Source organism: Kineococcus esterisolvens (assembly GCF_050871405.1).
Taxonomy (GTDB): Bacteria; Actinomycetota; Actinomycetes; order Actinomycetales; family Kineococcaceae; genus Kineococcus.
This window is the reverse complement of record NZ_JBJLRI010000017.1, coordinates 1-57671: the sequence shown is the minus strand read 5'-3', so window position 1 is coordinate 57671 and position 57671 is coordinate 1. Positions and strand designations below refer to the sequence as shown.

The window sequence follows — 57671 nt, the reverse complement described above, 5'->3', positions numbered from 1 at the left end:
GGTGCAGATCGCCGGTGGAGCCCTGGCGGCGGCCACCTCGGCGATCCTGCTCGCCGGACTGCGCAGCCTGGGACCCCTGAGCACCCTGGTGGGCGCGGCCGTGGGCAGCATCGCGGCCTCCACGGCGGCGGCCGTCTACAACCACTACCTCGACACCAGCCGCGCCCGGCTCGCCGAGGTCGCGCGCCGGGCCCGTGAGCGCCGCGAGGACCCCTCCCCGGTCCCGGCGGCGCAGGACGAGCACCCCGAGCGGACGGACCCGCCGGTCGCGCCCGACCCCGGTCCCGCGCCCGACCCCGGGTTGGTGCCCGCGCCGGTCACCGGGCGGCGCTTCGGCGCCCGGCACGCGGTGCTGCTCGGCGTGCTCGCCTTCGTGATCTCCGTCGGCGGCATCGCCGTCTACGAGCACGTCGAGGGCCGCAGCGTCGCAGCGCAGCGCCAGGGCCAGGAGTCGGACGTGAGCACGAGCATCGTGGGCGGTTCGCTGACGCAGCAGCCCGCCACCCCGTCCGCCGAGCCCACGAGCCCCACCACCGCGGGGACGACCACCGCGACGACCACCGCGACGACCACCGCGACGGGCACCGCGACGGGCACCGCCAGCACCGAACCCACCGCCACGGCCACCGCGACCCGGAGCGCCACCGCGTCCGGCACGGCCGAGCCGACCGCGCGGGCGACCACGCCCGCGGCGACCCCCAGCGCCACGGCCGGCGCGACGGCCACGGACGGCGGGTCGGGCAGCGGCTCGGGTGGGGCCGCCGGCACGAGCGCGGGCGCCGGGGCGCCGGGGGCCGACGTCGCGGCCGCACCGAGCCCGGCCGCCACCGCGACCCCCAGCACGGCGGCCGACGCAGCGGCCGACGCGGAGCCGACCTCCGCCCCCTGAGCGGCGACCGCCTCAGCGCGGGTGCTGGTGGGGGTGCGGGGTGTCCGGCCCCGCGGCCTCGTGGCGGCGCATGCCCTGCGGCACCAGTTCCAGCATCTCGTCGGGCAGCAGGGGCAGGTCCAGCAGGCTCAGCTTCACCCGCGCGCGCCGGCCGTGCCCGGCGGCGTCCAGGCGGATGACGTGCCCGGCCTCGCGCTCGGCGCGCACCTCGACCACCGAGCCCACGGCCAGCTCGCCGCAGGCGATGCCGTCGACCTCCAGCACCGGCGGCCCCGAGGACTCCAGCAGCTCCAGCCGCACCGGCTCGTCGACGCCCAGCACGATCGGCCTGCCGATGCCGGACATGGGCGCCACGGGCGTGACGACGAGGGCGTCGGCCCCGGGGGAGACCACCGGGCCGCCGGCGGCGTAGCTGTAGGCGGTCGAGCCCGTGGGGGTCGCCAGGACCACCGCGTCGCAGCGCAGGTAGCCGATGCGCTGGTCGGCCACCGACAGCGCCGCCACCACGGTGCCGCGGCCCGGGGTGCGGGCCAGCGCCACGTCGTTGAAGGCGACGTGCTCGCGGCCCGGCCCGCTCAGGCGCAGGCACAGGTGCGGCTCGACCGTGAAGTCGCCGGCGGTGATGCGCTCCAGCGCCCCGGGCAGCTCCCGCGGCTCCAGCTCCACGAGGAAGCCCAGGTGGCCCAGGTTCACCCCCAGCACGGGGATGCGGCGGCCCACCACCAGGCGCAGCGCCCCCAGCATCGTGCCGTCCCCGCCCAGGCTGACCACGGCGTCCACCGTGCGGGCGAACTCCTCCTCGCCCACCAGGACGACGTCCGCGCACCGCTCGCCGAGGCGGGCAGCGTCCGCGCGCAGGCCGACGACCTCGTCGCCGTGCCCCCGGGCCCAGTCCAGCACGAGGGAGACGTGCGCGGTCACGTCGCGGGTGGGGTGGACCACCAGGCCCAGGCGCTTGCCGCCCCGGGCTCCGACGGACGGCGCGGTCGGCACGGCGGGGGGCACGGCGCCCACGCTACTGCCCACCCCCCTCGCGCCCCGGACCGTGCCGGGGCTCAGACCGCGACGGCCCGCGGCCCGCGGCCCGCGCGCGCCCGCGGCACCACCAGCGGGGTGCCCGTCTCGGGGTCGGGGACGACCACGCAGGGCAGGCCGAAGACCTCCTCGACGAGCTCGGCGGTGACGATCGCCGAGGGCTCGCCCTCGGCGACGACCCGCCCCTCCTTCAGGGCCACGAGGTGGGTGGCGTAGCGGCAGGCGTGGTTCAGGTCGTGCAGCACCGCCACGAGGGTGCGGCCCTGCTCCTCGTGCAGCTGCGCGCACAGGTCGAGGACCTCGATCTGGTGGGCGATGTCCAGGTAGGTGGTCGGCTCGTCCAGCAGCAGCAGCGGCGTCTCCTGGGCCAGGGCCATGGCGATCCACACGCGCTGGCGCTGCCCGCCGGACAGCTCGTCGACACCGCGCTCGGCGAGCTCCAGCACCCGGGTGGCGGCCATCGCCGCGTCCACCGCGCGCTCGTCGTCGCGGGTCCACTGCCGCAGCAGCTTCTGGTGCGGGAAGCGCCCGCGGGCCACCAGGTCGGCGACGGTGATGCCGTCCGGGGCCGTCGCCGACTGCGGCAGCAGCCCCAGGCGGCGGGCCACCTCCTTGGAGGGCAGCGACTGGATGACGGAGCCGTCGAGGTAGACGTGGCCCCGATCGGGGGTGAGCATCCGAGCCAGCGCGCGCAGCAGGGTGGACTTGCCGCAGGCGTTGGGGCCGATCACGACGGTGAAGGAGCCGTCGGGCACGTCGACGCCCAGGCCGGTGGCGATGGTGCGGTCGCCGTAGGCGAGGGTCAGGTCCTCCCCGCGCAGGCGGTTGCCGCCGGGGGTCCCGGGGCCGGCCCCGGTGGTGGTGCGCGCGTCCTTCGCCACTGCTCAGCCGTTCCTCGTCGTCGTCGCGGTCGTCGTTGCGGTCGTCCGTCCCGGTCGTGCCCGCGGCCCCTCGCCGCGGGTGGTCAGCCGCGCCCGCGGCGCCACTGCCCGACGAGCAGGTACGCCAGGTAGAGGCCGCCCACGGCGCCGGTGACGACGCCCACGGGCAGCTGGGTGGGGGCGAACACCCGCTGGGCGGCGAAGTCGCTGACCACGACGAGCAGCGCGCCCGTCAGGCCCGCGGCCACCAGGCCGGGGCCGACCGTCCCGGTGAGGCGGCGGGCCACCTGCGGGGCGGCCAGTGCCACGAACGCCACGGGCCCGGCGGCCATCGCGGCCAGCGCGGTGGCGGTCACGGCGGCCAGGAGCACGCCCACCCGCACGCGGTCCACCCGCACGCCCAGGGCGCGGGCGGCGTCGTCGCCGAGGTCCAGCATCCCCAGCGCCCGGCTCGTCAGCAGCAGGGCGGGCAGCAGCACCAGCAGTCCGGCGCCCAGGGGGGCGGCCTGTTCCCACCCGCGGCCGTTGAGGCTGCCGGTGATCCACACCTGCGCCGCCTGCGCCTCCTCCACCTCGGCGCGGGTGAGCAGGTAGTTGTTCACCGCCTGCAGCGCGGCGCTCGTGCCGATGCCGACGAGGATGAGGCGGTAGCCCTGCACGCCGCCGCCGCCGCGGGAGAGCAGGTAGACGAGCAGGGCGCTGGCGAACCCGCCGGCGACGGCGCCGACGGCCACGTCGATGCCGCTGCCGCCCAGGACGAGCATGACGAGCAGCGCGCCGCTGACGGCGCCGTGGGTGAAGCCGATGACGTCGGGACTGCCCAGCGGGTTGCGGGTGACGAGCTGGAAGACGGCCCCGGCCACGCCGAGGGCGACACCCACCAGCAGTCCGGTGACCAGCCGCGGCAGCCGCAGCCCCAGCACGATGAACTCGTCGGCGCCCTCGCCGCGGCCGACGAGGGCGCGCAGCACCCCGGGCACGCCGATCGGGTAGTCGCCGGTGGTCAGGCTCAGCGCGGACACCGCCGCGACCACCGCGGTGATCACCAGGCACACCGCGAGGCTGCGGCCCTCCACGCGCAGGCTGACCGCGCCGCGGCGGCCCAGGCGCAGGGTGCGGCCGCGGCGGGCGCGGGCGGCGACGCGGGCCTCGGGCGCGGACAGCGGCGGGGCGGTCGCGCGCGGGGGGGCGGGGGCGCTCACAGCTGCGCCAGCCGACGCCGGCGGACCAGGGCGACGAGGACGGGGGCGCCGAGCAGCGCGGTCACGATGCTGACCTCCAGTTCGCCGGGGCGGACCACGACCCGGCCGAGGACGTCGCCCAGCAGCAGCAGCGCCGGCGCCAGGACGAGGGACAGGGGCAGGACCCAGCGCTGGTCCGGGCCGGTCAGGGCCCGGACCACGTGCGGCACGGCCAGGCCGAGGAACCAGATGGGGCCGGCGGCGGCGGTGGCCGCCCCGCACAGCAGCGTCACGGCCAGCGCCGTCACCACGCGGGTGCGCCCCACGCGCACGCCCAGCGCGCGGCCGGAGTCCACGCCCAGGGCCAGGGCGTTCAGCGAGCGCGCCTGCGACAGCGCCAGGGCGGTGCCCACGGCGAAGAACGGCAGCATCTGCCGGAAGACGTCCAGGTCGTGCCCGGCGAGGGAGCCGACCTGCCAGAAGCGGAAGCGGTCGAAGGTGCCCTGGTCCAGCAGCACCTGCGCGGTGGTGTAGGCGCCCAGGGCGGCGCTGACGGCGGTGCCGGCCAGGGCCAGGCGCACCGGTGTGGCGCCGCCGCGCCCGGCCGAGCCGAGCACGTACACGACGACCGCGACCACGGCGGCGCCCAGCATGGCGGCCCACACGACGCTGAGGCGCGAGCTGAGCCCGAACACCCCCACGGCGGTGACCATGGCCGCTGCGGCGCCGGAGTTCACGCCCAGCAGCCCGGGGTCGGCCAGCGGGTTGCGCGTCAGGGCCTGCATGAGCGCACCGGCCAGCCCCAGCGCGGCCCCGACCGCGATGCCCAGCAGGGTCCGCGGCACGCGCAGCTCGCGCACCACGAGGGCGTCCTGGGAGTCCGTGGTGCCGCGCAGGGCGTCCAGGACCGTGCCCAGCGGGACGTCGCGCGAGCCGACGGCGAGGCTGGCCAGGACGGCCGCCGCCAGGACGGCGAAGGACAGCAGCAGGGCGGTGGTCCGCCGGGTGCGGCCGGTGCGCCGGGCCGGGGTGCCGACGGGGGGGACGGCCGTGGCCGTGGGTGGGCTCGTCGCGGGTGCCACGACAGGTGAGGTTAGCCTGTCATCACCGGTGCGGTCAGGGAGGTGCGCGTCACCGCCGCCCACCCCGGCCGTGACCGCGCCGGTGCGGGTGCGGGTGGAGCAGGGTGAGCGGGCGCCGCCGGGGAGGACCGGGGAAGAACGCGACGCCCCGGGCCGTTACCCTGGACGGAGCGGGACGCCGTCGGCGTGCCCGCGGTCGAGTGTTCAGCGCGCGGTGCCCCGGTGTCCCCGGCAGGCGCCGCGGCGCGCAGGTCCCTCGCGCGGCGCCACGGCGCCCGGGCGGGTGCGGTCGGGCACCACGGCCGATCCCCGTCGTCCCGAGAGGCACCCGTTGAACCCCTCCGCGCCCAGCGGCACCCGCACGTCCACCTCGTCCGTCCCTGGCCAGCGCCCGCCCCGCCGCCGCGCCCGCGGCGGGGGCGTCCCCGCCCCCCGCACCGACGCCACCACCGCTCCGGCCGACCCGCAGGCCGTCGAGGCCGCCGCCCCGCCCGCCGCCCCGCCCGCCGGCCAGGTCGCCGACGAGCGCTCCTTCGCCGAGCTGGGCGTGCCCGCCCCCCTGGTGGAGGTCCTCGCCGGCACCGGGGTCACCGCGCCCTTCCCGATCCAGTCCGCGACCCTGCCCGACTCCCTGGCCGGGCGCGACGTGCTGGGCCGCGGCCGCACCGGCAGCGGCAAGACCATCGCCTTCGCGCTGCCGCTGGTGGCGCGGCTCGCCGCCTCCGGCACGCCCCGGCGCACCACCAGGCCCCGGGCCCTGGTGCTGGTGCCCACCCGCGAGCTGGCCAACCAGGTCGCCGCCACGGTCACGCCCCTGGCGAAGGCCGTGGGGCTGCGCACCGCCGTCGTCTTCGGCGGCGTGGGTCAGAACCCGCAGGTCAGCGCGCTGCGCGAGGGCGTCGACGTCCTCATCGCCTGCCCGGGTCGGCTGGAGGACCTCATCCGCCAGGGGCACTGCCGCCTGGACGCGGTGGAGGTCACCGTCCTGGACGAGGCCGACCACATGGCCGACCTCGGCTTCCTGCCCGGCGTCAAGCGGCTGCTGGACACCACCCCCGCCGGCGGGCAGCGACTGCTGTTCTCCGCGACGCTGGACAACGGCGTCGACGTGCTCGTCAAGCGCTACCTGTCGCAGCCGGTGACGCACTCGGTGGACCCGGCCGTGGCGCCGGTGTCCACCATGGAGCACCACGTGCTGGAGGTCTCCGCGGACGGCAAGGCCGCGCTGGTGCGCGAGCTGGCCTCCGGCCAGGGCCGCACCGTGCTGTTCACGCGCACCAAGCACGGCGCCAAGAAGCTCGCCAAGCAGCTCACCGCCGCCGGCACGCCGGCCGTGGACCTGCACGGGAACCTCAGCCAGAACGCCCGCGAGCGCAACCTCGGCGCCTTCTCCGAGGGCTCGGTGCGCGTGCTGGTGGCCACCGACATCGCCGCGCGCGGCATCCACGTCGACGAGGTCGGCCTGGTCGTGCACGTGGACCCGCCCACCGAGCACAAGGCGTACCTGCACCGCTCGGGGCGCACCGCGCGCGCCGGCGCCGAGGGTCTCGTCGTCACCGTCGCCACCCCCGACCAGCGCGCCGACGTGCGCACCCTGGCCCGCCAGGCGGGGATCTCGCCGCGCTGGACGGACACCCGCACCGGTGCCGACCTCGTCGACCGGCTCGTGGGCCCGCGCGCGGCGTGGGTGGACCCGGACTCCTCCCCGGTGCCCACGGCGCCGCCGCAGCCGCAGCGCGCTCCGAAGCAGCCGCGCCAGCAGGCTCAGCCGCAGGCCCGCCAGCAGAGCCGGCGGCCCGCGCAGCAGGCCACCGGCGGGACCACCGGTGGCAGCACCGGGGAGGCCTCGCGCCGTCGCCGTCGCCGCGGTGGACGCGGCCGTGGCGGTGCCACCCCCACCGCCTGACCGCCTGACCGTCCGGTCGAGCCGGCCCCGGTGCGCCCCCGCGCGCCGGGGCCGGCGGCGCGTTCGGCGCCCGGTGCCGGCGGGCGGCGGCCGCCGGGGACACTGGCGCCCGTGCTGCCGCCCGGACTGCTCGCCACCCTGCCCGTCGGCACGGTCGTGCCCGACCTCCTGGCCGCGCTCGCCCACGCCGGTGCCGCGGTGCTGCAGGCCCCGCCGGGCACCGGCAAGACGACCCTGGTGCCGCTGGCCCTCGCCGACGCCCTGCCCGGGCGCGTCCTGGTCGCCGAGCCCCGGCGGGTCGCCGCCCGCGCCGCTGCCGCCCGCATGGCCGCGCTGCTGGGCGAGGAGGTGGGCGGGACCGTCGGCTACGCCGTGCGCGGGGAGCGGCGCACCGGTCCGGGCACGCGCGTGGAGGTCGTCACCACGGGCCTGCTGCTGCGCCGGCTGCTGGCCGCCGAGGACCTGCCGGGGGTGTCGGCGGTCCTGCTCGACGAGGTCCACGAGCGCCAGCTGGACCTGGACCTGGCGCTGGCCTTCTGCGTGCAGGCGCGCCGGCTTCTGCGCGAGGACCTGCGCCTGGTCGCGGCCTCGGCGACGCTCGCCGCCGACCGGCTGGCCGCCGTCCTGGGTGGGGGGCCGGGTGCCCCCGCCCCGGTGGTGACGGCCACGGCGCCCGTGCACCCGTTGCAGGTGCGCTGGTGCCCGCCGTCGCGCCCGGTGCGCCCGCCGGAGGGCCTGCGGGTGGACCCCGCGCTGCTGGAGCACGTGGCCGGCCTCGTGCAGCGGGCCGTCGCCGAGCTGGACGGCGACGTGCTCGCCTTCCTCCCCGGCGCGGGGGAGGTCGCCGCCGTGCAGCGGCGCCTGCACCTGCCCGGCGTGGACGTGGCCGTGCTCACCGGCGGGCACGGCGCCCGGGAGCAGGACGCGGCGCTGCGCCCCGGCCCGCGGCGCCGCGTGGTGCTGGCCACCGCCGTCGCCGAGTCGAGCTTGACGGTGCCCGGGGTGCGCGTGGTCGTCGACGCGGGACTGGCGCGCGTGCCGCGGGTGGACCACGCCCGCGGCCTGTCCGGGCTGGACACGGTGCGGGTCTCGCGCGCCGGCGCCGAGCAGCGCGCCGGCCGCGCCGCCCGCGAGGCGCCCGGCACGGTGCTGCGCGCCTGGTCGGCCGCCGAGCACGCCCTGCTGGTGCCCGATCCGGCGCCCGAGATCGCCACCGGTGACCTCGCCTCCTTCGCCCTGCTGGCGGCCTGCTGGGGCGAGGTCGTCGACCTGCCCCTGCTGGACGCGCCGCCGGCGGGTCCGCTCGCGGCCGCGCGCGCCTCGCTGGTGCGCCTGGGCCTGCTGGACGCCGCGGGCGCGGTCACGCCCGCCGGCCGCGCGGCCGCGGCCGTGGGCGCCCACCCCCGCCTGGCGCGGGCCCTGCTGGACGGTGCCCCGCTGGTCGGCGCCGCCCGCGCCGCCGAGGTGGTCGCGCTCGTGGGGGAGGACGTGCGCGGGCGCGACGACGACCTGGCCGCGACCTGGCGCGCGGTGCGCGCGGGGCGGCTGCCGGGCGCGGAGCAGTGGCGCCGGGAGGCGCGACGGCTGCGCGCGGCCGTGCCCGCGGGCGCGGGGGAGGGCGGCGGAGAGCTGCCCGACGACCTGGCCGCGGGGCTGGTGACCGCGCTGGCCTTCCCCGAGCGCGTGGCGCACCGCCGCGGCGCGGGGTGGGCCTCGGTGGGCGGCACCCGCTTCGAGCCGGGCCCGGGCTCGGCGCTGGAGGGTGCGCAGTGGGTCGCGGTGGCCGTCGCCGACCGCGCACCCGGCCGCGCCTCCGCCCGGGTGCGCGCCGCCGCGCCGCTGGAGGAGGACCTGGCCCGCACGGTCGTGGCGCCCGTCGTGGCCGACGAGGTGCTCTGGCGCGACGGGGACGTCGTGGCCCGCCGCGTGGAGCGGCTGGGGGAGCTGGAGCTGTCCGCGCGCCCGCTGCCGGACCCGCCGCCGGAGGCGGTCGCCGCGGCCGTGGCCGAGGGCCTGCGCCGCGAGGGGTTGGGGCTGCTGCGCTGGAGCGCTGCGGCGCGCTCGCTGCGGCAGCGCGTCGCCTGCTGCCGCGCCGCGCTGGGCGAGCCGTGGCCGGACCTCGGCGACCGGGCGCTGGCCGCGGACCCGGGCGGCTGGCTGGGGCCGCAGCTGGCGGCGGTGCGCTCGCGCGCGGACCTGGCGCGCCTGGACGTGGCGGCGGCCCTGCGCCGCACCCTGCCGTGGGAGGTCGCGGCGCGCCTGGAGGAGCTGGCGCCGGAGGCGGTGGTCGTGCCCAGCGGCAGGCGCGCCGCCCTCGACTACGCCGACCCGGCCGCGCCGGTGCTGGCGCTGAAGCTGCAGGAGGCCTTCGGGTGGCGCTCGGGGCCGCGCGTGGCCGGCGGGCGGGTGGCGGTCGTGGTGCACCTGCTGTCCCCGGCGGGCCGGCCCCTGGCGGTCACCGCTGACCTGGAGTCCTTCTGGCGCAACGGTTACCCCGGGGTGAGGGCGGAGAACCGCGGCCGCTACCCCAAGCACCCCTGGCCCGAGGACCCGCTGGCGGCCGAGCCGACCGCCCGCACGAGCGCCGCCGTGCGCCGCGACGCGCGGTCCCGCTGACCCTACGATCACGGACTGTGACGCGACCGGGGACGCGGGGGGCGGCGGCCGCCGCCGGGCGGCGGGGTCGCGGGTGAGCGCTGCCCTCGCGGCCGTCGACGTCGTCGTCGTGGGCGCCGGCCAGGGCGGGCTGGCCACCGCCCACCACCTGCTGCGCGCCGGGCTGGAGCCGGGGCGCGGGTTCGTCGTCGTGGACGCGGCGGACGGGCCGGGCGGGGCGTGGCGGCACCGCTGGCCGTCGCTGACGATGGACCGCGTCAACGGGGTGCACGACCTGCCGGGGTTGTCGATGCGCGAGGCGCTGGGACCCGTGGACCCGCGCGCGCCCGCGCACGAGGTGGTGCCTGCGTACTTCGCCGCCTACGAGGAGGTCCTGGGCCGGCCGGTGCGCCGGCCGGAGCGGGTGCGCCAGGTGCGGCCGGCCGGTCCCCGGCTGCTCGTCGTCACAGACCGCGCCCGGTACGCGGCGCGCGCCGTGGTCAGCGCCACGGGCACGTGGACGCGCCCGTTCCGCCCGTTCTACCCGGGGGTGGGGACCTTCCGCGGCCGGCAGCTGCACACGGCGGACTACCGCGGCCCGGGGGAGTTCGCCGGGCAGCACGTCGTGGTGGTGGGGGGTGGGATCTCCGCGGTGCAGCACCTGGCGGAGCTGTGCCGGGTGGCGACGACGACGTGGGTGACGCGGCGCGAGCCGGTGTTCCGCGCGCCCGACGCGGCGGGCGCGCTGGACGTGCGGGCCCGCCGGGCCGCGGTGGCGGAAGTGGCCGGGCGGGTGGCGGCGGGCCTGCCCCCCGGCAGCGTGGTGTCGGCGACCGGGCTGGTCCTGACCCCGGAGGTCGCCGCGCTGCGGGCCGCGGGGGTGCTGGACCGCCGCCCCGTGTTCTCGCGGGTGCTGCCGCACGGCGTGCGCTGGGCGGACGGCTCGGAGGTGGCCGCCGACGCGATCCTGTGGGCGACGGGTTTCCGACCGGCGCTGGACCACCTGCGCCCGTTGCGGTTGCGCGAGCCGGGCGGCGGCGTCCTCGTGGACGGCACCCGCGCGGTGCGGGAGCCGCGCCTGCACCTGGTGGGCTACGGGCCCTCGGCGTCCACGGTGGGGGCTTCGCGGGCGGCGCGGGAGGCGGTCCGGGTGGTGGTCGCCGGCCGGTGATGCATCTCATCAATTGAGACGCGCGTATCAGATGGTGGACGACGGGTGGGTTCTCGCGGAACGCTGCCGCCGTGACCACCCCCACCCCCGACCCCGGGTACGTGCACGGCTACGCCCCCGCGGTCCGCCGCTCGCACGGCCGCCGCACCGTCGCCAACTCCGCCACCCATCTGCTGCCGCGGCTACGCCCCGGCGCTTCGCTGCTCGACGTCGGCTGCGGCGTCGGCACGCTGACGGCCGACCTCGCCGCCCACGTCGCCCCGGGCCGCGTCGTCGGCGTCGACTCCTCCGCCGAGGTCCTGCAGGCCGCCCGCAGCGCGGCCGCCGGGCGCGGCGTCCACGTCGAGCTGACGGTCGCCGACGCGCACGCCCTGCCCTTCGCCGACGGGGAGTTCGACGTCGTGCACGCCCACCAGGTACTGCAGCACCTCCCCGACCCCGTCGCCGCGCTGCGCGAGATGCGCCGCGTCTGCCGGCCCGGCGGGACGGTCGCGGTGCGCGACGCCGACTACGCCACCGTGCACTGGCACCCCACCTCGCCCGGCCTGCGGTCGTGGCTGTCCGGGTACCGCGCCACCGCCCGGGCCGCGGGCGGCGACCCCGATGCCGGCGCCCGCCTGCTCGCGCTGGCGCGTGCCGCGGGCTTCTCCGAGGTCGTCCCGTCGGCGTCGGTGTGGGTGTTCGCCACCGCGGAGGACCGCGCCTGGTGGGGCGGGACGTGGGCCGAGCGCACCGAGAACTCCGAGCTGACCGACCGCCTGCGCCGCAACGGGTTCAGCGAGGAGGACGTCACCGCTGCGGCGGCCGCCTGGCGGGACTGGGCCGCCGACCCGGACGGGTGGACGGCGATGGTGCACGGCGAGCTGCTGTGCCGGCCGTGAGGGGCGCCCCGGGCGCGGTCAGGCCAGCGGTTCCACGGCGGTGAACGGTGCGGTGAGGACCCCGGCGGCCGTCTGCACGTGGTAGCGGGTGCGGGCCCGGCGCAGCACGCGGCCGGACAGCCCGGCGTAGCGGCCCGTGCCCAGCAGGCGCACGGCCGTCCCGACCGGCAGGGGCGGTGCGGGAGGGGCCCCGGCCGGCCCGGGGGCGCCCAGCAGGCCGGCGCGCAGGGCGCGGTGGTCGGCGCGGTACCGGTCCCCCATCTCGGTCACCGGCACCTCCCGGCCGTCGAGGTGCCAGGTCAGCAGGTGCTCGGGGGAGAAGCCCCGTGCGCACGCCCCGCAGGCGACCAGCCGCGCCGGGCGCCGGTGCCGGGTCACGGCGTGCCCGGCGGGGCACACCCCGCGCCAGCGCCCGGGCGGCCGGGGCGCCGACGTCGTGCGGGCGCCCGAGCAGCCGATGCGGCGGGCGGCGGCGCGCCACACGGCGTCGTGCCCGTGCCGGGTCCCCACCAGGGCGTGGGCGATCTCGTGCAGGACGGTGTCGCGCACCTCGGCCGGTGAGTGCAGGAACGTCAGCGGGGCGCTCAGCCCGATCTGCCGGCGGTCCTCCCGGCAGACCCCCGCGCGGGTGCGCGCCCGGTCCAGCACCACCGTCCAGCCGTCCAGCCCGTGCTCGGCGAGCAGCTCCTCGGCCACCGCCACCGCGTCCCGCAGTTCCACCCCGCCATCCTGCCCCGTCCCCATCGTGGTCCCGTCGTGGTCCCGTCGTGGTCCCGTCGTGGTCCCGCCGCGGGGACGGGCACCAGCGGCGGGCTCGTGCCAGGGTCGCGGGGTGAGCGCAGCCGTGGACGCCGTCGTGGTGGGGGCCGGGCCCAACGGGCTGGCCGCCGCCGTCGTGCTGGCCCGGGCGGGCCTGCGGGTGGAGGTGCTGGAGCGCAACCCCGCCGTCGGCGGCGGGGCGCGCACCGCCGAGCTCACCCTCCCCGGCTTCGCCCACGACCTCGGCTCCGCCGTGCACCCCATGGCGCTGGCCTCGCCGTTCTTCCGCGCCTTCGACCTGCCCGCGCACGGCGTGGAGCTGCTGCAGCCCGACGTCGCCTACGGCCACCCCCTCGACGGCGGCCGGGCCGCCCTGGCGCTGCGGGACCTGGACGCCACCGCCGAGGGCCTGGGCCCCGACGGTCGTGCCTGGCGCGGGCTGCTGGGGCCCCTGGTGGACCGCTGGCGCGAGGTCGTCGCCCTGGCACTGGGCGACCTGCGCACCCCGCCGCGCTCGGCGGGGGAGCTGGCCGCGGCCGCCCGCCTGGGCCTGGCGGTGCTGGAGCAGGGCGGGCCCGCCTGGGGCGCGAGGTTCCGCACCGACGCCGCCGCCGCGCTGCTGACCGGTGCGGCCGCGCACGCGGTCGCCCCGCCGCGGGCCCCCGGTCCGGCCGGGGCCGGGCTGCTGCTGGCGACCCTCGCGCACGCCGTCGGCTGGCCGGTCCCGCGCGGGGGCTCGCAGGCGATCTCCGACGCCCTGGCCGCGGAGGTGGTCCGGCTCGGCGGTTCCGTGCGCACCGGGGTGGAGGTGGGGGACCTGCGCGAGCTGCCGCCGGCGCGCGCGGTGCTGCTCGACGTGGTCCCCCGCGGCCTGCTGCGCCTGGCGGGGGGCCGTCTGCCCGGCGGCTACGCGGCGTGGCTGCGCCGGTGGCGGCACCGCGCCGCGGCCGCACCGGTCCACTTCGCCCTCGACGGACCGGTGCCCTGGGCGGCGCCGGGTCTGGAGCGCGCGGGCACCGTCCACGTCGGCGGCACCCGCGCCGAGCTGGTGGCCGCCGAGCGCGCGGTCGCCGCCGGCCGGCACGCCGCGCGCCCGTACGTGCTGCTGTCGCAGCCCTCGGTGCTGGACCGCTCGCGGGCCCCGGGGGCGCACCAGGTGCTGTGGACCTACGCGCACGTGCCCCTGGGGTCGACCGTCGACGTGGGGGACGCCGTGCAGGCCCAGGTGGAGCGGTTCGCGCCGGGGTTCGGGGACCGGGTGCTCGCCCGGCGCACCGTGACCGCGGCGCAGCTGGAGACGGAGAACCCGAACCTCGTGCGGGGCGACGTCTCCGGCGGTGCGGTGACGCCGTGGCAGCTGCTGTTCCGGCCGGTGCCGCGCTGGGACCCGTACCGCGTGCCGCTGCCGGCGCCTGCCCCGGCCACGTACCTGTGCTCCTCGGCGACGCCCCCCTCGGCGGGCGTGCACGGCATGGCCGGGGTGCACGCCGCCCGGCGGGCGCTGCGGCGCGAGTTCGGGGTGCGCGTCGACGGGGACGGGCTGTCCGCGCGGACGCGGTGAGGCCCCGGCGGACCCTCCCGGGTTCCCCGCGGGTTTCCCGCGGTTTCCCCGAGGGTTCACCACGGGTCCGCCGGAAGTTCGCGGGGCCTCCCCGGGCTCCCGTCCCGCGGCCCGGTCAGCCGCGCGCGGCCTGGCCGACGCGCTCGGCGGCGCTCAGGTCCACCGTGCGCGACAGCGAGGGCAGGAACCGGATGAGGTGCTCGCGGCTGCGCCGGGCCGCCTCGCGGTGCACCGGGTCGTGGTCGTAGAGCTCGACGCTGATCCAGCCGTCCAGCCCGTCGGTGCCCAGGACCCGGCCCACCGCTGCGAAGTCGACGTCGCCGTCGCCGGGCACGAGGTGGGCGTGCACCCGGTCCGCGATGTCCTCCACCTGCAGGTGCCGCGTGATCGGCAGGTGGCGTTCCAGCGACCCGATCGGGTCGTCCTCGACGACGACGGCGTGGCCGAGGTCCTGGCTGAGCCACAGGTCGCCACTGCCGGTGCGGTCGATCACCGCGGCGACCTCGGCGTTGGTCTGGCAGTGGAAACCCGGCTCCGGCTCGATCCCCAGCACGGTGCGCCCGCGGGGCAGGCCCGCGGCGTCGAGCTCGGCGTGCAGGGTGTCCAGCAGGACGGCGATCCCCTCGTCCAGCCAGCGGTCGGCCTCGGCGGCGTCCACGGCGGGGTGCCGGCTGCCGGTGGAGAACACGACGAGGGGAACGCCGACGCGCACGCCGATGCGCACCCCGCGGCACAGCAGGTCCAGCCGGCGCGCGCGTTCGGCCGGGTCGGGGTCGACCAGGGCCGGTTCGAACGGCAGTTCGCTGAGCAGGTGCGGGTCGCCGGTGGCGAGGCTGCACGCCACCAGGCCGGTTTCTTCTAGAACCCGGTGCAGGCGGTCCGCGTCCGCCGGCGAGAACGCCCACGGGTCGACGTGCTGCCCGTTCAGCGACAGTTCGATCCCGTTGTAGCCGGTGTCGGCCAGCACCCGCACGGCCTCGTCCAGCGGGACCGAGCGCAGGCCGTTGGCGTTGTAGGCGAGCCGGGTGCTCGACTCGCGGGGATGGGGGGTGGAATGCACCTGGGGACTCCTCGTGGTCGTGGGACAGGCGCGGGGCGGCCCGGGAAAGGGACCGTTTCGCAGACTGTCAGGAACCCGCGCGACGCGCGCCCCGGAGGAGTGTCGCGGTGCGTGGAGGGACGTCGTGGGCGCGTGACGGTCCTCACGGGGGTTCGGGGTGCGCCGGCCGACGGCGGGCGGCAGGCTGGCGCCGTGCTGCTGACCCTGCCGTGCGCCGCCCTGGGCCGTCCCGCGTGACCGGCACCGCCGCTCCCGCGGGCTCCACCGGTTTCCCCGGCTCCACTGCCGGCGGACCGGTCGTCCCCCCGTCCTCGCTGCAGGTCTACCGCGAGGTCGCCGACCTCAAACGCCTGCGCGACGCCCGCGAACCGGGTTCCCTCGCCGACCGCGCGTTCGTGCGCTCCTGGCGGGCGGTCCTGGCCGACCCCTCGCCGGCCGCCGTGGAACAGCTCGCCCTGCGCGAGACCGCGCACGCCCTGGCGGCCGCCCGCCTGGCCGGCGTGGACGCCTCCGTCCTGGAACTGGCCGGCCTGTCGCGCAGCGAGCGGCTCGACGTGCTGCAGCGCGCGTTCGACGCGGTGACCTCCACCGCCGACGGCGGGCTGGGCGACCTGGCCGACGTGCGCGCGGCGCTCGACCCGGACCCGCTCGACACCGGCGCCCTGCCCCGCGTGCCGGCGTTCGTGCAGGCCCTGGTGCACCAGCCCCGCGCGGGTGCCACCCACCCCGTGCGGCCGAGGGTGGTGGTGGAACCCCCGGAGAGCCACGGCGACCACTGCTTCGTCACCGCCGTCTACTCCGCGCTCGTCGCCGGCCGCCACGGCGTCGGCCGCGGCGAGGCGTTCCTGGTCGCCCTGGCCCACCACCTGCCCAACGGGGACCTGCCCGACGCGGGTTTCGGCGGTGAGGTGCTCCTCGGTGAGCACCACCAGCGCGTCCTGGCCGTGCTCGAGGAGCGGTCGATGGCCCAGTTGCCGGACGCGCTGGCCACCCGGCTGCGGGAGCTGCTGCCGCAGCGGGAGACCACCGGGACGTCGATCGGGCGCGTCTTCAACACGGCCGACGTCCTGGACCGCGTCCTGCAGGTGCACCACCACGCCCGTGCCGCCGCCTTCACCGCCGCCCAGGCGCTGGACGACCTCGACATCGTCCACCCCGGACCGGTGCAGGAGTTCCAGCTCGGCGTGCTGGCCGCCGCCGGGATCCCCGTGCGCTGAACCCCGACTCCCGAGACCGACGGAGAACCGTGACGAACCTCGAGAACCCGACCGGCCCCCCGAGCACCGGGTGGGTGATCGCCGGTGCCGGCTGGGTGGCTCGCGACCACATGGCCCCCGCCCTGGCCGCCTCGCCCACCAGCCGCGTCGTCGCGGTCGTGGACCGCGACCTCGGCGCCGCGCGCGCCCTGGCGCAGCGGTTCCCCGGAGCCGTCGCGCACGACGACCTGACGACCGCGTTCCGCACCCCCGGTGCGCGCGCCGCCTACGTCGCCACCCCGAACCACGCCCACCGCGAGGTGGCCGAGGCCGCCGCGGACGCCGGGCTGGCCGTGCTGTGCGAGAAGCCCCTCGCCGCCGCGCTCGACGACGCCGCCGCCCTGGTCACCGCCTGCGAGCGGGCCGGCGTCCTCGCGGCCACCGCGTTCGACCAGCGGTTCCACCCCGCGCACCGGCGGATCGCCGAGGTCGTGGCGGCCGGCACCCTCGGCACCGTGACGAGCGTGCGCATCGTCTACGGCTGCTGGCTGCCGCCGGGATGGGCCCCGCCGGGCAGCACCACCGGGGACAACTGGCGCGTCGACCCCGTCCGCGCCGGCGGCGGCGCCTACGTCGACCTGGCCCCGCACGGCCTGGACCTGGTGGGGGCGCTGCTCGGCGAGGACGTCGAGGTCGCCACCACCCACGTGCAGCGCCGCGTGCACGACTACGCCGTCGATGACGGCTCGATCCTGGTGGGCAGCACGGGCTCCGGCGTGCTCGTCACCATCGCGAACTCCTTCAACACCGTCGAGACGCTGCCGCGGCGGCGCCTGGAGGTCGTCGGGACCCGCGGTCAGCTGGTGGCGACGAACACCATGGGGCAGACCGCCGGCGGGACGCTGGAACTCATCGACGCCGGCACGGGGGAGTCCTCGCCCGTGGAGTTCGACACCGCGACGTCGCCGTTCGCCGCGCAGGTGCGCGCGGTGGAGGAGGCACTGGCCGACCCGGCGCGCTGGCCGTTCCCGATGGCCCGCGACCTGCGGCTGCTGCACCTGCTGCACGACGCCCTCGGCGCCGGGGTCCCCGGCACCCGGCCCGACCCCGTCCTCACCGCGCAGGAGGCCTGAACGATGACCGGCCCGAACGACTCCCACGAACTGCGCGGCGTCCGCGCCGGCGAGCTCGCGCCGCTGCCCACCCGGGCGCACCGCAGCCACCGCGCGTACTCCTGCACGAACTGCGGGCACTGGCAGCGCTGGTTCGCGCACACCGCGCCCCCGCTGTGCCCGGTGTGCGCGGACGTGCGCAACGAACTGCCCGAGGAGGGGTTCGCCTTCCGCACCGAGCGGGAGGTCGACGACCTCGTCGAGACCTCCTGGCGCGAGGCCGTCCCCGGCGTCACGGAGTTCTGGTGCGACCCCGTGGTCGGGCTCGGCTCGCACGGCTGGGTCCTGGACACCGTCGACGGCCTGCTCGGTTTCGAGGCCGCGCCCTGGTACTCCGCCGCCGCGCTGGCCGAGCTGCGCCGCCGCGGCGGCCTGCGGGTGCTGGCGTCCAGCCACGTGCACGGGTTCGGCGGCCTGTGGCAGTTGCAGGACGAGCTGGACCCGCCGGTCGTCGCCGTCGGGGTGGACGACCTGGTGTGGACCAAGGCGTTCCGCGTGACGTACCCGGCCGACGACCACCTGCAACTGGCCCCCGGCATCTCCCTGCACCGCACCGGCGGGCACTTCCCCGGACACAGCGTCCTGCACGACGCCGGCCGTGGGCTGCTGTTCTGCGGCGACTCCCTGAAGATCGACCTCAACCCCGACGGCAGCGCCGCTGCGCTCAGCGCCCACAAGGCGTTCCACGCGCAGATCCCGCTCTCGCGCGCCGAGCTGCGGCGGATGCGCGAGACCGTCGGCGCGCTGGAGTTCGAGACGGTGTTCAGCCCGTTCGAGTTCGCCACCGGCGTCACCACGCGGCACGTGCTGGCCCTGGTGGACCACATGCTCGCGCACCCCCCGTCGGCGGCACCGGTCCCGATGGACGTCCTCGGACCCGCGAAGGCGGTCATCGCGTGAGCGCCCCCACCCCCCACCCCCTCGTCGTCGACCACCCCGTCGACGACGTGGCCGAGCACGCCGCGACCACGCGCTTTCGGGACGTGCTGGGCACGCGGGACAGGTACGAGTTCCCCACCTACCGGCTGGACACCGTGGGTGTGCCGTCCTGGTGGACGATCGCCCCCGCCGGCCCGGGCGGGTCGGCGGCCGCCGGGCACGGGTACGGCGGCACCGACGCCGACGCCCGGCGCTCCAGCTGGGGGGAGTCGGCCGAGCTGGGCCTGCTGCGCGAGCGGATCGCCACCCTGGAGCACCGCCGCGCCCCCCGTGCGGCGCTGGTGGCCGAGTTCGGCACCGACGCCGTCGTGGACCCGCCCGCGCTGTGCCTGGACGCCGGCGCCCCCTACGAGCCCGGCGCCGTCCTGAACTGGCTCCCCCTGCAGCGGCACGGCACGGGCGAGCGCGTGTGGGTCCCCGCCGACGTGGTCCTGCGCGACGCCGAGGAACTGCCGCCCGGCCTGGTCGACGACCTGCCGCGCCTGGTCACCCGGCACGGCAACGGCCTCGGTGCCGGCGACACCCTGCACCGCGCCGTCGCCCACGGCATCGGCGAACTCCTCCAGCGCGACGGCAACGGCACCCGGTTCCGCGCGATGGACACCGGCGTCGTCCTCGACCTGGGGCCGGGCGACGAGCAGGTGCGCGACCCCGCCACCCGCGAGGCGCTGGCGAAGCTGCGCGCCCAGGGCGTCCGGGTGGTGCCGAAGCTGGCGAACGACTGGTGGGGGATCGTCAACGTCACCGTCGTCGGCGCCGACGACGACCCCCTGCAGCCGGTGATGGTGACGGCCGCGGGCGAGGCCGCCCACCCCGACCGGGAGGTCGCGCTGCGCAAGGCCGTGCTGGAGTTCGCCGCCGCGCGCTCGCGCAAGGCGTTCACCCACGGCTCGCTGGACGCCGTGGCGGCGATCAGCCCGCCCGGGTACCTGGACCGCTACACCGCGGACCCCGCCACCCAGGAGGAACGGGCGCTGCGCGGGATGCTGCGCTGGCTGGGCATGGACGCCGCGCAGCTGCGCGCGCTGCTGGAGCCCGTCGTGCTCGCCGAGCGCTCCCGCGTCCGCTTCGACTCCCTGCCCACCTGGTCCGCGCCCGCCGGCGCCGACGAGCAGGAGGCGCTCGCGCAGCACCTCGTGGGCCTGCTGCGCGAGCGGGGTCTCGACGTCCTGGTCCTGGACTGCTCGCGCGACGGCGTCGCCGTCGCGCGCGTCGTCGTCCCCGGGCTGGAGGTGGAGATCATGAGCTACGGCCGCATCGGGGAGCGCGGCGTGACCGACCTGCTCGCCCGCGGCGACGGGCGCACCGGCCTGCACGGGATCGCGGGCCTGGGCGCGCCGGGGGAGCCGGGCGTGCCCGCCGGCGCCGCGCCCGTGCACCTGACCGCCGCCGCGCGCGAGCGCCTGGGCGGCCCTGCGTGGCTGGACCGCGCCGCGGTCGACCGCGTGCTGGGCGAGCTGTACCCGCTGTACCGCGAACCGGCCCTGCACGCCGCCGCCGTGGCCCGGGCGAAGGGGTGGGACGCGTGAGGATCTGCTTCGTCAGCCGCCGGTACTGGCCGGCGGTGTCCGGGATGAGCGTGTACGCCGAGAAGCTGCTCACCGAGCTGACCGCCCGCGGGCACGAGGTCGTCCTCGTCTCGCAGTTCCGCGGCGACCCCGCCGGCAGCGCCGTCTACGGCGGCGGCCCGCCCCCCGCCGACCGGGTGCCCGCCGGGGTGCGCGCGATCGGCCTGGAAGCGCTCGGCGAGCAGCGCGTCGCCGAGGGCCTGCCCGCCGACTTCGCCGCCGACGTCGCCACGATGCGCGACACGGTGCTGCGCCTGCACGCCGATGAGCCCTTCGACCTGCTGCACGCCCAGTACGCCTGGCCCACCGGCGAGGCGGTGCTGCAGGCGTCCGCGCAGCTCGGCGTGCCGTCGGTGGTCAGCGTGCAGGGCGGCGACGGGCACTGGGTGGGCCTGTGCTGCCCGGAGCACTCCGCCGGCATCCGCACCGTCCTGGACCGTGCCGACGCCGTCCTCATCGGCTCGCGCACCTTCGCCGACGAGGTCGTCGAGCACCACGGGACCGACCCGGGGAGGTTCACCCTCGTCGGCGGGGCCACCGACACGACCGCGTTCTCCCCGGCCGAGGGGGCCGCGGTCGGCGTCCTGCCGACCGGGCGCCCGGTGCGGCTGCTCTTCCACGGCCGCGTCGACCGCCGCAAGGGCGTGCTGGACCTGCTGCACGCCCTGGCCGCGCTGCGCGCCGACGGGCGCGACGTGCGGCTGCTCGTCTCCGGCATCGGCCCCGACGTCACCGCGGTCGCCGGCCTCGTCGCCGAGCTGGGCCTGGACGGCGCGGTGGAGCAGCGCGGGTACGTGCCCTACGACGCCGCACCCGCCGTCTACCGCGAGGCCGACGTGTTCGTCTCCCCGACGCAGTCGGAGGGGTTCTCCAACACGATCCTGGAGGCGATGGCCGCCGGGCTGCCCGTGGTGACCACCCGCACCGTCGGCGTCGTGGACTGCGTGCGCGACGGCGAGAACGGCCTGCTGCACGAGGTCGGCGACGTCGCCGGCCTGACCGCGGCGCTGGTCCGCCTGCTGGACGACCCCGCCCTCGGGCCCCGGCTGGCGCAGCGGGCGCTGTCGGAGGTGCGCGAGGTGTGGTCCTGGCCCGCGCTGACCGGGCGCATCGAGGAGGTCTACGAGCGCCTCGCCGGGACGGAGCCGGACACCTCGTGGACCGCGCTGCCGCCCGGGCGGCGGCCCACCAGCGCCGGCCGGGGCGTCGAGCCGCCCGCGCCGGCCACCGCGTGCCGGTTCCTCTCCGCCCCGCACCTGCTGTGAGCGCGGCACCCCCCGGGGCGGCGCTGCCCGGCGTGGCCCGCGTGCTCGCCGTGTCACCGCACCTGGACGACGCCGCGTTCTCCGCCGGCGCGCTGCTGGCGGGCCTGGCCGCGGCGGGTGCGGACGTGCGCGTGGTCACCGTCTTCACCGGCAGCGTGCCCGACCCCACGGGGTTCGCGCTGGCCTGCCAGACGGACAAGGGCCTGGCCCCGGACGTGGACTACATGGCGCTGCGCCGCGGAGAGGACGACGCCGCGACGGCGGCGCTGGGCGTGCGCGGGCGCCACCTGCCGCTGCTGGAGGCCCCGCACCGGGGGTACACCAGCGCCGCGGCGCTCTTCGGCCCCGTCGCCGCCGGCGACGAGGGCTGCCCCCGCCTCGTGCGCGAGGCCCTCGAGGACGTCCTGCAGGAGGGACCCGGGGGTGGGGTGGACCTGCTGCTGGGGCCGCAGGCCCTCGGCGACCACGTCGACCACCGGCACGTGCGGGAGGCCGTCGACGCCCTCGCGCGCGACCGCGGCCTGCCGCTGGCGCGCTGGGCCGACACCCCGTACGTGCTGCGCCCCGGCGCGCAACCCCCCCGGGGCGCGCCGCGCCGGCCGTGGGAGGGGGAGCTGGAGGCCAAGGTCGCCGCGTGCGCGGCGTACGCCACCCAGCTGGGTTTCCAGTTCGACGGCGAGGCGGCGATGGCGCGGGCGCTGCGCGGGCTGCCGGAGACCTTCGACCCGCCGCTGCCGGCCGGCTGAGCCGCACCCGGCGGGTGGGACCGGCGGGGTGGGGAGACGACGAGGGCGGCGCACCCGGTGGGTGCGCCGCCCTCGTGCGGTGGGTGCCCCCGGCAGGACTCGAACCTGCGCACACGGCTCCGGAGGCCGATGCTCTATCCGCTGAGCTACGGGGGCTGACAGCAGGAGCAACCGTACCAGCGTCCGCGGCCGCCCCGGACCACCGGTGCCCTCCGGCCCACCGGTGCGCTCGGGGGGCGGGGGGCCCGCGGGTAGGGTTGTCGCTCGTGACCCCCGCCGAGCTCTCCACCGCCCTGCGGGACGCTCTGATGTCGGCCGTCCAGGCCGGCGAGCTGTCCCTCGACCCCGCCGACGTGCCGGCCGAGGTCCGCGTGGAGCGCCCCAAGAACCGCGACCACGGCGACTGGGCGACCAGCGTGGCCCTGCAGCTGGCGAAGAGGGCCGGCCGGGCGCCCCGCGACGTCGCCGAGCTGGTGCGCGCGCGGCTGGTCCGCGTGCCGGGCGTGAAGGCCGTCGACATCGCCGGCCCCGGGTTCCTCAACGTCACCCTGGACGCCGCCGCGGCCGGCGAGCTGGCCCGCGCGGTCGTCGAGGCCGGCGCCGCCTACGGCACGACGGCCGAGCCCACCGGCGAGAAGGTGAACCTCGAGTTCGTCTCGGCCAACCCCACCGGCCCCATCCACCTGGGCGGCACCCGCTGGGCCGCCGTCGGCGACTCCCTGGCGCGCATCCTCACCGCCGCCGGCGCCGAGGTGACCCGCGAGTACTACTTCAACGACCACGGCGCCCAGATCGACCGCTTCGCCCGCTCGCTGCTGGCCGCGGCGCACGGCGAGCCCACCCCCGAGGACGGCTACGGCGGCGCCTACGTCGGCGAGATCGCCCAGCAGGTCCTGGCGCGGGTGCCCGCTCTGCTGGAGCAGCCGCGCGAGCAGCAGCAGGAGACGTTCCGCCGCGAGGGCGTCGAGCTGATGTTCGGCCAGATCAAGAAGACCCTGGCGGACTTCGGCGTCGAGTTCGACGTCTACTTCCACGAGGACTCCCTGCACACCTCCGGCGCCGTGGAGCGGGCCGTGGCGCGCCTGCGCGAGCTCGGCCGGGTCTACGAGGCCGACGGCGCGACCTGGCTGCGCACCAGCGACTTCGGCGACGACAAGGACCGCGTCGTCCTCAAGAGCGACGGGCAGCCCGCCTACATCTCCGGCGACCTGGCCTACTACCTCGACAAGCGCGAGCGCGGTTTCGACCGCTGCGTGCTCATGCTCGGCGCCGACCACCACGGCTACGTCGGCCGGATGATGGCGATGTGCGCGGCCTTCGGCGACGAGCCGGGCCGCAACCTGGAGATCCTCATCGGGCAGATGGTCAACCTGCTCAAGGACGGCAGGCCGGTGCGGATGAGCAAGCGCGCGGGCACCGTCGTGACGCTGGAGGACCTCGTCGAGCAGGTCGGCGTGGACGCCGCCCGGTACTCCCTCGTGCGCTCCTCGGTGGACACCTCCATCGACATCGACCTGGACCTGCTGGTCAAGCGCAGCAACGACAACCCCGTCTACTACGTCCAGTACGCGCACGCCCGCACCGCGAACGTCGCCGTCAACGCCGCGGCAGCCGGGGTGCGCCGCGAGGACGCCTTCGACCCCTCGCTGCTGACCGACGAGACCGAGTCGCTGCTCCTGGCCGCGCTGGCGGAGTTCCCCTCCGTCGTCGCCCGCGCCGGTGAGCTGCGCGAGCCGCACCGCGTCGCCCGCTACCTCGAGGAGCTGGCGGGGCGGTTCCACAAGTTCTACGACGCCTGCCGGGTCACGCCCCGCGCCGGCGAGGAGGTCACCGACGTGCACCGCACCCGGCTGTGGGTCAACGACGCGACGCGGCAGGTGCTGGCCAACGGCCTGGCGCTGCTGGGCGTCTCGGCCCCGGAGCGCATGTAGTGGCCCGCACCCACGAGGCCGGGCAGCTGCACGCGCCCGGGTCCTCGGCCATCGCCTACGTGCCGGCGTGGCTCACCCCGCCGGCCGACGTCAACGAGCTGCTGCCGAAGCTGTGGGCGCGCACCGTCGAGCGCGACGCCGACGGGGCCCTGCGCGTGGGCGGTGTGGGGGTCGCCCAGCTGGCCGCCGAGCACGGCACCCCGCTGTACGTGGTGGACGAGGCCGACTTCCGCGGCCGGGCGGTGGCGTTCCGCGACGCCTTCGCCGACGCCTTCGCCGAGCTGTGCGGCGGTGCCGACGTCTACTACGCGACCAAGGCGTTCATCGCCACCGGCGTGGCCCGCTGGCTCGCCGAGGACGGCCTGAGCCTGGACACCTCCTCCTCCGGCGAGCTGGAGCTCGGTCTGCGCGGGGGGGTGCCGGGGGAGCGGATCGCCCTGCACGGCAACAACAAGTCGCGCGCCGAGATCGAGAAGGCGCTGCGCGCCGGCGTGGGCCGGATCGTCGTCGACTCCCTGCAGGAGGTCGACGTCGTCGCCGACGTGGCCGCCTCGCTGGGCGTCGTGGCGCCCGTCATGCTGCGCATCACGGTCGGGGTGGAGGCGCACACCCACTCCTACATCGCCACCGCGCACGAGGACCAGAAGTTCGGCCTGTCGCTGTCCTCCGGGGTGGCGGGGGCCGCCGTGGCGAAGGTGCTGGCCCGCCCCGAGCTGCGGCTGCTGGGCCTGCACAGCCACATCGGCTCGCAGATCTTCGACATGGGCGGTTTCGAGGTCTCCGCCCGCCGGCTGCTGGGCCTGCACCGGGCCGTGGAGCGCGAGCACGGCGTGACGCTGCCCGAGATGGACCTCGGCGGTGGTTTCGGCGTCGCCTACACCTCCGAGCACGACCCGCTCCCGCCGCAGGAGATCGCCGGCCGCCTCGCCGAGATCGTGGCCCGCGAGTGCCTGGCGCAGGGCATCGCGGTGCCCCGCATCTCGGTCGAACCCGGTCGTGCCATCGCCGCCCCCAGCACGTTCACGCTCTACGAGGTGGGCACGACCAAGGACGTCGAGCTCGACGGCGGTGTGCGCCGGCGCTACGTGTCCGTCGACGGCGGCATGAGCGACAACATCCGCACCGCCCTCTACGACGCGGACTACTCCGCGACGCTCGCCTCGCGCGGCTCCAGCGCGCCCGGCGTGCTCTCCCGGGTCGTCGGCAAGCACTGCGAGAGCGGTGACGTCGTCGTCAAGGACGAGTTCCTGCCCGCCGACGCGAGCGCCGGCGACCTGCTGGCCGTCCCGGGCACGGGCGCCTACTGCCGCAGCATGGCCAGCAACTACAACCAGATCACGCGCCCGGCCGTGGTGTCGGTGCGCGACGGCTCGGTCAAGGTGCTGGTGCGGCGCGAGACGCCCGAGGACCTGCTGGCGCTCGACGCGGGGTGACGGGGCGGGTGGCGCACGCGCCACCGCGCAGGTGAGAGGGTGTCGTCGGCCCCGTCGGGGCGCTGAGGGGATCGGGACGGTGGAGGGACAGCTGCGGTGGAGCCGGTGAAGGTCGCGTTGCTCGGGTGCGGGGTGGTCGGCACCGAGGTGGCGCGGCTGCTGACGACGCAGGCCGACGAGCTCGCCGCGCGGGTGGGCGCCCCCCTGGAGCTGGTCGGCATCGCCGTGCGCCGCCTGGGGCGCGACCGCGGTCTGCCGGTCGACCCGGCGCTGTTCACCACCGACGCCGAGGAGCTCGTCACCCGCGCCGACGTGGTCGTCGAGGTCATCGGCGGCATCGAGCCGGCCCGGTCGCTGATGCTGCGCGCGATCGAGCACGGCGCCTCGGTCGTGACGGCGAACAAGGCGCTGCTGGCCGCGCAGGGACCGGCGCTGTACGAGGCGGCCGCCGAGCACGGCGTGGACCTGTACTACGAGGCCTCCGTGGCGGGGGCGATCCCGCTGCTGCGGCCGCTGCGCGAGTCGCTGGTGGGCGACCGGGTGACCCGCGTCCTCGGCATCGTCAACGGCACCACCAACTACGTCCTCGACCAGATGGACACCACCGGGATGGGGTTCGCCGAGGCCGTCGAGCAGGCGCAGGCCCTCGGCTACGCCGAGGCCGACCCCACCGCCGACGTCGAGGGCTTCGACGCCGCGGCGAAGGCCGCGATCCTGGCCTCCCTGGCCTTCCACACCCGCGTCGCGCTGGAGGACGTCCACCGCGAGGGCATCACCGGGGTCAGCGCGGCCGACGTGCGCGCGGCGCAGGCGCAGGGCTGCGTCGTCAAGCTGCTGGCCATCGCCGAGCGCAGCAGCGGGCCCGGCGGCGAGGACGCCGTCTCGGTGCGCGTGCACCCGGCGATGATGCCGCGCGAGCACCAGCTGGCCGGTGTGCGCGGGGCGTTCAACGCGGTGTTCGTGGAGGCCGAGGCGGCCGGTGAGCTGATGTTCTACGGTCCCGGCGCGGGCGGGGGCCCCACGGCCAGCGCCGTGCTCGGCGACGTCGTGGCCGTGGCCCGGCACCGTCGCGCCGGCGGTCGCGGCCCGGGGGAGTCGGCCTACGCGGACCTGCCCGTGCTGCCCATGGACGACACGGTGACGCGCTACCACGTGCGCCTGGACGTGGCCGACAAGCCCGGCGTGCTGGCCCAGGTGGCGGGCGTCTTCGCCGCGCACGGCGTCTCGATCGAGGCCGTGCAGCAGCGCCAGGAGCCCTCGGCGGCCGGGGGCAGGGGGCGGGCGGTGCTCGTGGTGGTGACCCACAGCGCGGCGGACGCGGCGCTGTCGGCGACGGTGGACGAGCTGGAGGACCTGGAGATCGTGGACTCGGTGGCCGGCGTGCTGCGTGTGGAGGGCCACGAGGCCCGTGCTGAGGCGAAGGGGGGCGTCGCCTGATGGCGCACGTGTGGCGGGGCCTGATCGAGGAGTACCGCGACCGGCTCCCGGTCACGGGGACGACTCCCGTGGTCACCCTGGGGGAGGGCGGCACGCCCCTGGTGCACGCCCGGCACCTGTCCGAGCGCACCCGCGGGCGCGTCTACCTCAAGGTCGAGGGCTGCAACCCCACCGCGTCCTTCAAGGACCGCGGCATGACGATGGCGATGAGCAAGGCCAAGGAGAACGGTGCCGAGGTCGTCATCTGCGCCTCCACCGGCAACACCTCCGCCTCCGCGGCCGCCTACGCCACGGCCGCGGGCATCCGCTGCGCCGTGCTCGTGCCGGACGGCAAGATCGCCATGGGCAAGCTGTCGCAGGCCGTCGCCCACGGCGCCACGCTGCTGCAGGTCGACGGCAACTTCGACGACTGCCTCACGCAGGCCCGCAAGCTGGCCGAGGCGTACCCCGTCGAGCTGGTGAACTCCGTCAACCCGTACCGCATCGAGGGCCAGAAGACCGGCGCCTTCGAGGTCGTCGACGTCCTCGGCGACGCCCCCGACATCCACGCCCTGCCCGTCGGCAACGCCGGCAACATCACCGCGTACTGGAAGGGCTACTGCGAGTACGCGGCCGACGGTGTCGCGACGAAGCGGCCGCGGATGTGGGGCTTCCAGGCCGCCGGTGCCGCCCCGATCGTCAAGGGGCACCCCGTCGACGAGCCGGAGACCATCGCCACGGCCATCCGCATCGGCCACCCCGCGTCCTGGAGCGGCGCCACCACGGCGCGCGACGACTCCGGCGGGCGCATCGACGCCGTGAGCGACGACCAGATCCTCGCGGCGCACCGGTGGCTGTCCTCGAAGGAGGGCGTCTTCGTCGAGCCCGCTTCGGCCGCGGGGGTCGCGGGCCTGCTGGCGGCCTGCGAGGCGGGCGAGGTGGAGGAGGGCCTGACCATCGTGATCACGGTCACGGGGCACGGGCTGAAGGACCCGCAGTGGGCGCTGGAACTGGCCGGCAGCACGGGCGCGGACGGCCGGCGGCACGCCGTCGAGCCCGTGCGTGTGCAGTCGGACGCGGTGACCATCGCGCGTGCCCTGGACCTCGACGTCTGAGGGGGCACCGGACGTGAGCGCCCTCCCCGTCCCCCCGGCCGCCACCGGGGTGCCCGTGGCCGAGCTGCCCGCGGGCACCGCGACGACCGTGCGCGTGCCGGCCACCAGCGCCAACCTCGGTCCCGGCTTCGACGCCTTCGGCCTGGCGCTGGACCTGCACGACGAGGTCCGCGCGCGCGTGGCGCCCGGCGGGGTGCGGGTGCACGTCCAGGGGGAGGGCGCCGACCGGCTCCCGGACGACGAGCGGCACCTCGTGGCCCGCGTCGCGCTGGAGGAGCTGGCCGCCGCCGGCCGCGCCGTGACCGGGCTGGAGCTGTTCTGCCGCAACGTCATCCCCCAGGGGCGCGGGCTCGGCTCGTCGGCGTCGGCGATCGTGGCCGGCCTGGCCGTGGCGCGCGGGCTGCTCGCCGCGGCGGGCGCGGCCGGCGCGGCCGAGCACGAGGTGCGCGAACGGTTGCTGCTGGAGTCAAGCCGTCGAGAGGGGCACCCGGACAACGCCGCCCCGGCCGTCTTCGGCGGTTTCACGATCGCCTGGACCCGTGGCGACGACCCCACCCGTCCCGAGGCGGTGCGCTCGGTGCGCCTCCCGGTGCACCCGGACGTGCGCGCCGTGGTGTGCGTGCCCGCCGAGCAGCTGGCCACCTCCCGGGCCCGCGCCCTGCTGCCGGCGACGGTGCCGCACGCGGACGCCGCTCTGACGGCCGGGCGCGCCGGGCTGCTCGTGCACGCCCTGACGAGCGCCCCGGAGCTGCTGCTGGACGCCACCGTCGACCGGCTCCACCAGGACCAGCGCGGCCCCGCCATGCCGCGCACGGCCGTCCTGCTGGGGCGGCTGCGCGCGCGTGGTCTGGCCGCCGTGGTCTCCGGGGCCGGCCCCAGTGCCCTGGTGCTGGTGCCCGCCCGGCACGTCGCGGAGGTCGAGGACGTGGCGGCCGCCGAGGGCGGCTGGCAGGTGCTGGCCGTGCCCGTCGCGCAGCACGGGGTGAGCTGGGTCCCCGGCGCCTGAGCCCGGCGCGCCGGGCGGCCGATCGGGGGACGAGGAACGCATCGGCACGCTGTGGTGTTACGATCGTGGCAGCACCTCACCGGCGGGGTCGCGTTCCCCTCATGCGCATGCTCTCCTCGTCGAACGGTGCGCATCCACGATGATTCGCGCTCTCTGTGCGTCCGTGGACACAGTTCCTGCCCGTTGCGGGCAGTCATCGCGACCGTGCCTCTTCTGCTGGCCAGTCGCTGGACGAGGGGGAAGGACCTTCGTGACCGACACCACCGACATCGCCGCGCCCGACGGCGCAGCCGCCGACGCGAGCGCACCCCGCCGCACCGGCAGCCTCTCCGCCCTGCGTCTGCCCCAGTTGCAGGCCCTGGCCGCGGAGCTCGGGATCAGCGGCACCGGCCGCATGCGCAAGGTGGACCTGCTCGCCGCCATCCGTGAGCACCAGGCCGCGGTGCCGCAGCGCTCCGGCCGCCCCGCCGCCGAGGCTCCCGCTGCGCAGCCCGCCGCCGAGGCTCCCACCGCCCAGCCCGCTGCCGAGCCCGCTGCCACGGCCCCCGCCGAGGCCACCGAGCCCGCCACCGGGGCCCCCGCCGAGGCCACCGAGCCCGCCACCGGGGCCCCGGCCGCCACCGGGCCCGCGGTCGAGGCTCCTGCCGCTCCGGTCGCCGAGCGCGGTGGTCGCCGACCGCGCCGCGCCGGCGCTCCCACCGGTGCGCCGCCCGCCACGGGCGGCGACGAGCCGGCCGCCGGTGCCGCGCAGCGTCGTGAGGACGGCGGCGACACCGCCGCCCTGCCGACCCTGGAGGAGCTCACCTCCCGCGCCGAGCGCCCCGAGCGCCTCTCCCGACGCGAGCGGGCCCGCCGCGACCGCGTGCGCGAGCCCGACCAGCAGGTCGAGCTGCCGCCCCTGCCCCGCCGGGAGTCCCAGGCCGACGGCGGCGAGCCCTCGCGCCCCGACCGGGCCGAGCGCACGGACCGCGGTGAGCGCGCCGAGACGCCCCGCACCGACGCTCCTCGCACCGAGGCCCCCCGGGCCGAGCGCGCGGACCGCGGTGAGCGCAGCGAGTCCCCCCGCAGCGAGTCCCCCCGCGGCGACCGGCCCGAGCGCGGGGAGCGGGCCCCCCGCGAGGACCGTGAGCCCCGCGCCGCGTCGGCGGGCGGCTCCGGTCCCGCGGGGGACGACTTCGACGACGAGCGCGGCGGGCGCCGCGGGCGCCGCAACCGCTACCGCGACCGCAAGGGCCGCCGCGGCGGCCGCGACGGCGGTGCTCCCGAGATCGACACCGAGATCAGCGAGGACGACGTCCTGCTGCCGGTCGCGGGCATCCTGGACGTGCTGGACAACTACGCGTTCATCCGCACCTCCGGCTACCTCGCCGGCGCGAACGACGTCTACGTCTCGCTGAACCAGGTCAAGAAGAACAACCTGCGCCCCGGCGACGCGGTGACCGGCGCGGTGCGCCAGCCCCGCGAGGGCGAGCAGCAGGGGCAGCGGGCCAAGTTCAACGCGCTGGTGCGTGTCGACACCGTCAACGGCGCCCCGCCGGAGCAGGCCCGCAACCGGCCGGAGTTCAACAAGCTCACCCCGCTGTACCCGCAGGACCGCCTGCGGCTCGAGACCGAACCGAACATCATGACGACGCGGATCATCGACCTGATGTCCCCGCTGGGCAAGGGGCAGCGCGGTCTCATCGTCGCCCCGCCGAAGGCCGGCAAGACGATGGTCATGCAGGCCATCGCCAACGCCATCACCACGAACAACCCCGAGTGCCACCTCATGGTCGTCCTGGTGGACGAGCGGCCCGAGGAAGTCACCGACATGCAGCGCACGGTGAAGGGCGAGGTCATCGCCTCGACCTTCGACCGTCCCGCCGCCGACCACACCGCGGTCGCCGAGCTCGCCATCGAGCGGGCCAAGCGCCTGGTGGAGCTCGGCAACGACGTCGTCGTGCTGCTGGACTCGCTGACCCGCCTGTCGCGCGCCTACAACATCTCCGCGCCGGCCAGCGGCCGCATCCTCTCCGGCGGTGTGGACGCCTCCGCGTTGTACCCGCCGAAGCGGTTCTTCGGCGCCGCCCGCAACATCGAGAACGGCGGCTCGCTGACGATCCTGGCCTCGGCCCTGGTCGAGACCGGCTCCAAGGCCGACGAGGTCATCTTCGAGGAGTTCAAGGGCACCGGGAACATGGAGGTGCGGCTGTCGCGCCAGCTGGCCGACAAGCGCATCTTCCCGGCCGTGGACGTCCCCGCCTCGGGCACGCGGCGCGAGGAGATCCTCATGTCGCGCGAGGAGCTGCAGACCGTCTGGAAGCTGCGCCGGGTGGTCACCGCCCTGGACGCGCAGGCCTCCATCGAGCTGCTGCTGGACCGTCTCAAGAAGACCCGCAGCAACCTCGAGTTCCTCGTCCAGGTGCAGAAGTCGACGCCCCTGGTCAACAAGGACTCCGACGACTGACCAGCACGACCACCGGTGGCCCGGCGCGGGAATCACCGCGCCGGGCCACCGGTTCCACCAGGTGAGCCGCTCCTGCAGCCCGCTGTGGGACACTGGCTCGACCGCAGGCCCCGGCTCACGCCCGCACCACCCCCTCGGGGAGGGCGACCCGGTGCCGCTCGACGCGACGAGGAGAACACCATGAAGGCCGGTATCCACCCGGAGTACGTGGACACCCAGGTGACCTGCACCTGCGGCAACACGTTCACCACCCGCAGCACCTCGACGAGCGGCGAGCTCCGCGCCGACGTGTGCAGCGCCTGCCACCCGTTCTACACGGGCAAGCAGAAGATCCTGGACACCGGCGGCCGCGTCGCCCGCTTCCAGGCGCGCTACGCCAAGAAGACCGCCAAGTAGCACGCTCGCAGCGCCGGTCCCACCGCCCTCCCGGGCGGAGGGGCCGGCGCTGTCGCGTTCCCGCACACACCCCTCGTCCCGGGAGGCTCCCGCAGTGTTCGAGTCCGTCCAGCCGCTGCTCGACGAGCACGCCGAGCTGGAACGCCGGCTGGCCGACCCCGCGGTGCACGCCGACGCGGCCCTGGCGCGCACGCTGGGCCGGCGCTACGCGGAGCTGGGGGCCGTCGTGGACGCCCACGGCACCTGGCGCGCGGCAGCCGGCGACGCCGGTGCCGCACGCGAGCTGGCCGCCGAGGACCCCTCCTTCGCCGCCGAGCTGCCCGCGCTGGAACGGGCCGCCGACGAGGCCGCCGAGCGCCTGCGCCGCCTGCTGCTGCCCCGCGACCCCGACGACTCCCGCGACGTCATCCTCGAGATCAAGGCGGGGGAGGGGGGCGAGGAGTCCGCCCTGTTCGCCGGCGACCTGCTGCGCATGTACCTGCGCTACGCCGAGCGCCGCGGCTGGACCACCGAGCTGCTGGGCTCCACCGACAGCGAGCTGGGCGGTTACAAGGACGTCTCCGTGGCCGTGAAGACCCGCGGCGCCGCAGCCGAGGGCGTGTGGAGCCGGCTGAAGTACGAGGGCGGGGTGCACCGCGTGCAGCGCGTGCCCGTCACCGAGTCCGCCGGGCGCGTGCACACCTCCGCCGTCGGCGTGCTCGTGGTGCCCGAGGCCGAGGAGGTCGAGGTGCAGGTGGACCCGGGCGACCTGCGCGTCGACGTCTTCCGCTCCTCCGGGCCGGGAGGCCAGAGCGTCAACACCACCGACTCGGCGGTGCGCATCACGCACCTGCCCACCGGCATCGTCGTCAGCTGCCAGAACGAGAAGTCGCAGCTGCAGAACCGGGAGCAGGCGCTGCGGATCCTGCGGGCGCGCCTGCACGCCGCCGCGCAGGAGGCCGCCGACGCCGAGGCGTCGGCCGCTCGGCGCTCGCAGGTGCGCACGGTGGACCGCTCCGAGCGCATCCGCACCTACAACTTCGGTGAGAACCGCATCGCCGACCACCGCACCGGGTTCAAGGCGTACAACCTCGACACCGTCCTGGACGGCGACCTGGACCCGGTGATCCAGTCCGCCGTGGACGCCGACGAGGCGGCCCAGCTCGCCTCGGCGGGTGCCCCCGCGTGAGCGACGACGACACGGTCACGACGGCCCCGGGGGGGACGGTCCGGGCGCTGGTCGAGCGAGCTGCGGCCCAGTTGGCCGCGGCGGGCGTGCCCAGCCCGCGCACGGACGCCGAGGTGCTGCTGGCTCACGACCTGGGCGTGGACCGCTCGCGCCTGGGGGTGCTGGCGGCGCTGGGTTCCGCGGTCGCGCCGGTGCGCTTCGCCGACCTGGTGGCCCAGCGGGTCCAGCGCGTCCCGCTGCAGCACCTGACCGGTCGCGCGCCGTTCCGCTCGCTGGAGCTGGCGGTCGGCCCGGGGGTGTTCGTGCCCCGTCCCGAGACCGAGGTCGTCGCCCGGTTCGCCGTGGACGAGGCCGCCCGCCTGGTGGCGGCGGGCGGGCGGCCGGTCGTGGTGGACCTGTGCACCGGCTCGGGGGCGATCGCCCTGGCCGTCGCCGTGGAGGTGCCCGCCGCGCGGGTGCACGCGGTCGAGCTGGACCCCATGGCCCACGCCTGGGCGCGCCGCAACGCCGACGAGCTGGCCCCCGCGCTGGACCTGCGCCTGGGGGACGCCACGAGCGCGTTCGAGGACCTCGACGGCACGGTGGACGTCGTCGTCAGCAACCCCCCGTACGTGCCGCCGGGGGCGGTGCCGCAGGAGGTGGAGGTGGCCCGCCACGACCCGGAGGCGGCTCTCTACGGCGGCGGCGACGACGGGCTGGAGGTGCCCCGGCGGGTGGTGGCCGCGGCGGCCCGCCTGCTGCGGCCGGGGGGGTTCGTCGTCGTGGAGCACGCCGAGGTGCAGGAGCACGGCGCGCGCAGGATGTTCACCGGGCCGGCGTGGCGGGACGTCGCCGGCCACCGCGACCTCACCGGCCGTCCCCGCTGCACCAGCGCCCGGCGGGCGTGAGCGTCCCCACCCGCTGCCCCGGCGCGTCCCGACCCGCCGGGCGGGTGGCACCGGGGCGGTGGGCACCGGTGGGACACTCGCCCGTGTGAGACCTCCTTTCGACTGCGCCGATCCGGTGACCCGAGAGCGCGGCCTGGCCGCGGCCGAGAACGCCGTCAAACGCGGCGAGGTCGTGGTGCTGCCCACCGACACCGTCTACGGCGTCGGCGCGGACGCCTTCTCGCCGGCGGCGGTGCGCAAGCTGCTGGAGGCCAAGGGGCGCGGGCGCGACATGCCGCCGCCCGTGCTCGTGCCGGAGGTGCGCACCGTGGACGGGCTGGCCTCGGCCGTGCCGTTCGCGGTGCGGGAGCTGATGGACGCCTTCTGGCCCGGTGCCCTGACGATCGTCTGCCGCGCGCAGCCGTCGCTGACGTGGGACCTGGGCGAGACGCACGGCACGGTCGCGCTGCGGATGCCGCTGCACCCCGTGGCGCTGGAGCTGCTCAAGCGCACCGGCCCGCTGGCGGTCTCCAGCGCCAACCTCTCCGGCCGGCCGGCCGCGACGACGGTGCAGGAGGCCGTCGACCAGCTCGCCTCCTCGGTGCGCGTCTACCTGGACGGCGGCCTGAGCCCGAAGGGGGCGCCCTCGACGATCGTGGACGCCTCCGACGGCCCCCTGCGGATCCTGCGCGTGGGGGCGCTCAGCGAGGAGGAGCTGCGCCGCGCGGTCCCCAAGGGCTGGTACGACCCCGAACCCGGACCGGAGGCGGAACCGCGGCCGGAGCGCGGACCCGAGCCGGGGGAGGGGCCCGGTGAGCGCCCCGAGACCGTCGGCGGCCAGGGCGCGGAGCGGACCGGCGCTTCCCCGGGAGCCTGACCACCGATGCGGGTGTACCTGCTCGTCCTCGTCGTGGCCGCCGCCGTCACCTACCTGACGACGCCCCTGGTGCGCCGCCTGGCGCAGCGCGTCGGCGCCATCACCCCGCTGCGGGACCGGGACGTCCACTCGGTCCCGGTCCCGCGCATGGGTGGGGTGGCGATGCTGCTGGGCCTGGCCGCCGGGCTCCTGGTGGCCAGCCGGATCCCCTTCACCTCGCGGGTGTTCGACGCCTCGCCCGGCCCGCAGTGGGTCCTGGTGGGAGCAGCGATCGTCTGCGCGGTGGGGGTGGCCGACGACATCGTCCAGCTCGACGCGGTCACCAAGCTCGCCGGCCAGGTGCTGGCCGCGGGGGTCATGGGCTGGCAGGGCATCAGCCTGCTGCAGCTGCCCATCGGCGGCGTCACCCTGCTGTCGGCGCCGGCCATGATGGCCATCACGATCCTCGTGGTGCTCGTGTCGGTGAACGCCGTGAACTTCGTCGACGGCCTCGACGGCCTGGCCGCGGGGATCGTCGGCATCGGCGCGGTGGCCTTCTTCCTGTACTCGTACGCCCTGCAGCGCGGGCAGTTCCCCGACGACTTCTCGTCCCTGGCCACGCTCGTGGCTGCCATCACCGTGGGCTGCTGCGTGGGGTTCCTGCCGCACAACTCGCACCCCGCGCGCATCTTCATGGGCGACTCCGGCTCGATGCTGCTGGGCCTGCTGCTGGCCACGGCCACCATCGCCGCCACCAGCACCGTCGACCCCGAGACCGTGGCCGACGAGGAGATCGCGCCGGCCTTCTTCCCGCTCGTGCTGCCCGTGGCCGTGCTGCTGGTGCCGCTGGGGGACATGCTGCTGGCGGTGGTGCGCCGCACCCGCGCCGGGAAGGCCTTCTGGCACCCCGACAAGCAGCACCTGCACCACCGGTTGCTGCAGATGGGGCACTCACACCGGGTGGCGGTGCTGGTCATGTACTCGTGGGCGGCGTTCCTGAGCTTCGGCGCCGCCTCGTACGCGTTCCTGCCCCTGGTGCAGGCCCTCGCGGTGGCGCTGGCGGCCGGCTGCGTCGTCCTGGCCTTCACCTTCGGGCCGCTGATCTGGCGGCGTTCGCGGCGCCCGCCGCCCGGCCGCGGTGAGGGGGCGACCCCCGCGCGCTCCTCGGAGCCCACCCGCACCTGAGCGCCCCGGGAGGGTCCACGACGGCGCGTAGGAGGTCCTCCGGATCGTGATAGCTTTCACGAAGTCCGCCCGGCCCCTGCACGGGTGCGCCGCGGACACCGCCGACGAGCCGAACCCCGGACGACCCGCCGACGACAGAGAGCAGCCGACGTGACCAGGAGTGCCGACGACGTGTTCAGCGTCGTCCCGCGTCGCTCGCTGCCCCCCGTCGTCCTCGTCTGGCTGGCCGGCACCGGGATCGGTGCCCAGGCGGGCTCGGCCGCCGCGCTCGGCGCACTGGTCGGCGGCGGTCTGGCCACCGTGTTCCTCGCCTCGACCTTCGTGCTGCTGCGCGTGGTCAAGCACGTGGAACCGGGTCTGAGCCTCGCGCTGGCCCTGATGGTCTACCTGTTCAAGGTCACGGTGCTCGCCACCGCGGTGCTGCTGCTGCGGGACCTGCCCGGGGTCGACGGGGCGGCCGCGGCCGCTTCGGCGGCGGCGTGCACGGTCGTGTGGAGCGCCGCCGCGTGCGTGGCGTTCCGCCGCCTGCGCCTGCCCGTGTTCGAGCTCGGCCACGGCCGTTCCGGTGCGGGGAGCTGACGTGGACGACTGCTACCGTTCGCCCCACCATGCCCGACGAGGACAGGCGGCCGGACGAGGACGCGCGCGAGGAGGCCCGGCTGAACGACAGCCTGGCCTGGAACGCGGCGTCGTACCTCTTGTCCGGGATCGTCGGCTTCGGCTTGCTCGGCCTGCTGCTCGACCGGCTCCTGGACACCTCGTTCCTGGCGGTCGTCGGCAGTCTCGGCGGCATGGCCTTGAGCATCTACTACGTGTGGTTCCGGTACGGTTCGCGCAAGTGATGCCCAGCTCGCGCACAGCGCAGCCGGGCGACCAGCGCACCGACCCGGCCCCCCGTCCACACACTGGCGTTCGTACGGAGGAGACGCTGTGAGCCTGTCCACGCTCGCCACCGCAGGCGGGGAGTCCTTCGAGGCTCCCACGCCCGCGGACTTCTGGCAGCCGCTCGTCGGGGACGGCGCCTTCGCCCTGACCCGCCCGATGTTCGTCATGGCGCTGAGCGTCGTGGTCATCGGGGCGTTGCTGCTGGCGACCACCAAGCGGCTCACCGTGGTGCCCGCCAACAAGAAGCAGTTCGCGGTGGAGGCCCTCTACGGCTTCGTCCGCAACGGCGTGGCGCGCGACATCATCGGGTCGAAGGAGTTCCTCCGCTACGTCCCGCTGCTGTTCACGATGTTCGTGCTGATCCTCGTGAACAACCTGGTCGGCGTCATCCCGCCGATCCAGTTCCCCACGATGAGCCGCATCGGGTTCCCGATCGCGCTGACGCTCGTGGTCTTCGTGCTCTACCACCTCATCGGCATGAAGCGGAAGGGTGTGGGCGGCTACTTCAAGTCGCTCATGCCGGCGGGCGTGCCGGTCTTCCTGGTTCCGGTCGTGTACCTGCTGGAGCTGTTCACCTACTTCGTCTCCCGCCCGCTGACGCTGGCGGTGCGACTCTTCGCGAACATGTTCGCGGGTCACATGCTGATCCTCGTGCTGTTCCTGGGCGGCGAGCACCTGCTGCTGCACGGTGAGGGTCTGCTGCCCGCCGCGGGCGTGGTCTCCTACCTGTTCGGTCTGGTCATGTCGTTCTTCGAGCTGCTCATCCAGGTCCTGCAGGCCTACATCTTCGTGCTGCTGACCGCCACGTACATCGCCGGCTCCCTCGCCGACGAGCACTGACCCACCGCAGACCCAACGTCCCCGGGGCCGAGCCGGCGCCGGGCCGAGAAAGGAACGATCCACACCATGGGTGGAAGCCTCAACGTCATCGGTTACGGCCTCGCCGCGATCGGCCCGGCCATCGCCGTCGGTCTCGTCTTCGCCGCCTACATCAACGGCGTGGCGCGCCAGCCGGAGTCCCGCGGCATGCTGCAGCCCATCGCCATCTTGGGCTTCGCGCTCGCCGAGGCGCTCGCGATCCTGGGCTTCGTCCTCGCCTTCATCAACCCGGGTGTCAACAGCTGATCGCTCGGCCACTCGTCCGACACTGACAGCTAAGGAGCGCACATGCCCGCGTGGGTGATGGCGGCGGCGGCCGAGGAGGAGGGCTTCTGGGAGTCCGCCTACCCCGTCCTGCCGCACCCCGGTGAGCTCATCGCCGGGTTGGTCTTCCTGGCCCTGCTCTACCTGCTCGTCGCCAAGGTCGTCGTGCCGCGGCTCGAGAAGGCCTTCGAGGAGCGCCGCGAGGCGATCCAGGGCGGCGTCGAGAAGGCCGAGCGCGCACAGGCCGAGGCCAACGCCGCGCTGCAGGAGTACAAGGCGCAGCTCGCCGACGCCCGCGGCGAGGCCAACCGCATCCGCGAGGAGGCCCGCCAGCAGGGCGCGGCGATCGTCGCGGAGATGCGCGAGCAGGCCCAGGCCGAGGCCGAGCGGATCACCACGTCCGCCCGCGCCACGATCGAGGCCGAGCGTGCGCAGGCCTCGGCGCAGTTGCGTGCCGAGGTCGGCCGGCTGGCCACCGACCTCGCCTCGCGCATCGTCGGTGAGTCGCTGCAGGAGCCGGCGCGGCAGAGCGGGGTCGTCGACCGCTTCCTGGCCGAGCTGGAGTCCTCCCCGCAGGGCGTGACGACCCGATGACCGACCTCGACAGCGGCGCGGCGCGGGTCAGCGTGGCCCGTGCCCAGGAGGTCCTCGAGGCGCAGTTGACCGCCGAGGGGGCCGACGCCGGGCGAACCGGTGAGGACCTGTTCGCGGTCACCTCGCTGCTCGACGACTCCATCGGGCTGCGCCGGGCGCTGACCGACCCGGCGCGCGACGGCGCGGTCAAGGCCGCGTTCGTGCGCAGCGTGCTGGGGACCAAGGTGTCGCCGGCCGCCGTCGAGACGGTCGCGGCCCTGGCCACCGGCCGCTGGAGCGCGACCCGCGACATCGCCGACGCCTGCGAGCGGCTGGCGGTGGCGGCGGTGGCGGCCCAGGCGGAGCGCTCGGGCCACCTGGACGCCCTGGAGGACGAGCTCTTCCGCTTCTCGCGCACCGTGGCGGGCAACCCCGCGCTGCGCGACGCGCTGGCGGACCGGACCGCCCCGGCCGCCAACCGGGCGGCCCTGGTCTCCCGGCTGCTCCTGGGCCGGGCCAGCCCGGAGGCCGTGCAGCTCGCCCGCCGGGCGGCCGCCGCGCCGCGCGGCGTGCGCGCCGAGCGGTTGCTGGAGGAGTACGTCACCGTCGTGGCGCGCCGGCGCGAGCAGCTGGTCGCCCACGTGGTGAGCGCCCGGCCGCTGAGCGAGGCGCACCGCGACCGGCTCGCCGCGGTGCTGAGCCGCCAGTACGGCCGCGCGATCCGCCTCAACGTCGACATCGACCCCGAGCTGGTCGGCGGTCTGCGGGTGAGCGTCGGTGACGACGTCATCGACGGCGCCGTCTCCACGCGGCTCGCCGAGGCCCGCCGCCGCCTCGCCGGCTGAACCGTCGGCGAACGGGCGGCGGCTCGGTCGACCTGCCCCCCGCCACGGGGGACAATGGGTCGAGACACGCACTGAACCGCCGCTCGGCGGTCCGGCGACGCCGGGACCGAGCACCCGCCGCGAGCCACGGGCACCACCCGCCGGCTCCACAGACAGCACCCCCAGAAGGAGAGCAGGGCATCCCATGGCCGAGCTGACCATCCGCCCGGAGGAGATCCGGGACGCTCTCGACGCCTTCGTCGCGTCGTACGACCCCGGTACCGCCGCGCGCGAGGAGGTCGGGCGCGTCAGCGAGGCCGGCGACGGCATCGCCCGCGTCGAGGGCCTGCCCTCGGTGATGGCGAACGAGCTGCTCCGCTTCGAGGACGGCACCCTGGGCCTGGCGCAGAACCTCGACGTCCGCGAGATCGGCGTCGTCGTCCTGGGCGACTACTCGGGCATCGAGGAGGGCCAGGAGGTCCACCGCACGGGCGAGGTGCTGTCCGTGCCGGTCGGCGACGCCTTCCTGGGCCGCGTCGTGGACCCGCTGGGAGCGCCGATCGACGGCCTCGGGCCGATCGAGGCTGAGGCCCGCCGCGCGCTGGAGCTGCAGGCCCCCTCGGTCGTGCAGCGCCAGGAGGTCCGCGAGCCGCTGCAGACCGGCATCAAGGCCATCGACGCGATGATCCCGGTCGGTCGCGGCCAGCGCCAGCTCATCATCGGCGACCGCCAGACCGGCAAGACGGCCATCGCGATCGACACGATCATCAACCAGAAGGCCAACTGGGAGAGCGGCGACCCGAAGCAGCAGGTCCGCTGCATCTACGTCGCGATCGGCCAGAAGGGCTCGACGATCGCCTCCGTGCGCCGCTCGCTGGAGGAGGCCGGCGCGATGGAGTACACGACCATCGTCGCCGCCCCCGCGTCCGACCCGGCCGGCTTCAAGTACCTCGCGCCCTACACCGGCTCGTCCATCGGCCAGCACTGGATGTACAGCGGCAAGCACGTCCTCATCGTCTTCGACGACCTGTCCAAGCAGGCCGAGGCGTACCGCGCCGTGTCGCTGCTGCTGCGCCGCCCGCCGGGCCGCGAGGCCTACCCCGGTGACGTCTTCTACCTGCACTCCCGCCTGCTGGAGCGCTGCGCGAAGCTGTCCGACGAGCTCGGTGGCGGCTCGATGACCGGTCTGCCGTTCATCGAGACCAAGGGCAACGACGTCTCGGCGTACATCCCGACCAACGTCATCTCCATCACCGACGGGCAGATCTTCCTGCAGTCCGACCTCTTCAACGCCAACCAGCGCCCCGCCATCGACGTCGGCATCTCGGTCTCCCGGGTCGGCGGCGCCGCGCAGACCAAGGCGATCAAGGGCATCTCGGGCACGCTGAAGCTGGACCTGGCGCAGTACCGGGCGATGGAGGCGTTCGCGATGTTCGCCTCGGACCTCGACCAGGCCTCGCGCAACCAGCTCGCCCGCGGCGCCCGCCTCGTGGAGCTGCTGAAGCAGCCGCAGTACACCCCGTACTCGCTGGAGGAGCAGGTCGTCTCCATCTGGGCCGGCACCACCGGGCAGCTCGACTCGATCGAGGTCTCGGACGTCAGCCGCTTCGAGCGTGAGTTCCTCGACTACGTCAAGCGCCAGCACCCCGGCGTCATGGAGGGCATCCGCGAGACGAAGCAGTTCTCCGACGGCGCCAAGGAGGAGCTGAAGAAGGCCGTGGACGCCTTCAAGCCGCAGTTCTCCTCCTCCGAGGACGCCGCGCCGGTGCCGGCCGGGAGCGGCGCGGACGGCGCGGACGCGGGTGACGTCTCGCAGGAGCGCATCACCACCAACCGGGGCGGGGCGACGGCGGCCCGCAGCTGACGCGGCCGGGACAAGCACAGCAGGGACCGAGCGGAGCAGGGAAGAGGAGCAGGACATGGCAGGCCAGCTGAGGGCCTACCGGCGGCAGATCCGCTCGGTCCAGGCGACCAAGAAGATCACCCGCGCGATGGAGCTGATCGCGGCGTCGCGCATCATCAAGGCGCAGGCGAACGTCCGGGCGTCGACCCCGTACGCCCGGGCGCTCACCCGGGCGGTGTCGGCGGCGGCGTCCAACGCCTCGCTCGACCACCCGCTGATCACCGAGAAGCCGCAGGTCCGGCGCGCCGCCGTCCTGCTGCTGTCCTCGGACCGCGGCCTGGCCGGCGCCTACTCCTCCAGCGTGCTGCGCGAGGGGGAGCGCCTGAGCGCGGCCCTCCGCGCGGAGGGCAAGGAGATCTCGCCCTACCTCGTCGGTCGCAAGGCGGCGTCCTTCTACCGCTTCCGCCGCCGCGACATCACCGCGGAGTGGTCGGGGTTCACCGACTCCCCGCGGTACGAGCACGCCAAGGAGATCGGTGAGCGCCTCGTCGAGGACTTCGGCCGCGAAGCGGCCGAGGGCGGCATCGACGAGATCCACGTCGTCTACACGCACTTCGTGAACATGGTCACGCAGGAGCCGCGCGTCATCCGCCTGCTGCCGCTCGAGGTCGTGGAGGGCTCCGGCGCCCAGGACGGGGAGCTCACGCCCCTGTACAGCTTCGAGCCCAGCCCGGAGGCGGTCCTCGACGCGCTGCTGCCGCAGTACGTCAACAGCCGCATCTACAACTGCCTCCTGCAGGCCGCGGCCTCCGAGCTCGCCGCCCGCCAGCGGGCGATGAAGTCCGCCACGGACAACGCGGACGAACTCATCAAGAACCTCACGCGGCTGGCGAACAACGCCCGGCAGGCGGACATCACGCAGGAGATCACCGAGATCGTCGGCGGCGCCGACGCGCTGGCCTCCTCCGGTTCCCGCGGCTGACGCCCGCACCACGCACGCACTCACTCGACGAAGGAAGCCCGAGGAGCGACATGACCGCCACCGTCACCGAATCGGCCGCCGGCACCAGCAAGGGTGCGACCGGCCGCATCGCCCGAGTCATCGGCCCCGTCGTCGACGTCGAGTTCTCGGCCGACACGATGCCCGAGCAGAACAACGCCCTCACCACCGAGGTGAGCATGGGCGGGCAGACCCAGACCGTGACGCTCGAGGTGGCCTCCCACCTGGGCGACAACATGGTTCGCGCCATCTCGCTGAAGCCCACCGACGGCATGGTGCGCGGTGCTCCCGTGGTCGACACCGGTGCCCCGATCTCCGTCCCGGTCGGCAACGTGACCCTGGGTCACGTCTTCAACGCCATCGGCGACTGCCTCAACCTCGAGGAGGGCGAGCGCCTGGAGGTCACCGAGCGCTGGCCGATCCACCGCAAGGCCCCCAGCTTCGACCAGCTCGAGTCGAAGACGCAGATGTTCGAGACCGGCATCAAGGTCATCGACCTGCTCACCCCGTACGTCCAGGGCGGCAAGATCGGCCTGTTCGGCGGTGCTGGCGTCGGCAAGACGGTCCTCATCCAGGAGATGATCCAGCGCGTCGCGCAGAACCACGGCGGTGTCTCGGTGTTCGCCGGTGTCGGTGAGCGCACCCGTGAGGGCAACGACCTCATCGGCGAGATGGCCGAGGCCGGCGTCTTCGACAAGACCGCCCTGGTCTTCGGCCAGATGGACGAGCCGCCGGGGACGCGCCTGCGCGTGGCCCTGTCCGCGCTGACGATGGCGGAGTACTTCCGCGACGTGCAGAAGCAGGACGTGCTGCTGTTCATCGACAACATCTTCCGGTTCACCCAGGCCGGTTCCGAGGTCTCGACCCTGCTGGGCCGCATGCCGTCGGCCGTGGGCTACCAGCCGACGCTGGCCGACGAGATGGGCGTCCTCCAGGAGCGCATCACCTCCACCCGTGGGCACTCGATCACCTCGCTGCAGGCGATCTACGTCCCCGCGGACGACTACACCGACCCGGCCCCGGCGACGACCTTCGCCCACCTGGACGCCACCACGGAGCTGTCCCGCGAGATCGCCTCGCGCGGTCTGTACCCCGCGGTGGACCCGCTGGCCTCCACCTCCCGGATCCTGGACCCGCTGTACATCGCCCGGGACCACTACGAGACCGCGGTGCGCGTGAAGCAGATCCTGCAGCGCAACAAGGAGCTGCAGGACATCATCGCGATCCTCGGCGTGGACGAGCTGTCCGAGGAGGACAAGCTCACCGTGTCCCGCGCGCGGCGCATCCAGCAGTTCCTCTCGCAGAACACGTACATGGCGGAGAAGTTCACCGGCGTCGCCGGCTCGACGGTCCCCCTGAAGGAGACCGTCGAGGGCTTCTCGCGAATCGCGGACGGCGAGTTCGACCACGTCGCCGAGCAGGCCTTCTTCAACGTCGGTGGTCTCGAGGACGTCGAGCGCAAGTGGGCCGAGATCCAGAAGCAGGGCGACTGACCCTCGCGGGCCGGTAGCCGTCACGAGGAGCTAAGGAGCACAGGGTGCCGTTGCAGGTCGAGCTGGTCGCCGCCGACCGGTCCGTGTGGTCGGGTGAGGCGACGCTGGTGCGCGCCCGCACCGTCGACGGCGAGATCGGCATCATGGCCGGCCACGAGCCGTTGCTGGCCGTCCTCGCGACGGGGGAGGTGTCCGTCTCCGGTGCCGGGGGCGGTACCACCGTCCACGTGGACGGCGGGTTCTTCTCCGTCGACTCCGACAAGGTGACGATCGTGGCCGAGACGGTCACCGAGAGCACCGGTCGGGGCGGCGAGGTCCACTGACGGTTCGAGCGGCGAGGACCTGACCGGCGTGCGCGAACTGCTGCTGTCCCTGGAGGTGGCGGGCGCGTGCGCCCTGGTCGCGCTGCTCGGCCTGGTCCTCGTCGTCGTGCGGCGCCGCCGCCTCAGTGGGCGGCTCGGCTCGTTCGACTGCTCGATGCGCGCCTCGGGGTCCCGCCGCTGGGCCCTGGGGGTGGCGCGTTACGAGACGGACCGGCTGGACTGGTACCGCCTGTTCTCGCTGTCGCCGCGCCCCTCGTGCTCCTTCGCACGGGGGGCGCTCGACGTGACCCGCCGGCGCGACGCGGAGGGGCACGAGCGGCTGGCGGTGCAGCCGGAGGCGATCGTCGCGGAGTGCCGCCACGGCGGCGTCGGGGTCGAGCTGGCCATGAGCACCGACGCCTACACGGGGTTCGCGTCCTGGTTGGAGTCGGCGCCCCCGGGCCAGAACGTCAACGTCGCCTGAGGGCCGCCGAGGCGGAGCGGCACCGGAGCCCGTCCCGGCCGCGGCGTGCGCTCAGCGCCCCCCGCCGGGACCGTCGAGGAGCTGCCGGGCCAGCGCGGCCTGCTCGGGGAAGACCATGACGCGCGGGCCCTCGGTGGTGGGGGCCAGGGTGGCGCGGATGCCGGCGTCCAGGAGGGTGCGCCGCTGCACCTCGGCCTCGACGAAGGTGGCGGGGGCGGAAACCACCTCGAGCAGGCCGTACTCCTCGCTGGCACCGCGGTGCGGGCGCCGCTCGACCAGCGACCGGCCGTGCGAGAACGTCCAGCGCAGCAGCAGGGCCAGGACTCCCACGATGAGCAGGGCCATGATCGGGCCCACCGCGTAGTAGTAGCCGCCGAACGTCACCCGGACAGTGTCCCCGCCCTGTCCAGCGGGAGTGGCGGGCCGTGCCACGAGAAGGTCACCGTTCGGTGAAGGGACGTCGCTCCGTGTCCCTGTGACTGCGTTCCGTGGCAGAGTCGGCGTACAGGGTGTCCCGGGTGTGCGGCAGCACGGTGCAACCGGACGGCGGGCCCCTGCGTCCTAGCCGGTGACCACGACCGGCGTCCTCGGGGGAGGAACACAATGGCGATCCAGGTCGCAGCAAGGACCGCAGTGCCCAGCGCCGCGGACGACGTGGCGGCGCGACGCGCCGCCCGCACCGCCCCACCAGGCGGTGCCACCGTCGTCGAGGAGGACCCCGGCAGGCTCGTGCGGGTCTCCGGGCGCCTCGACGTGCACTCGGTCCCGGAGGTCAGGGCGGCCCTGCACGCCGCCGTCGACCGCGGTTCCGGCCCACTGGTGGTCAGCGTCGACGGCGTCGTCGTCGCCGACGCCACCGGCCTGGGCGTCTTCGTCGGGGCACACCGCCGGGCACAGCGCGCGGGCCGGGAGCTGGTGCTGCGGGACGTGCCGCTCCCCGCGCTGCGGCTGGTGCGCGTCACCCGCCTGCACCGCGTGCTGCGCGTCGACGACGAGCTCGCGCGGGCCGGTGCCTCACCGCGGCCCGTGGTGACCCGGCTGAAGCAGCAGGCTCAGAACAGGCGCGCCGAGGCGTCGTCCATGCCGCGCAGGGCGTCGTAGTCCAGCGTCACGCAGCGGATGCCGCGGTCGGTGGCCAGCGTGCGCGCCTGGGGTTTGATCTCCTGGGCGGCGAACACGCCGGCCACCGGCCGCAGTCGCGGGTCGCGGTTGAGCAGCTCCAGGTAGCGGGTCAGCTGCTCCACGCCGTCGATCTCGCCGCGGCGCTTGATCTCCACCGCCACGGTCCCGCCGCCGCCGTCGCGAGCCAGGATGTCCACCGGCCCGATCGCCGTGGGGTACTCGCGGCGCACGAGCCGGTACCCCTCGCCGAGCGTGGCGATGTGCTCGGCCAGCAGTTGCTGCAGGTGCGCCTCCACGCCGTCCTTGACCAGGCCCGGGTCCACGCCGAGCTCGTGGCTGGAGTCGTGCAGCACCTCGTGGACGGACACCACGAGCTTGTCGTCGTTCTTCAGGTGCTGCACCGTCCACGTCTCCACGACGCCCTCGGCGGTGTCCTCGCCCGCCGGGGTCACCGTCAGCCGGGCGGGCGGGCTCATCCAGTTCAGCGGCTTGTAGGAGCCGCCGTCGGAGTGCACGAGCACGCTGCCGTCGGCCTTCACCACCAGCAGCCGGGTGGCCAGGGGGAGGTGGGCGGACAGGCGCCCCGCGTAGTCGACGGAGCATCGGGCGATCACCAGGCGCACGGTGCGGCAGCTTACGTGCCGCTCCGCCGGCGATCCGCCGGGCTCCGGGCGCACCGTCCGCCGCCGTCCCGCGCTGTCCCCCGAAAGGGGCCCTGTAACGAAATCGGGACCTGGAGCGCTTGAGGGGGTGCACCGGGCGCGCCACGGTGGTGTGGAGGGGACTCCACCGCGGCGGCGCCCGGTTCTGCTGCCCGGCCCGGCGGCTGGGAGACTGGGGCGCGTGCCCCGCGCCAACCGCCGCCGCCCGGACCCGCCCCCGCGCGGTGTGCTCGGACGCGGCGTCGACCGCACCGTGCACGCCGCCGACGGATCCTGGGTGGTGCGCGAGTTGCGCGGGGACACCTCCACCAAGACCTACCGCTGCCCCGGGTGCGCCCAGGACATCCGGCCCGGCGTGCCGCACGTCGTGGTCTGGCCCTCGGTGGGCACCTTCAGCCCCGGCGACGGCGCCAGCGAGCGCCGCCACTGGCACGCCTCCTGCTTCGCCGCACGCGGCCGGCGCGGTCCCCGCTGAGCCCCTGCCGCGCCCCACCGGCACCCCTCGCACTACCGTCGGCGGGTGACCGGAACACCCACCGCACCGCGCCCGCCGGCGACGGCACAGGAGCCCGGTCCGGCTCCCGCCCCCCGGCACGACCCGTCCCGCCGCGGCTTCGCCAGCGACAACGCCGCCGGCATGCACCCCGAGGTGCTGGCCGCCGTCGTCGCCGCCAACGGCGGGCACGTGGGCAGCTACGGCGCCGACCCGTACACCGCCGCCCTGGACGAGGTGCTGCGCGGGCACTTCGGTCCCGGCACCGCCTCGGCCGTCGTGCTCACCGGCACCGGGGCCAACGTCGTGGCCCTGCAGGCGCTGACGCACCGCTGGGAGTCGGTCCTGTGCTCGGCCGACGCCCACGTCCTGCACGACGAGGGCGGCGCCCTGGAGCACGTCGGCGGCGCGAAGCTGATCCCGCTGCCCACCTCCGACGGCCTCGTGGACCCCGCGGACCTCGAGCGCGCGGTGCGCCGCGCGCAGGGCCCGATGTCCGCGCCCGTCGGGGCGCTGACCCTGACGCAGAGCACCGAGCTGGGCACCGTCTACTCCGCCCAGCACCTGCGGGAGCTGGTCGGCGTCGCCCACGACCTGGGCGTGCGCGTGCACGTGGACGGCGCCCGTCTCGCCAACGCCGCCGTCGCGCAGGGCGCCGGGCTGGGGGAGCTGACCACCCGCCTGGGCGTGGACGCGGTCTCGCTGGGCGGGACCAAGAACGGCGGTGGTCTCGCGGAGGTCGTCGTCGTGCGCTCCGGGGAGGCCGCCCCGGGCCTGGCGCGGCTGCGCAAGCAGTCCCTGCAGCTGGCGTCGAAGGCCCGGTTCGCCTCCGCGCAGCTGCTGGCGCTCCTCGAGGGCGACCTCTGGCTCCGCAACGCCGCCGCCGCCAACGCGGCGGCCGCACTGCTGGCGCGCGGCGTGGAGGACCTGGGGTCCCGGGTCCGGCTGACGCGGCCGGTCCGGGCCAACGCCGTCTTCGCCGCGCTGCCCGCGGCCGTCGCCGAGCGTGCCGCCGCCCGCGTGCCGTTCTTCGTGTGGGACCCGCACCACGGTCCCGACCGGGTGGAGGCCCGCTTCGTCGCCTCCTTCGACACCACCGGCGCGGACGTGGCCGGCCTGCTGACGGTGCTGCGCGAGGAGCTGGCGCGGTGAGCGCGGAGCCCGTGGAGATCCGTTCCGACGTGGTCCTGCCTGCCCGCCGCGAGGACGTGGAGCTGCACACCGCCGATGGGCTCACGCTCGTCGGGGAACTGGCCCTGCCCGCCGAGCGCGACCCCGTGGCCACCCTCGTGACGCTGCACCCCCTGCCCACCGCGGGCGGGTTCATGGACAGCCACGTGCTGCGCAAGGCGGCCCACCGGCTGCCGGCGCTCGCCGACCTGGCCGTGCTGCGCTTCAACACCCGCGGCACCTCCAGCCCCCGCGGCACGAGCGGCGGCTCCTTCGACGCCGGCCGGGCCGAGCGCTTCGACGTCGCCGCCGCGCTGGAGCTGGCCGAGTTCCGCGACCTGCCGCACGTGTGGCTGCTGGGCTGGTCCTTCGGCACCGACCTGGCGCTCGTGCACGGGCGCGACCCGCTGGTGGAGGGTCTGCTCCTGCTGTCCCCGCCGCTTCGCTGGTCCACCCCGGAGGACCTGCGCGCCTGGGGGGAGCTCGGCAAGCCGGTCACGGCCCTCGTGCCGGAGTTCGACGACTTCCTGCGCCCGGCCGAGGCGCGCGAGCGGTTCGCCGACCTGCCCCAGGCGGAGGTCGTCGCCGTGGAGGGTGCCAAGCACCTGTGGGTGGGGGAGCCGGCCGTGCGCCGCGTCCTCGACGAGGTCGTGGCCCGCGTCAACCCCGCGCGGGCGCCGCTGCCGACGACCTGGCCGCCGGCCTGACGCACCGCGGGCCGGGACCCCGAGAGGGGTCCCGGCCCGCGGTGGGGCGGGGTGCCTCAGCCGACGGCGCCGGCCCGGTCCGCCTGCGTGGCGCGCTGCCCGCTGAGGTCGACGACCTCGGCCTGCTCGCCGTCCTGCACCTCGCCGTCCTGCACCTCGCCGTCCCGGTGAGCCGGCGCCAGGGGCGCCAGGCCCAGCAGGCCCCGCAGGTCGTCGAGGTGCTCGGTGATCTCGTCGCGCTGCTGCATGAGCTCGTCGACCTCCGCCTGCGCCGAGGCGCGGCTGCGCTCGGCCTGCTCGCGAGCGGTGTCCACCATCTGCTGGGCGCGGGTGCGGGCGTCCGTGACGAGCGCGTCGGCCTCCTTGCGGGCCGTCTCCGCGCGCAGCGCCGCCTGGGCCAGCGCCTCGGCGCGGATCGACTCGGCGGCCTCGGCGGCCTGCTGCGCCCGCTCCTCGGCCTCGGCGGCGCGCTGCTCCGCCTCGGCGATGCGGGCGGCCGTGCGGGCGGCGGCGACCTCCAGCCGCTGGCGGTCCTCCTCGGCGGCGCGCTCGCGGGCCGCCGCCAGGGCGAGCTCCTGCTCGCGCACCGCGGCCTCGGTGCCGGTGCGCAGCTCGAGCGTCTCGCGCTCGGCCTGCGCGCGCAGGGCCGCGGCGCTGCGCTCGGCGGCGGCGATCGCCTCGGAGGCCTCGTGGTCGGCCTGGGCGCGCAGGTTCGCGGCCGCCCGCTCGGCGGCCGCGGTGGTCTCCGCGGCGCTGCGCCGGGCGGCCTCCACGATCCCGTCGGCCTCGGCGCGGGCGCGCTGGAGGATCTCCGCGGCGTCGCGCGTGGCTCCCTCGGTCCGCCGGCGCGCGTCCTCGTCGGCCTGCGTGCGGGTCTCCAGCGCCTCGGCGCGGGCCTCCTCGCGCAGCCGGTCGGCGTCCCGCCGGGCCGAGCGCAGGATCTCCCCGGACTGGTCCTCGGCCAGGCGCAGCAGCTTCTCCATGCGCGCACCGAGCCCGGAGTAGGTGGGCTTGTCGTGCTCGCGCAGCTCCTTCTGGGCCTGGCTGAGCTCGCCGGCCACGCGCAGCGCGCGGGCGTCGCTCTCCTCGACGCGGGCGCGCGCCTCGCGCAGCGCCTCCTCCAGGTGGTGCAGCCGGGCCTCGACCTGGCCGCGGTCGTAACCGCGCACGACGATGCTGAACGCGTCGTGGGACTCGTTGGACACCGCGGACCTCCGGGGCGGGTCGGGGACGGGCTGGGACCGCGCCGCCGGGTGAGCGCCGGGCGGTGCGACCGCTGTCGGCAGCGTAGTCGCGCCGGGCCGCGGCACCGGGCAGCCCCGGACGTGTCGGCCCGGCGGGACGGGTGCCGGGCCCGCGGGAGGCGCCACCGGGTCGCGGCGCCTAGCGTGGGCACGTGCTGGTCGCCTTCTCCGTGTCCCCGTCCGGCGGTGCCGCGCCCGAGGGCCCGGCGCCGGACTCCGTGAGCGCCGCGGTCGCCGACGCCGTGCTGGTCGTTCGCTCCTCCGGCCTGCCTCACCGCACCGACGCGATGTTCACCACGGTGGAGGGCAGCTGGGAGGAGTGCATGGACGTCGTGCGCCGCGCGTGCGAGGCCGTGGGCCGGCACGGCCCCCGGGTGTCCCTGGTGCTCAAGGCGGACATCCGCCCCGGCCACGAGGGGGAGCTGACGGGCAAGCTGGAGCGGCTGGAGGCCGCCGTGGAGCGCGCGCAGGGCGAGGCCGGCCGGGGCCAGTAGCCCGGCCGGCCCCGCCGCGGCGCCGGCCGGGGCTCACCGGCGCCGGCGCAGCGCGCCGTCCAGGGAGAAGCGGCCGGCGCCGGTGAACAGCAGCATCAGGCCCACGCCGCCGAGCAGCAGCGCGTTCTCCCCGTTGACCTGCCCCTGCACGAGGAACCCCTGCGGGGCGTGCACGAGCAGCCACACCCCGGCCATCTGGGCCAGGAGCAGGGCCCCGGCCGCGCGGGTCGCCAGGCCGAGCAGCAGCAGCGAGCCGAGGCCGACCTCGCCGAGGATCACCAGCCAGCCCGCGAGGTCGGGTGCCGGCACCCCCAGGGAGGCGGCCGTCCCGGTGGCGCCCCCGGGGTCGGACAGCTTGGGGACGCCGTGCACCAGCAGGAGGGCGCCGGCGAGCAGGCGCACCAGGAGCAGTCCGGTGCTGGTGGACGCGGGGGTGCGGGCGGCGCCCCCCGCGGGGCGGGTGGTCGTGGGGTTCGTGGTGGACGTGATGGACGTGCTGGCAGCGTTCACGTGGTCGGTCCTCTGCGTTCGGGAGGGGGCCCGGCGGGCCCTTCGGGCGGGCGAGAGGTGTCGCGGCCTGCTGCGGCGACGGGGACGGGCACCGCGATTCTTGCAGTTTTAAGCATCATGGGTGCGCGTCACCCTGTCAACGGGGCGGGCCCGCGCGCGGTTCACCCGCACGGCCACGGCGTGCGTAGGGTGTCTCCCCGTACCCGGCGCCCGTCCCGCGCCCGCGCCACCACCCTGGAGGACCACGTGCGACGCGCGTTCGCCTGGCTGCTGCTCCTGGCCGGGATCGGCTGCGGCGCCGCCGGCGCCCTGCTCCTGACCGTCCTGGCCCCACCGGGGACCCTGGCCGTCGCGGTGAGCCCGGCGCCCGGCGCGGTGGCCGTGGTGACCGCGCCCGGCGTGCTCGACTTGACCGGTCCCGCGGCCACCGTCAGCGCCCGGGCCGCCGGCGGCGAGGACGTCTTCGTCGGCGTGGCCACCGCCCGGGACGCCGAGGCGTGGCTGGACGGCGCGGCCCGCACCGAGGTCACGGGCGTGGGGGGATCCCTCGACGAACCCGTCGCACGCGCGGAGCAGGAGGGAGCGGGGCCCGCGGCCGACCCCCGCGCCGCCGACGTGTGGATCGCCACCGCGCAGGGCGACGGCAGCGCCGCGCTGACCTGGGACACCGCCTCCGACGAGTCCCTCGCCGCCGCCGGCGGCGCGGTCGCCGTCGTGGCGACCGACGGGACCGCCGCGGCCCCGGCGCAGGTCGAGCTGTCCTGGCGCCTGCGGGGCGAGGCCGCCCAGCACCCCGGGGGCGTCCCGCTCGCCGTGGCCGGTGCGGTGCTGGTCCTCCTCGGCGCCGCGGGGCTGCTGCTGCACCGCCGCCGCGGTCCGCGACCCGGCACCCGCACGCCCGACCGCCCCGCCCGGCAGGAGACCGCCTGATGCGTCGACCCGCCCGGACCCTCGTCCTCGCCTGCGCCGTGCTGGCGCTGCCCGCGTGCGCCCAGCTGCCCGCGGTGACCGCTCCCGCCGCGACCGGGCGGGCGCCGGTGCCGCTGGTGGTCCAGCCCGCGCAGGCCGCCCGCATCGCCGAGGCCGCCACCGCGCCCCTGGAGGTGGCCGGCGACCCCGCCGCCACCGACCTCGACGCGCTGGCCCAGCGGGTCACCGGCCCGGAGCTGGACCTGCGCCGCGCCGCCGCGACCATCGCCGCCGCCGGCGCCACCCCGCCGGCGGCCGGCGCGGACACCCTGGAGGCGATCTCCTCGGTGCTGCCGCGCCAGGAGGGCTGGCCGCGCTGGTTCCTCACCGTCACCGAGCCGGGAGCCGACAGCAAGCCGTCCCTGGTGGTGCTGCGCTCGCCCGCGCCGCGCGAGCCCTACCGGGTGTGGGCCACGCCCTCGCTGCTGCCGGGGGCGAGCCTGCCCACCACCGGGGCCCCCGCCGACGGGGCCGCCGTCGTGCCCGCCGACGAGGACACCAACCTGCCGATGAGCCCCGCCGCGGTCGCCGAGCGCTACGCCGACGTGCTCCTGAACGGCGACGGCAGCGAGTTCGCCGGGCAGTTCGCCACCGACGCCTACCGGCGGGGCGTGCTCACCTCCGCCGAGGAGCAGGCCCGGGCGCTGGAGGGCGCCGGGGGGACCTTCTCGCAGGAGCGGGTCCTGCTGGACGACTCCGTCCTGGCCGTGCGCACCCGCGACGGCGGTGCCCTCGTCGTGGCGGGGTACCGCTCGTCGGTCACGGCCGCCGGGCCCGCCGGGGGACTGCCGGGGCAGCTGCAGGCCGCGGCCGCCGCCCTCGCCGGCCGCGAGGACGCCACCTCCGTGACCACGGTCGTGGAGGAGGTCGTCGTCTTCGCGGTGCCGCCGGGGCAGGGGCAGACCTCCGTCGTGGCGGTGCAGAGCGGACCGGTCTCGATCGAGGCGTCCTGAGGCGCCCGGCCCCGCTCGCGCACCCGGGCCGCGCACCCCGCGACGGCCGCCCGGACGGGCTGCGGGCCCGCGGCGGCTGCGTGAGAAGCTGACCGCCATGACTCAACCGACGCCCCCCGGTGCGGGGCTGAACCTGCGCGGGGCGGTGGACCTCGGGGCGCTGGCGGCCCGCAACTCCCGCCGCGAGGAGGTCGCGCGCCGCGCCGCCGCCGACCCCGCCGCCGTGCAGCAGGCATCGCCGTTCGTCGTGGACGTCACCGAGGAGTCCTTCACCGAGGTCGTGCAGTCCTCGGTGAGCTTCCCCGTCGTCCTGGACCTGTGGGCCGAGGGCTACGACACCGGCGCCGAGGTGCTCTCGCAGCTGGCCGACGAGTTCGGCGGCCGCTTCCTGCTGGGCCGCATCGACGCCCAGGCCGAGCCGGCGCTGGCCCAGTCGCTCGTGCAGTCCCTGCAGGCGCGGGCGGTCCCGCTGGTCGCGGCGATCGTCAAGGGCCAGCCGCTGCCGCTGTTCACCGGCGCCTACCCCTCCGCGGAGGAGGGCCGGCAGCTGCTGGAGGAGGTCCTGCGGGTCGCCGAGGCCAACGGCGTCACCGGCCGCGTGCCCGGCGAGGCACCGGCCGCCGCCGAGGAGCCCGAGCAGCCGGCGCCGCCGCCGTTGCACGCCGAGGCGCGGGCCGCCGTCGAGGCCGGCGACCTCGACGCCGCCGCGGCCGCCTGGCAGAAGGCCCTGGCGAACGACCCGCGCGACGAGGCGGCCACCGAAGGGCTGGCCCGCGTCGGCGTGCTGCGCCGCGTGCAGGGCGTCGACCTCGGCCGGGCCCGGGCCGCGGCCGCCGAGGCTCCCGACGACGTCGCCGCCCAGCTCGTCGTGGCGGACCTGGACCTCGTCGGCGGCCACGTGGAGGACGCCTTCGAGCGGCTGCTGCGCATCGTGCAGCGCACCGCGGGCGAGGACCGCGACGCCGCCCGGACCCACCTGCTGGAGCTGTTCGCGGTGGTCGGCACCTCCGACCCGCGCGTGGTCAAGGCCCGCGCCGCGCTCTCGCGCGCGCTGTTCTGAGCCGGGCCCTGCCCGGGACCGCGCCCGCGCGGTCCCGGGCGGAGGCGGCCCGCGCGCCTAGGATCGCGGGCGTGAGCACCGACGCGAGCACACCGGCCGGCACCACCGGGACGGACCTGCCCCGCAGCGCCCCCTCCGCGCAGGGCGTCGACGCCCGCGGCATCGCCTCCTTCCTGGACGCGGTCGAGGCCGCCGACGGCGTCGAGCTGCACTCCCTCGCGGTCCTGCGCCACGGCGCCGTCGTGGCCGAGGGCTGGTGGGCGCCGTACGCGCCGCAGCGGCTGCACCTGCTCTACTCGGTCAGCAAGAGCTTCACCGCGACCGCGCTGGGCCTGGCGGTGGCCGAGGGGCTGGTGGACCTGGACGCGACCGTGCTGTCGTACTTCCCCGAGCTGGACACCGACGTGAGCGACCCGCGCTCCCGCTCGATGCGCGTGCGCGACGTGGCCGCCATGGCCAGCGGCCACGCCGGCGAGACGCTGGAGCAGGCCGCGGCGGACCCCACCGGCGACGTCGTGCGCGGCTTCCTGCGCCTGCCGCCGCAGGCCGATCCCGGCACGCTGTTCGCCTACAACCAGCCGTGCACGTACTCCCTGGCGGCGATCGTGCAGCGGGTCACCGGTGAGACCCTCACCGGGTACCTGCGCCCGCGAGTGCTGGACCCCCTGGGCGTGGGGGAGACCGCCTGGCTCACCGACGACCGGGGCCGCGAGATCGGCTTCTCCGGCCTGCACGCCACGACCGACGCGCTGGCCAAGCTCGGCCAGCTGCACCTGCAGCGCGGCCGGTGGGGGCAGCGGCAGCTGCTGCCGGAGCAGTGGGTGGACCAGGTGGGCCGCCCGCACGTGGACACCGCCGCCGCCCACCCGGACCCCGACGGGCAGCTCGGGTACGGCTACCAGTTCTGGCCCTCCCGGCACGGCTACCGCGCCGACGGCGCCTACGGCCAGTTCAGCCTGGTGCTGCCCGAGCAGGACGCCGTGGTGGCCCTCACGGGGCAGAGCACCACCACCCGGGTGCTGCTGGACGCCGTGTGGGAGCACCTGGTGCCGGCGCTGGCCGACCCCGTCCCGCCGGCGGACGCCGCCGCGCACGACGCGGCGCTCGCGGGCCGGCTGCGCACCCTGCAGCTGGACGCCCCGCCGGCGCTCGCCCCGCCCCGGGAGCTGCGACCCCTGGTGCTGACCCCGGCGCCGGGCAGTGCGCCCGCCACCCTGGAGCGCGTGCGGGTCGAGCGCGCGGGTGCCGCCGGGGAGGGCTGGACCCTGGTCCTGGAGGACGGCCCGGACCGGCTGACCGCCGCGCTGGGCACCGGGTGGGTGACCACCGGGCCGCTGGCCACGAGCTGGGCCCCGGCCGGTGCCGGCGCTCTGCGGGTGGACGTGGTGTTCGTGGAGACCCCGCACCGCCTGCAGCTGGAGCTGGACCCGGACGCCGGCACCTTCCGCGGGACCTGGCGGACCGAGCCGCTGCACGGGCCCCCGCTGGCCGCCCTGCGCGCGCCCCGCCCGCCCCGGGCCGGGTCCTGAGCACCGTCCCGGGCGGTGCCGCGGCTGCCCGCCCGGCCCGCCCCGCTCGCGGACCGCGGTCCGGGGTGCTGCACTGTGGTCCCGTGTCCGCCGGTTCGACAACGGAGCTGCGGTGATCGACTACCTGCGCGGCGACTCGGCCGTGGTGCTGGACGCCCTGACCGAGCACGTCGTGCTCGCCGTCGTGCCCCTCGTCGCCGGCGTGCTGCTGTCGCTGCCCCTGGGCTACCTGGGCGTGCGCTTCCCCCGCGTCTACCAGCCCCTCATGGGCGTCTCGGGCATCGTGTACTCCATCCCGTCGCTGGCGGTGTTCGTGACCCTGCCGTACCTGCTGGGCACGAGGATCCTGTCGCCGGTCAACGTCGTGGTGGCGCTGACGGTGTACACGCTGGCGCTGATGGCCCGCACGGTCGCCGACGCGCTGCGCTCCGTGGACCCCGCTCTCACGGAGGCGGCGACCGCCATGGGGTACCGGCGCTCGCGGCGGCTGGTGGAGGTGGAGCTGCCGCTGGCCCTGCCGGTGGTGCTGGCCGGGGCTCGGGTGGCGGCCGTCTCGAACATCAGCCTGGTCAGCGTCGGCGCGCTCATCGGCGTCGGTGGGCTGGGTGGCCTGTTCACCCGCGGGTTCCAGCTGGACTACCCGGCGCCCATCCTCGTCGGGATCGTGCTGACGCTGCTCCTGGCGGGCGTGGCGGACCTGCTGCTCGTGCTGCTGCAGCGGTGGGCGACCCCGTGGACCCGCCTGGCCGGACGGAAGGGCTGAGGCCGTGGACGAGACCCCCTACCTGCTGGACCCGGCCCACTGGAGCGGCAGCGGGTCCATCCCGCAGCTGACGCTGGACCACCTGGGGTACACCGGCCTGGCGCTGCTGCTGGGCCTCTGCGTCGCCTTCCCGCTCGGACTGCTCATCGGCCACACCGGCCGCGGCTCCTTCCTGGCGATCAACGCCGGCAACGCCGGGCGGGCCCTGCCGACGCTGGGCCTGCTGATGCTGCTCGTCACGCTCCTGGGCCTCGGCCTGGTGCCGGTGCTCATCGCCCTCGTGGTGCTGGTGATCCCGCCGATCCTCACCTCCACCTACGCCGGGCTGCGCTCGGTGGACCGCGCCGCCGTGGACGCGGCGCGGGGGATGGGGATGCGCCCGCTGCAGGTGCTGTTCGGCGTGGAGGTGCCGATGGCGCTGCCCGTGCTCTTCAGCGGGCTGCGTGCGGCGGCCCTGCAGGTGGTGGCCACCGCCACGGTGGCGGCCGCTGTGGGCCTGGGCGGCCTGGGGCGCCTGCTCATCGACGGCCTCGCGGTCAACGACTACGGTCGGGTGGCCGCCGGCGCGATCGTCGTGGCCGTGCTGGCCATCGTCCTGGACCTGCTGCTGGCGCTGGTGCAGCGGTCCGTCGTCTCCCCGGGGCTCACCGGTCGCCGGCCGCGCCGCAGGCGCGGTGGCCGTCGGCCGCCCACCCCGGCCCAGTCCCGCCTCGACGCCGACCTGGCGTGAGGACCGAACGGAAGGCACGACCCATGAAGCGCAGGACCCTGCTGACGACCGCACTGGCCTCGGGCACGGCGGGGCTGACCCTGGCCGCCTGCGGGGCTGGGGAGGACCCCCTGTCCGCGGCACCGGCCGGTGAGGGGTCGGGCTCGTCCGCCGCGGTGGTCGTGGGGTCGGCGAACTTCCCCGAGAGCGAGCTGCTGGGGGAGATGTACGCGCAGGTGCTGGAGGGCACCGGGGTGCAGGTGGAGCGGAAGTTCGGCATCGGTGCCCGGGAGGTGTACCTGCAGGCCCTGCAGGACGGCTCGATCGACCTCATCCCCGAGTACAACGGCGCGCTGCTGTCGGCCCTGGTCGAGGGCGGTGTCCCGCAGGACGTCCAGACCTCCGAGGAGGTGTACGAGGCGCTGCAGGAGGCGCTGCCGCAGTCCCTGGAGGTGCTGGAGCAGTCCGAGGCGCAGGACAAGGACAGCCTGACGGTGACGCGCGCGACCGCCGAGCAGCACGGGCTGGTAGCGATCCCCGACCTGGTGCCCGTGGCCGGGCAGATGGTGTGCGGCGGGGCACCCGAGTTCGCCGAGCGCTACCAGGGCCTCGTGGGTCTGGAGGAGGTCTACGGCGTGGAGTTCGCCGGCTTCCGCTCCCTGGACGCCGGCGGCCCGCTCACCGTGCAGGCCCTGCTGGACGACGACATCCAGGTGGCGAACCTGTTCACCACCGACTCGGCCATCGAGACGAACGACCTCGTCGTCCTGGACGACCCGGAGAACCTGTTCCTCGCCGAGAACGTGCTCCCGCTGATCCGCTCCTCGGCGAACACCGAGGCGATCACCGAGGCGCTCAACGCGTTCTCGGCGACGCTGACGACGGAGAAGCTCACCGAGCACCTGGCGCGGGTGCAGGTGGACAAGCAGTCCGTCGCCGAAGTGGCGCAGGCGTACCTGGCCGCCAACCCCGTCGGCTGACGCGGGCCCGCTGCACGGGCGAGGGCCCCACCCCCTGTGGGGGGTGGGGCCCTC

56 protein-coding genes and 1 tRNA gene (1 of these 57 running past the window's edge) are annotated in these 57671 nt (G+C 76.2%); 46 read left to right on the top strand and 11 right to left on the bottom strand.

From position 1 onward, the window contains the following. A protein-coding gene (locus ACRYR8_RS08145) for a hypothetical protein (protein ID WP_432483891.1) crosses the window boundary here: on the top strand, positions 1-889 show its 3' portion. It extends 44 nt beyond the left edge of the window; 889 of the gene's 933 nt are visible here — the last part of the coding sequence; the start codon falls outside the window, past its left edge; its stop codon occupies positions 887-889. A gap of 12 nt (positions 890-901) precedes the next feature. Here ACRYR8_RS08145 and ACRYR8_RS08140 read toward each other — a convergent pair whose 3' ends face one another. The 4 genes from ACRYR8_RS08140 to ACRYR8_RS08125 all read right to left on the bottom strand — a co-directional run bounded on the left by ACRYR8_RS08140 (position 902) and on the right by ACRYR8_RS08125 (position 5068). Beyond that, positions 902-1894 (bottom strand): NAD(+)/NADH kinase, encoded by a 993-nt coding sequence (locus ACRYR8_RS08140; RefSeq protein WP_432483890.1) that lies wholly within the window; start codon positions 1892-1894, stop codon positions 902-904. Positions 1895-1944: 50 nt separating this feature from the next. After that, positions 1945-2805, bottom strand: a complete 861-nt coding sequence (locus ACRYR8_RS08135; RefSeq protein WP_432483889.1) for an ABC transporter ATP-binding protein — start codon at positions 2803-2805, stop codon at positions 1945-1947. A gap of 83 nt (positions 2806-2888) precedes the next feature. Beyond that, positions 2889-4007: a FecCD family ABC transporter permease gene (locus ACRYR8_RS08130; RefSeq protein ID WP_432483888.1), complete on the bottom strand. Its 1119-nt coding sequence runs from the start codon at positions 4005-4007 to the stop codon at positions 2889-2891. After that, on the bottom strand, positions 4004-5068 hold the full coding sequence (locus tag ACRYR8_RS08125; protein WP_432483887.1) for a FecCD family ABC transporter permease: 1065 nt from the start codon (positions 5066-5068) through the stop codon (positions 4004-4006). Before ACRYR8_RS08125 ends, ACRYR8_RS08130 begins: the two co-directional genes overlap by 4 nt. A gap of 331 nt (positions 5069-5399) precedes the next feature. Here ACRYR8_RS08125 and ACRYR8_RS08120 point away from each other — a divergent pair, with 331 nt between their 5' ends. From ACRYR8_RS08120 to ACRYR8_RS08105, 4 genes are all read left to right on the top strand, one after another. Further along, entirely contained in the window at positions 5400-6974 is a 1575-nt protein-coding gene (locus ACRYR8_RS08120; RefSeq protein ID WP_432483886.1) for a DEAD/DEAH box helicase, read from the top strand. 111 nt (positions 6975-7085) lie between these two features. Continuing rightward, entirely contained in the window at positions 7086-9590 is a 2505-nt protein-coding gene (gene hrpB, locus ACRYR8_RS08115) for an ATP-dependent helicase HrpB (protein ID WP_432483885.1), read from the top strand. A gap of 73 nt (positions 9591-9663) precedes the next feature. Further along, on the top strand, positions 9664-10740 hold the full coding sequence (locus ACRYR8_RS08110; protein ID WP_432483884.1) for an NAD(P)-binding domain-containing protein: 1077 nt from the start codon (positions 9664-9666) through the stop codon (positions 10738-10740). Positions 10741-10811: 71 nt separating this feature from the next. Continuing rightward, on the top strand, positions 10812-11621 hold the full coding sequence (locus tag ACRYR8_RS08105; RefSeq protein WP_432483883.1) for a class I SAM-dependent methyltransferase: 810 nt from the start codon (positions 10812-10814) through the stop codon (positions 11619-11621). Positions 11622-11639: 18 nt separating this feature from the next. On the opposite strand, the gene ACRYR8_RS08100 is transcribed toward ACRYR8_RS08105, so the two are convergent. Next, on the bottom strand, positions 11640-12341 hold the full coding sequence (locus ACRYR8_RS08100; protein WP_432483882.1) for a SprT-like domain-containing protein: 702 nt from the start codon (positions 12339-12341) through the stop codon (positions 11640-11642). A gap of 112 nt (positions 12342-12453) precedes the next feature. Here ACRYR8_RS08100 and ACRYR8_RS08095 point away from each other — a divergent pair, with 112 nt between their 5' ends. Then, positions 12454-13941, top strand: a complete 1488-nt coding sequence (locus ACRYR8_RS08095; RefSeq protein WP_432483881.1) for a phytoene desaturase family protein — start codon at positions 12454-12456, stop codon at positions 13939-13941. A 115-nt stretch (positions 13942-14056) separates the two neighbouring features. Here the strand turns inward: ACRYR8_RS08095 and ACRYR8_RS08090 are convergent, their stop codons facing one another. After that, complete coding sequence (locus tag ACRYR8_RS08090; protein WP_432483880.1) at positions 14057-15001, bottom strand: sugar phosphate isomerase/epimerase family protein; 945 nt, start codon at positions 14999-15001, stop codon at positions 14057-14059. Positions 15002-15234: 233 nt separating this feature from the next. Here ACRYR8_RS08090 and ACRYR8_RS08085 point away from each other — a divergent pair, with 233 nt between their 5' ends. The 6 genes from ACRYR8_RS08085 to ACRYR8_RS08060 are packed head-to-tail and all read left to right on the top strand — an operon-like array spanning position 15235 to position 21887. After that, on the top strand, positions 15235-16218 hold the full coding sequence (locus tag ACRYR8_RS08085) for an HD domain-containing protein (protein ID WP_432483878.1): 984 nt from the start codon (positions 15235-15237) through the stop codon (positions 16216-16218). 29 nt (positions 16219-16247) lie between these two features. Further along, complete coding sequence (locus ACRYR8_RS08080) at positions 16248-17330, top strand: Gfo/Idh/MocA family protein (RefSeq protein WP_432483876.1); 1083 nt, start codon at positions 16248-16250, stop codon at positions 17328-17330. A gap of 3 nt (positions 17331-17333) precedes the next feature. Then, complete coding sequence (locus tag ACRYR8_RS08075; protein ID WP_432483874.1) at positions 17334-18269, top strand: MBL fold metallo-hydrolase; 936 nt, start codon at positions 17334-17336, stop codon at positions 18267-18269. Further along, positions 18266-19837, top strand: coding sequence for a YcaO-like family protein (locus ACRYR8_RS08070; protein WP_432483872.1), 1572 nt, complete (start codon positions 18266-18268; stop codon positions 19835-19837). Before ACRYR8_RS08075 ends, ACRYR8_RS08070 begins: the two co-directional genes overlap by 4 nt. Next, entirely contained in the window at positions 19834-21141 is a 1308-nt protein-coding gene (locus tag ACRYR8_RS08065; RefSeq protein WP_432483871.1) for a glycosyltransferase family 4 protein, read from the top strand. Before ACRYR8_RS08070 ends, ACRYR8_RS08065 begins: the two co-directional genes overlap by 4 nt. After that, positions 21138-21887 carry a PIG-L deacetylase family protein gene (locus ACRYR8_RS08060; RefSeq protein WP_432483870.1) on the top strand — a complete coding sequence of 250 codons (750 nt, stop codon included), beginning with the start codon at positions 21138-21140 and terminating at the stop codon, positions 21885-21887. Before ACRYR8_RS08065 ends, ACRYR8_RS08060 begins: the two co-directional genes overlap by 4 nt. 84 nt (positions 21888-21971) lie before the next feature. Here the strand turns inward: ACRYR8_RS08060 and ACRYR8_RS08055 are convergent. Beyond that, positions 21972-22043 (bottom strand) — tRNA-Arg (locus ACRYR8_RS08055). Between the two features lie 110 nt (positions 22044-22153). On the opposite strand from ACRYR8_RS08055, the gene argS reads away from it, so the two are divergent. The 22 genes from argS to ACRYR8_RS07945 all read left to right on the top strand — a co-directional run bounded on the left by argS (position 22154) and on the right by ACRYR8_RS07945 (position 44252). Beyond that, a complete protein-coding gene (gene argS / locus ACRYR8_RS08050; protein ID WP_432483869.1) occupies positions 22154-23818 on the top strand; it encodes an arginine--tRNA ligase in 1665 nt (554 codons plus the stop codon). Continuing rightward, on the top strand, positions 23818-25251 hold the full coding sequence (gene lysA / locus ACRYR8_RS08045; RefSeq protein ID WP_432483867.1) for a diaminopimelate decarboxylase: 1434 nt from the start codon (positions 23818-23820) through the stop codon (positions 25249-25251). The genes argS and lysA overlap by 1 nt, the downstream gene beginning before the upstream one ends. Positions 25252-25356: 105 nt before the next feature. Further along, positions 25357-26688: a homoserine dehydrogenase gene (locus ACRYR8_RS08040; RefSeq protein WP_432483865.1), complete on the top strand. Its 1332-nt coding sequence runs from the start codon at positions 25357-25359 to the stop codon at positions 26686-26688. Continuing rightward, entirely contained in the window at positions 26688-27782 is a 1095-nt protein-coding gene (gene thrC, locus ACRYR8_RS08035; RefSeq protein WP_432483863.1) for a threonine synthase, read from the top strand. The genes ACRYR8_RS08040 and thrC overlap by 1 nt, the downstream gene beginning before the upstream one ends. 64 nt (positions 27783-27846) lie before the next feature. Beyond that, positions 27847-28788, top strand: a complete 942-nt coding sequence (gene thrB, locus ACRYR8_RS08030; RefSeq protein ID WP_432483900.1) for a homoserine kinase — start codon at positions 27847-27849, stop codon at positions 28786-28788. Positions 28789-29038: 250 nt separating this feature from the next. Then, positions 29039-31234 (top strand): transcription termination factor Rho, encoded by a 2196-nt coding sequence (gene rho, locus ACRYR8_RS08025; RefSeq protein ID WP_432483861.1) that lies wholly within the window; start codon positions 29039-29041, stop codon positions 31232-31234. A gap of 180 nt (positions 31235-31414) precedes the next feature. Further along, complete coding sequence (rpmE, locus tag ACRYR8_RS08020) at positions 31415-31630, top strand: 50S ribosomal protein L31 (RefSeq protein WP_432483859.1); 216 nt, start codon at positions 31415-31417, stop codon at positions 31628-31630. A 94-nt stretch (positions 31631-31724) separates the two neighbouring features. Next, entirely contained in the window at positions 31725-32798 is a 1074-nt protein-coding gene (gene prfA, locus ACRYR8_RS08015; protein WP_432483857.1) for a peptide chain release factor 1, read from the top strand. Further along, positions 32795-33685, top strand: coding sequence for a peptide chain release factor N(5)-glutamine methyltransferase (prmC, locus tag ACRYR8_RS08010; RefSeq protein ID WP_432483855.1), 891 nt, complete (start codon positions 32795-32797; stop codon positions 33683-33685). Before prfA ends, prmC begins: the two co-directional genes overlap by 4 nt. 85 nt (positions 33686-33770) lie before the next feature. Further along, positions 33771-34541, top strand: a complete 771-nt coding sequence (locus ACRYR8_RS08005; protein ID WP_432483853.1) for an L-threonylcarbamoyladenylate synthase — start codon at positions 33771-33773, stop codon at positions 34539-34541. Positions 34542-34547: 6 nt separating this feature from the next. Then, the gene (locus ACRYR8_RS08000; protein ID WP_432483851.1) at positions 34548-35705 is read left to right on the top strand and encodes a glycosyltransferase family 4 protein; all 1158 of its coding nucleotides are present in this window, start codon (positions 34548-34550) and stop codon (positions 35703-35705) included. A 150-nt stretch (positions 35706-35855) separates the two neighbouring features. After that, a complete protein-coding gene (locus tag ACRYR8_RS07995; protein WP_432483849.1) occupies positions 35856-36284 on the top strand; it encodes a Cg1360 family ATP-synthase-associated protein in 429 nt (142 codons plus the stop codon). Positions 36285-36313: 29 nt separating this feature from the next. Further along, complete coding sequence (locus ACRYR8_RS07990) at positions 36314-36547, top strand: AtpZ/AtpI family protein (RefSeq protein WP_432483847.1); 234 nt, start codon at positions 36314-36316, stop codon at positions 36545-36547. Between the two features lie 88 nt (positions 36548-36635). Next, positions 36636-37430 (top strand): F0F1 ATP synthase subunit A, encoded by a 795-nt coding sequence (gene atpB, locus ACRYR8_RS07985; RefSeq protein ID WP_432483845.1) that lies wholly within the window; start codon positions 36636-36638, stop codon positions 37428-37430. A 66-nt stretch (positions 37431-37496) separates the two neighbouring features. Then, positions 37497-37715, top strand: a complete 219-nt coding sequence (locus ACRYR8_RS07980) for an ATP synthase subunit C-like protein (protein WP_432483843.1) — start codon at positions 37497-37499, stop codon at positions 37713-37715. Between the two features lie 42 nt (positions 37716-37757). Next, positions 37758-38327, top strand: a complete 570-nt coding sequence (locus ACRYR8_RS07975) for a F0F1 ATP synthase subunit B (protein ID WP_432483841.1) — start codon at positions 37758-37760, stop codon at positions 38325-38327. Then, positions 38324-39151: a F0F1 ATP synthase subunit delta gene (locus ACRYR8_RS07970; protein ID WP_432483839.1), complete on the top strand. Its 828-nt coding sequence runs from the start codon at positions 38324-38326 to the stop codon at positions 39149-39151. The genes ACRYR8_RS07975 and ACRYR8_RS07970 overlap by 4 nt, the downstream gene beginning before the upstream one ends. A 184-nt stretch (positions 39152-39335) precedes the next feature. Further along, positions 39336-40994 (top strand): F0F1 ATP synthase subunit alpha, encoded by a 1659-nt coding sequence (gene atpA, locus ACRYR8_RS07965; protein ID WP_432483837.1) that lies wholly within the window; start codon positions 39336-39338, stop codon positions 40992-40994. Positions 40995-41049: 55 nt separating this feature from the next. Beyond that, positions 41050-41955, top strand: coding sequence for a F0F1 ATP synthase subunit gamma (locus ACRYR8_RS07960; protein ID WP_432483835.1), 906 nt, complete (start codon positions 41050-41052; stop codon positions 41953-41955). A gap of 50 nt (positions 41956-42005) precedes the next feature. Next, a complete protein-coding gene (gene atpD, locus ACRYR8_RS07955) occupies positions 42006-43466 on the top strand; it encodes a F0F1 ATP synthase subunit beta (RefSeq protein WP_432483833.1) in 1461 nt (486 codons plus the stop codon). 44 nt (positions 43467-43510) lie between these two features. Further along, positions 43511-43789, top strand: coding sequence for a F0F1 ATP synthase subunit epsilon (locus ACRYR8_RS07950; protein ID WP_432483831.1), 279 nt, complete (start codon positions 43511-43513; stop codon positions 43787-43789). 28 nt (positions 43790-43817) lie between these two features. Continuing rightward, positions 43818-44252, top strand: a complete 435-nt coding sequence (locus ACRYR8_RS07945; RefSeq protein WP_432483829.1) for a DUF2550 domain-containing protein — start codon at positions 43818-43820, stop codon at positions 44250-44252. 51 nt (positions 44253-44303) lie between these two features. Here ACRYR8_RS07945 and ACRYR8_RS07940 read toward each other — a convergent pair whose 3' ends face one another. Beyond that, positions 44304-44636, bottom strand: coding sequence for a hypothetical protein (locus tag ACRYR8_RS07940; protein WP_432483827.1), 333 nt, complete (start codon positions 44634-44636; stop codon positions 44304-44306). Positions 44637-44906: 270 nt separating this feature from the next. Here ACRYR8_RS07940 and ACRYR8_RS07935 point away from each other — a divergent pair, with 270 nt between their 5' ends. Next, entirely contained in the window at positions 44907-45353 is a 447-nt protein-coding gene (locus tag ACRYR8_RS07935) for an STAS domain-containing protein (protein ID WP_432483899.1), read from the top strand. Here ACRYR8_RS07935 and nucS read toward each other — a convergent pair. After that, the gene (gene nucS, locus ACRYR8_RS07930; RefSeq protein ID WP_432483825.1) at positions 45305-45997 is read right to left on the bottom strand and encodes an endonuclease NucS; all 693 of its coding nucleotides are present in this window, start codon (positions 45995-45997) and stop codon (positions 45305-45307) included. The genes ACRYR8_RS07935 and nucS overlap by 49 nt on opposite strands. Positions 45998-46217: 220 nt before the next feature. Here nucS and ACRYR8_RS07925 point away from each other — a divergent pair, with 220 nt between their 5' ends. The 3 genes from ACRYR8_RS07925 to ACRYR8_RS07915 are packed head-to-tail and all read left to right on the top strand — an operon-like array spanning position 46218 to position 48406. Then, positions 46218-46511: an Rv1322 family protein gene (locus ACRYR8_RS07925; protein ID WP_432483823.1), complete on the top strand. Its 294-nt coding sequence runs from the start codon at positions 46218-46220 to the stop codon at positions 46509-46511. A gap of 45 nt (positions 46512-46556) precedes the next feature. Then, positions 46557-47681, top strand: a complete 1125-nt coding sequence (locus tag ACRYR8_RS07920; RefSeq protein ID WP_432483821.1) for a threonine aldolase family protein — start codon at positions 46557-46559, stop codon at positions 47679-47681. Then, positions 47678-48406: an alpha/beta hydrolase gene (locus ACRYR8_RS07915; protein ID WP_432483819.1), complete on the top strand. Its 729-nt coding sequence runs from the start codon at positions 47678-47680 to the stop codon at positions 48404-48406. Before ACRYR8_RS07920 ends, ACRYR8_RS07915 begins: the two co-directional genes overlap by 4 nt. Positions 48407-48462: 56 nt before the next feature. Here ACRYR8_RS07915 and ACRYR8_RS07910 read toward each other — a convergent pair whose 3' ends face one another. Continuing rightward, a complete protein-coding gene (locus ACRYR8_RS07910) occupies positions 48463-49611 on the bottom strand; it encodes a DivIVA domain-containing protein (RefSeq protein WP_432483817.1) in 1149 nt (382 codons plus the stop codon). Positions 49612-49802: 191 nt separating this feature from the next. Between ACRYR8_RS07910 and ACRYR8_RS07905 the strand changes: the two genes are divergently transcribed. Beyond that, positions 49803-50144: a thiamine-binding protein gene (locus ACRYR8_RS07905; RefSeq protein ID WP_432483815.1), complete on the top strand. Its 342-nt coding sequence runs from the start codon at positions 49803-49805 to the stop codon at positions 50142-50144. 33 nt (positions 50145-50177) lie between these two features. On the opposite strand, the gene ACRYR8_RS07900 is transcribed toward ACRYR8_RS07905, so the two are convergent. After that, positions 50178-50654, bottom strand: a complete 477-nt coding sequence (locus ACRYR8_RS07900) for a DoxX family protein (protein WP_432483813.1) — start codon at positions 50652-50654, stop codon at positions 50178-50180. Positions 50655-50900: 246 nt separating this feature from the next. On the opposite strand from ACRYR8_RS07900, the gene ACRYR8_RS07895 reads away from it, so the two are divergent. From ACRYR8_RS07895 to ACRYR8_RS07865, 7 genes are all read left to right on the top strand, one after another. Next, positions 50901-51584 (top strand): hypothetical protein, encoded by a 684-nt coding sequence (locus ACRYR8_RS07895; RefSeq protein ID WP_432483811.1) that lies wholly within the window; start codon positions 50901-50903, stop codon positions 51582-51584. Next, a complete protein-coding gene (locus ACRYR8_RS07890; RefSeq protein ID WP_432483809.1) occupies positions 51584-52576 on the top strand; it encodes a DUF8094 domain-containing protein in 993 nt (330 codons plus the stop codon). The genes ACRYR8_RS07895 and ACRYR8_RS07890 overlap by 1 nt, the downstream gene beginning before the upstream one ends. A 97-nt stretch (positions 52577-52673) precedes the next feature. Beyond that, positions 52674-53636, top strand: coding sequence for a co-chaperone YbbN (locus ACRYR8_RS07885; RefSeq protein WP_432483807.1), 963 nt, complete (start codon positions 52674-52676; stop codon positions 53634-53636). A 71-nt stretch (positions 53637-53707) separates the two neighbouring features. Next, positions 53708-55165: a serine hydrolase domain-containing protein gene (locus tag ACRYR8_RS07880; protein ID WP_432483805.1), complete on the top strand. Its 1458-nt coding sequence runs from the start codon at positions 53708-53710 to the stop codon at positions 55163-55165. 112 nt (positions 55166-55277) lie between these two features. Next, positions 55278-55928, top strand: a complete 651-nt coding sequence (locus tag ACRYR8_RS07875; RefSeq protein WP_432483803.1) for an ABC transporter permease — start codon at positions 55278-55280, stop codon at positions 55926-55928. Positions 55929-55932: 4 nt separating this feature from the next. Beyond that, positions 55933-56658, top strand: coding sequence for an ABC transporter permease (locus ACRYR8_RS07870; RefSeq protein WP_432483801.1), 726 nt, complete (start codon positions 55933-55935; stop codon positions 56656-56658). Between the two features lie 23 nt (positions 56659-56681). Further along, complete coding sequence (locus ACRYR8_RS07865; protein WP_432483798.1) at positions 56682-57617, top strand: ABC transporter substrate-binding protein; 936 nt, start codon at positions 56682-56684, stop codon at positions 57615-57617. The last annotated feature ends 54 nt before the right edge of the window (positions 57618-57671 follow it).

What these genes read in the sequence shown, in the direction of transcription:
- ACRYR8_RS08075 (WP_432483874.1), top strand. Translation starts at nt 17,334, where the DNA reads ATGACCGGCCCGAACGACTCCCACGAACTGCGCGGCGTCCGCGCCGGC.
- ACRYR8_RS07885 (WP_432483807.1), top strand. Translation starts at nt 52,674, where the DNA reads ATGACTCAACCGACGCCCCCCGGTGCGGGGCTGAACCTGCGCGGGGCG.
- ACRYR8_RS07980 (WP_432483843.1), top strand. Translation starts at nt 37,497, where the DNA reads ATGGGTGGAAGCCTCAACGTCATCGGTTACGGCCTCGCCGCGATCGGC.
- rpmE (WP_432483859.1), top strand. Translation starts at nt 31,415, where the DNA reads ATGAAGGCCGGTATCCACCCGGAGTACGTGGACACCCAGGTGACCTGC.
- ACRYR8_RS07865 (WP_432483798.1), top strand. Translation starts at nt 56,682, where the DNA reads ATGAAGCGCAGGACCCTGCTGACGACCGCACTGGCCTCGGGCACGGCG.
- ACRYR8_RS07975 (WP_432483841.1), top strand. Translation starts at nt 37,758, where the DNA reads ATGCCCGCGTGGGTGATGGCGGCGGCGGCCGAGGAGGAGGGCTTCTGG.
- ACRYR8_RS07890 (WP_432483809.1), top strand. Translation starts at nt 51,584, where the DNA reads ATGCGTCGACCCGCCCGGACCCTCGTCCTCGCCTGCGCCGTGCTGGCG.
- ACRYR8_RS08000 (WP_432483851.1), top strand. Translation starts at nt 34,548, where the DNA reads ATGCGGGTGTACCTGCTCGTCCTCGTCGTGGCCGCCGCCGTCACCTAC.
- thrC (WP_432483863.1), top strand. Translation starts at nt 26,688, where the DNA reads ATGGCGCACGTGTGGCGGGGCCTGATCGAGGAGTACCGCGACCGGCTC.
- ACRYR8_RS07990 (WP_432483847.1), top strand. Translation starts at nt 36,314, where the DNA reads ATGCCCGACGAGGACAGGCGGCCGGACGAGGACGCGCGCGAGGAGGCC.
- ACRYR8_RS07960 (WP_432483835.1), top strand. Translation starts at nt 41,050, where the DNA reads ATGGCAGGCCAGCTGAGGGCCTACCGGCGGCAGATCCGCTCGGTCCAG.
- atpD (WP_432483833.1), top strand. Translation starts at nt 42,006, where the DNA reads ATGACCGCCACCGTCACCGAATCGGCCGCCGGCACCAGCAAGGGTGCG.
- ACRYR8_RS07970 (WP_432483839.1), top strand. Translation starts at nt 38,324, where the DNA reads ATGACCGACCTCGACAGCGGCGCGGCGCGGGTCAGCGTGGCCCGTGCC.
- atpA (WP_432483837.1), top strand. Translation starts at nt 39,336, where the DNA reads ATGGCCGAGCTGACCATCCGCCCGGAGGAGATCCGGGACGCTCTCGAC.